This window comes from Variovorax jilinensis, from assembly GCF_030316885.1.
GTDB classification, from domain to species: Bacteria; Pseudomonadota; Gammaproteobacteria; order Burkholderiales; family Burkholderiaceae_C; genus Variovorax; species Variovorax jilinensis.
In genome coordinates this window covers 56,640-109,987 of the sequence record NZ_JASZYQ010000005.1, presented here as the reverse complement: position 1 = coordinate 109,987, position 53,348 = coordinate 56,640, and the positions used below count along the sequence as shown (strand labels likewise).

Genomic DNA, 53,348 nt, shown 5'->3' with positions numbered 1-53,348 from the left:
CCAACGATACAGCGTGTACGCCACCCATTGCGGCAGCACCAGCGGCAGGCTGCCGTAGCTGAAGGCCGCCACCGCACCGGCGCCGCTCTGGGCCAGTGCGCGTTCGGGTTCGCGCGGCGCGTTCTCGAGCGCCTCGGCGAACAGTCGCCCGAGCACGCCGGTGGTGTGCAGCGCCAGCGCCAGCGCGCCCGCGAAAGGCCCGATGCCGGCGGCCAGCACCATCAATGCGGCCCACACCAGCTCGGGCACGCTGCGCAGGAAATTCAGCACGAAGCGGCTGAGCCCGCGCGCCCAGCGGCCCGAGCGCCCCGAAGCCGGCAAGGCGAGCAGTGCCCCGCCGGCCGCCGCCAGCAGCGTGCCCAGGGCCGAGACGGCGAGCGTCTGCACGGCGCCCCAGCCGGTCTTCGCGAGGAAGGCCGGCGAGAGGTCGGGCGGAAAGAACTCGGCGATGAACCTGCCCATCAGGGACAGCGACTCGCCGCCGAGCAGCGCCCCGTAGTCGATCGCCAGGTAGACGAAGCTGGCGACCACGGCGGCGAGCACGCCCAGCACCACCGCCCAGCAGCGCAGGCAGCGCGGCGGTGCGGAAACCGCGGCCGGCATGCTCGCGCTCATGCGAGCAGCCTCCGCAGCGCATTGCTCAGCGCATCCGCGAGCAGCACCAGCAGAAGGAACACCAGAAGGATGCTGCTGGCTTCGCCGCCGTTGAGCATCTTCATCGACTGGTCCATCAGCTGGCCGAGCCCGCCGGCGCCCACGAAGCCCATCACGACCGAGGCGCGGACCGCGCACTCCCAGCGGTACACGGTGTAGGAAACGAGTTCCTGCGCGCAATTGGGCAGCAGCCCGTAGAACAGCGCCTGGAGGCGGCCAGCGCCGCCTTCGAGCAGCGCGCGCGCGGGTGCGGTGTCGGTCGACTCCAGCACCTCGGCGTAGACCTTGCCCAGCATGCCGCCGTAGGTGACCGCGAGCGCCAGCACGCCGGCCGCCGGTCCCAGGCCCAGCGCGCGCACGAAGATGAGCGCCCAGACGATCTCGGGAATGGCGCGCAGCACCATGAGCACCGAGCGCGCAAGCTGGCGCACGACGGCGCCGCGCCATCGGCCGCTGCCCGGCCCGATCCGCGAGACCGACAGCGCGCGGGTCGTCACGAAGGCCAGCGGCGCGGCGATCAGCAGCGCCAGCGCGGTGCCGGCGGTGGCCATCGCCAGCGTCTCGAGCGTTGCGCGCCAGAGCAGGGCCAGGAAGCCCGCCGAGGTGTCGGGCGGCAGGAAGCCTGCGAGGAAGCCGCCGATCACCTGCAGGCTGCCGGGGTTGAACAACGCGGCCGGTCGGAACTCCGACACCTGCAGCAGCGGCCAGGCGATGACGATGGCGGCCAGCAGGCCGACCAGGCGCCGGCGTGCGGCCGGATCGCGCAGCGAGGGCGAGGCGGCCGCGCTCATGGCGGAAACGCCGGCACCCCCGCGTCGCCGGCATACAGCGCGGCCAGCAGCGGCGCGTCGACCGCCGTCGCGGGCAGGTCGAACATCACGCGCCCATCGCGCATGCCGACGATGCGCGGGAACCAGCGCAGCGCCAGGTCGACCGCGTGCAGCGAAGCCACCAGCGTCGCGCCGGTCGAATCGCTCTGCGCGACCAGTTCCCGCAGGGTGGCGTCGGCCAGGGTCGGGTCGAGCGAGGACACCGGTTCGTCGGCCAGCAGCAGGTCGGGCCGCTGGTAGAGCACGCGCGCCACGCCCACGCGCTGCAGCTGGCCACCCGACAGCCGGTCGCAGCGATCAAACAAACGGTCCTCGAGCGACAGGCGCGCGAGCGCTGCATGCGCACCTTGCAGGTCGGCCGGACGCAGCAGCGATGCGAGCGAACGCAGCGTCGACCACTGGCCCAGGCGGCCCGCCAGCACCGCGGTGACGACCCGCAGGCGCGGCGCGATCGGCGGGCTCTGGTGCACGGTGCCGATGCGCGTGCGCAGGCGCCGCAATGCCGCCGCGCTCGATGACCAGGGTGATTCGCCGAGCAGCTGCAGCTCGCCCTCGCCGGGCCGCAGGGCGGCGCCGAGCACGCGCAGCAGCGTGGTCTTGCCGGCCCCCGAGGGCCCGATGACGGCGATGCGATGGCCTCTGCCCGCAGCCAGCGAAACGCCCTGCAGCGCACGGTGGCCGTTGGGGTGCACCAGGCCGACCGCGTCGAGCGAGAAGCTCACGCGTGCGGTCCGGCAGGCAGCGGCCGCGCGCTCACTTGACCAGGCCGGCCGAACGCGCGGCGGCCTCGATGCCGTCGTAGTTCGACGACTGCGTCGGGATGAACTTGCTGGCGCGCTGCAGGTCCATGATTTCCTTGTGCGCCGGATTGGCCGGATCGAGCTTCAGGAAGGCCTCGGTGAGCTTCTGCGTCACGGCCGGATCGAGGCCCGGGCGCACGGTCCAGTTGTAGTCGTAGTAGGTCGGCGTGGTCGCGAGCACGCGCACCTTGGCGGCATTGGGGTTCTTGGATTCGACCAGCTTTTCCCACACCGAGGCGTTGAGCACGCCGGCCTCGGCGCGGTTGGCGGCCACGAAGGCCACGGTGGCGTCGTGCGCGCCGGAGAAGGCCACGGTCTTGAAATCCTTCTCGGGATCGATGCCGGCCTGCAGCAGGAAGTAGCGCGGCATCAGGCTGCCCGAGGTGGACGAGGGCGCGCCGAAGGCGAAGGTCTTGCCCTTCAGGTCGGCCAGGGTCTTGGCGCTGCTGTCGACCGGCACGATGAACTTGCTGGTGAAGACCTTGTCCTCGGCCCGCTGCACGATCGGCACGGCGCCGCCATTGGTGCGCATGCGCGCCTGCACGAAGGTGAAGCCGCCGAGCCACGCGAGGTCGAGCTTGTTGGTGGCCAGGCCCTCGACCACGGCGGCGTAGTCGGTCACGGGCGTGAACTGCACCTCCATGCCGGTCTCCTTCTGCAGGTAGTCGCCGAGCGGCTTGAACTTGCGCTGGAGTTCGGTCGGCGCCTCGTCGGGAATGGCCGACACGCGCAGCACCTTGCCCTGGGCCATGGCGCCCACGGCAGAAACGGAAAGCGCCAGCACGAGTGCGAGGCGGGACAAGGTCTTCATCATGGCGAACTCCTGACGCGGTCTGGTAGGTGGGGAGCGGCGATTGTAGAAAGACGTGGGCCGCGCGGCCCGCTCCCTTTCATAATGGTTCACCCATCCCTGACACCCCATGACCGAAGCCCGCCTCCCCTCCCCTGTCAATCCGCTGGCGCCGCTGCGCCTCACGAGCTTCTCGCACGGCGGCGGCTGCGGCTGCAAGATCGCGCCCGGCGTGCTGTCGCAGATCCTCAGGAACAGCGCCGGCGGCCTGATCCCGCCCGAACTCATGGTCGGCATCGAGACCGCCGACGACGCCGCGGTCTACCGTCTCAACGACACGCAGGCCCTGATCGCCACCACCGACTTCTTCATGCCGATCGTGGACGACCCCTACGAGTTCGGCCGCATTGCCGCCACCAACGCGATCAGCGACGTCTACGCGATGGGCGGCAGGCCGATCATGGCGCTGGCGCTGGTCGCGATGCCGGTCGACAAGCTGCCGCTCGAGGCCATCGGCAGCATCGTGCGCGGCGGCCAGGACGTGTGCCGCGCGGCCGGCATCCCGATCGCGGGCGGCCACACCATCGATTCGGTCGAGCCGATCTACGGCCTGGTGGTGATGGGACTGGTCGACCCGTCACGGGTCAAGCGCAATGCCGCCGCTCGCGCGGGCGACGTGCTGGTGCTCGGCAAGCCGATCGGCGTCGGCGTGCTGTCGGCCGCGCTCAAGAAGGATCAGCTGCCGGACGCCGGCTACCGCCAGCTGATCGACTGCACGACGCGGCTCAACACGCCCGGCATCGCGCTCGCGGCCCTGGACGGCGTGCATGCGCTGACCGACGTCACTGGCTTCGGCCTGGCCGGCCACACGCTCGAGCTGGCGCGCGGCGCCGGCCTGGCGGCGCGCATCGAATGGTCGAAGGTGCCGCTGCTCGAAGGCGTGGCGGCGCTGGCGGCCGAGGGCTTCGTGACGGGCGCCTCGGGCCGCAACTGGGCCGGCTACGGCGCCGAGGTGGCACTGGCGCCGGGCCTTGCGCCCACCGCGCAGGCACTGCTGAGCGACCCGCAGACCTCGGGCGGCCTGCTCGTGAGCTGCGCACCCGAGGCGGTCGGGGCGGTGCTGAAGATCTTCAACGACGAAGGCTTTGCCGCGGCTGCCGTGATCGGCCGCATGGAAGCCGGTGAACCCGGATTGGGAGTCCAACCATGATTCGAACCCTGAGGGTCGCGATCGCGGCCGCCTGCGCCGGCCTGCTGACTGCCTGCGCGCCTTCCGCGTCCTTCGTGCCGACGGCCTGCAGCCAGTCGCCGGGCAGCCAGGCCTGCCAGATCGAGCGGATGATGAACGCCGGCATGTAGGCAGACGCCGGTACCACCTCAGCGCAGCGTGACGACGTCCTCGGCCTGCGCTTGCCGGGCGGTCGCCGCGCCTGCCCGGCGCGCATCGATCTGCTCGGCCAGGTAGTCGGCATCGCGGGCCACGCCCGAGAAGCGCCCGGAACCCCAGGTGTGCAGCCACGGAAGGCCGAGAAAGTACAGCCCCGGCACGCCGGTGACGCCGCGCAGGTGCACCGGCTCGCCCTTGCCGTTGAACACCGGCGCATCGACCCACGCAAAGTCCGGCAGGAAGCCGATGCACCACACCACGCTCGTGATGCCGGCCGCACGCAGGCTCAGCGTGGTGCGCTCGGCGTCCGGCTGCCACACCGGCGAGTAGCGCTCGGCGGGCGGCGCCTCGATGCCCTGGGCCTCGATGTAGTTGTCGATCGAGAGGTTGATGCGCTCGTAGACCGCGTCGGCATGGTCGAGATGTTCGCGCAGATCGGGCCGGAACTGCAGCAAGTCGCCATCGAGCCCGGTCAGCTGGCCGAACAGCTCCATGCCGTCGCGCGCGAAGGCCCGCAGGTCGATGTCGCGGCCCCCATCGCGGCCCGTGACGTAGTGGTTGGTGTTGTCGCGCACGCCCTCGCGCAGCGGATGCTGGGTGACGGGCATGTCGTAGTAGTTCATCTCGGCGAGCCAGTCGACCACGTCCTTGCCGCGGTAGAAGCGCGCGCAGCGCGGCGCATTGCCGGTGGCCAGATACACCCGGCGTCCTGCGAGGTGAAGGTCCTCGGCGATCTGCGCGCCCGACTGGCCGCAGCCGACCACCAGCACCGCGCCATCGGGCAGCTGCGCCGGGTTGCGGTACTGCGCCGAGTGGTACTGCACGATCGCGCTCGGCAGCCGCTCGGCCATGCGCGGCACCACGGGCTTGTGGTAGCCGCCCGAAGCCACCACCACCTGGTCGGCCGTGAAGCGACCGGCGCTGGTGTCGATCGCGTAACCCCGGGCTGCATCGCTTTCGTCGATGCGGGAGACCTTCCCGACGGTCACGCCCTCGAGCGCCGGCGCCTGAACCTGTTCGACGAAGCCGGCGAGCCAGGCATTGATCTGGTCCTTCACCATGAAGCCGTGCGGATCGTCGCCGAGGTAGGGCCAGCCGGGCAGCTGGCATTGCCAGTTGGGCGTGACGAGGCAGAAGGAATCCCAGCGCTGGCTGCGCCAGCTGTGCACCAGCGTTCGCTTCTCGATCACGAGGTGGTCGATGCCGCGCTGCTGGAGGCAATGGCTCAGCGACAGGCCGGCCTGGCCGCCGCCGACGATGACGACGCTGTAGTGGGTGGTCTTGGGCATGGTGTTCCTTGGGTTCATGGGGGCGTTCAATCGAAGGCGGTGACGGTGACCTCGGCGTCCGGCCGGTCCGCAAAGCGCTCGGCGATGCGCTCGATCTCGGCCAGCTGATCCAGCGCCTGCGAGCAGGCGAAGCCGAACTTGGCGCGCACGCGCTCCGATGCGATCTGCAGCGCCTCGCGCGTGCGTTGCATGAAGTCGTCGAGCGCATATCGCTGGCCCGGGACGAGGAAGTCCCGCACCACGAGCGAGGGCGAATAGCAGCGTGTCTCGCTGCGGTCGGGCCAGCGGACGTGAAAATGCATGACGGGCATGGCGCACTCTCTTTCAACAGGATTAGGAGCTGCGTCGCGTCGCGGTCGCCGAGAGCCCCTGGCGATACAGCTGCAGATGGCGACCGGCGCTCGCGGCCCAGCTGAACTGGCGACCCAGCCGCGCAGCCGAGCGCGCGATCGCGGCCGCGTCGCGCTGCGCGAGCGCGCGTTCCAGCGCGGCCGCGATCGACTGCGGCGCCTGGGGGTCGGCCCAGTGGCAATCCTCGTCGCGCAGGTATTCGGTAAAGGGCGCGATCCGCGACACCACCACCGGCACGCCGCTCGCGAGCGCTTCCAGCACCACCAGCCCGAAGCCTTCGTTCAGCGATGGCATCGCGACGACGTCGGCCCGGCGGTAGAGCCCCGGCATGTCGTCGTCGGCCAGCGGACCGGTCAGCACGATCGGTTGCCCGGGCCCGACGGCCAGCCCACTGGCCAATGCCCGCGCCTGGAATTCGCGCGCATAGTGCGCATGGTCGAGCAGGCTGGCGCCGCCCGCGATCGCCAGCTGGGCCAGCGGTCGCGACGCGCGCAGCGCCACGAATGCATCGAGCAGGCGCAGGGTGTTCTTGCGTTCCTCGATGCCACCGATCGCGAGCACCAGCGGCGCACCGGTGCGCAGGCCGAGCCGCGCGGCAAGCGCTTCATCGTGGGTGCCGGCTTGCGCAGTGAAGCGCGTGGTGTCCACGCCGTTGCCGACCTCGGTCGCCGCCACGCCGTGGTCGCGCGCGAGGTTCTCGCGCCACAGCCGGCTCACGCACAGCACCTGCGAGGCGCGCCGGAAGCCGCGCGCCTGCCAGAACATCAACTGCGGCGAATCGAAGACCTCGAGGTGGTGCACGGTCCGCACGAAACCATCGATGCGCCCCTCGTCCTGCAGGTTGGCCAGCGCATTGCCGCCGATCGGATCGTGCGTGTGCAGGACGTCGAAGCACGTCTCGTCGAGCAGCGCCGAAAGGTGGCGCGTGAAAGCCTCGATGCGGTCACCGACCATCTCCACCATGTCGTGCGGCGCGCCGCCGACCGGAATCAGCGCGGTGCCGCAGCGCACCGGCCGGAAGAAGCGCTGGCCGCGCGCAGCGGGCGCCATCACCGTGACCTGGTGACCGGCATCGTGCAACGCATGCGCGAGCTCCAGCGTATGGACCACGCCGCCGCGCGGGTTCACCGAGTGGGTGAGCAGGCCGATGCGCAAGAAGCGCTGCGCGGTGGCTTCAGACATGCTGCGCCTGCAGGCTGGCAGCCTGGATGAACGCATCGCGTCGCAGGTCCCACAGGGACTCCCGTTCTGGGCCGCGCCGCAGCACGAGGCGCTGCGAATCGTCGACCTCGCCGACCACGCTGCAGGCGATGCCGCGATCGGCGAAGCGCGCGCAGGCGGCGGCCACGGCGTCGGGCCGCAGGCTCATCACGAAGCCGAAGCTCGGGAAGGCGCCCAGCCAGCGCGGCAGCGCTTCGCCTTCGGGCCTGGGGATGGCGTCGACGTCGATCGTGGCACCGACACCCGAGCATTCGAGCAGCATCAGCGCGGTGCCGATCGCACCGGCCATGCTGATGTCCTTGGCAGCACTGCAGAGGCCGTCCTCGGCCAGCCGCGGCAGCAGTTCGAGGTCGCCGCGCAAGCGCTCGGCCGGCGCACCGGTGGATGCGTTCCAGTAGGGAAAGGGCTCCTCGTAGGCGCCGCGCAGATCGATCGCCATCACGAGCGCGTCGCCGGGCCGGGCGTCGAAGCTCGTGAGCAGGCGGCTGGCACGTCCGAGGATCGCGACCGCGAGCTGTGGCCGCTCACTGCGGTTGTTGCTGTGGCCGCCGACGATCGGCACACCGTACCTGGCCGAGGCCTCGGCCATGCCCTCGAGCATGCGGTCGGCCGGCTGCATGCCTGTGCTCCAGAGCGCGTTCACGACCGCGGTCGGCCGGCCGCCCATGGCGTAGATGTCGCTGACGTTGACCATCACGCCGCAATAGCCCGCGAACCACGGCATGCGCTCGATGAAATCCTCGACCAGGCCTTCGATTGCCAACAGCAGGTAGCCGCCGTGTCCGTCGGGAATCGCCGCGCAGTCATCGCCCACGGGCACGGCCTGCGCAAGGTCGCGTGCGCCGCCCGGCAGCGCGCGGCCGAGCGCGGCGACGACGTCGCTGATGTCGCGCTTGTGCGCGAAGCCGCGGCTCTGGCGCAGCAAGGCTGCGAGTTCGGCCAGATTCATGCCGTCCTCCTCGCACGCGAGACGAAGCCGCTCAGCGGATCGTGGCAGGGCGGGTAGAAGGCCAGGTCGGGCTGCATCTCGACGTGGGAGCGACCGTGAAGCGCGAGCCGGGCGCGCGTATGCCAGTGCAGCCTGTGGAAGAGCGGCTCGTTCTGCGCCTGCACATGCGCGAGGAAGGTATGGCAGCCCTGGGCATGGGCGCGGGTCACGGCGAGCCGGATCAGCGTCGCTCCCAGATGGCCCTGATTGCGAAAGCCTGCATGCACCGCGAGGCGCGATCCCCACCAGAGGCCCGGCTCGGCCTCATGGATGCGCACCGTGCCGACCACCTGGTCGGGCATGCCGCCGATGCACGACATCGCCACCAGCAACTGCGCGTGGTCGTCGATCGCATCGCGGTCGTCGCCCGCGAAGATGCCCTGCTCGATGCAGAACACCGCGCGCCGCAAGGCGCGAGCCTGGGTTCGTTCCCAGGGCTGCACGGCCTCGCGCACGAGGAACTCGACCGGCGCGTAGGCGGCCACCGGTTCGTCGAGGTCGTCGATGCAGCCCATGCTCAGCTTTCGTAGACCGACAGCGACGAGCAGGCGCCGCACTTGCCGCAGCCGGCCTTGATGTCGCTCGAGCGCAGGTTGGCGGCCGCCACGCGCCGGCCGAGCGGCTGCAGGATGGCCTTCATGAACTCCGGCGTCGGCGGCGCATGGTCCTCGAGCGGCGTGCCGCTGATCGGCACGAAGGGCACGACGAAGGGATAGACGCCGAGCGCCAGCAGCCGGTCGCAGGTCTCGAGGATGGCCTCGGGCGTGTCGCCGAGGCCAGCCAGCACGTAGGTGCTGACCTGGCCGCGCCCGAAGACGCCGACTGCGGCCTCGAAGGCGCTCATGTAGCGCGACACCGGGACGTTGGCCTTGCCCGGCATGATGCGCTCGCGCACCTCGGGCGTGACCACCTCCAGGTGCATCCCCAGCGTGTCGATGCCGGCCGCGTGCATGCGATGGAACCACTGGTCGTCATCGGGCGGTTCGCACTGGCCCTGGATCGGAATGTCGACCGCAGCCTTGATCGCGAACGCGCTCTCGCACAGGATGGCCGCGCCGCGATCGGTGGCGTTGGGTGTGCCGGTGGTCAGCACCATGTGCTTCACGCCGTCGAGCAGCACCGCGGCGCGCGCGACCTCGGCCAGCTGTTCGGGCGTCTTGCGCGCCACCGTGCGGCCGGCCGCAAGCGACTGGCCGATCGCGCAGAACTTGCAGGTCTTGCGCCGGCTCTCGTATCGGATGCAGGTCTGCAGCACCGTGGTCGCCAGCACGTCGCTGCCGTGCAGCGTGGCGATGTGCGAATAGGGAACGCCGTCGAAGGTCTGCAGCCTGTAGAAGCGCGGCTGCTTCGGAAAGCTCACGCTCGCGATCGGGATGGTGCCCCGCGTGATCGTGCTGCGGCCCTCGGCGTCGGGTGCGAGCGCCGTATACGGCGAGTTCCAGGCGCTCGAGGTGTGGACCGGCACCATGATCGTGTGGCCATCCACCGTGACCGCCTTGTGGTCCGAAGGCCCGGCGCCGCCGCGCCGGCTGGCGGCACCCGCCGTCGGGTCAACCAGCCGCAACCCGAAGGACTGCAGCTCGGTCATCAGCTCGCGGCTGGAAGGAAGAGTCGTCGTGGTCATGGGGGATGCTCCCGGTTGGAAGGAAGGTGGAGGCGGTGGAATCGGGCGCGGCGCCCGCGGGCATCGCGAAGGTGGTGGCCGCGGGCCGATCGTTGATCGCCAGGCTCAGCAGCTCGGGCCGCGCGTAGTGGCCGACCGAGTCCATCATTCGCTTGCGCTTGGTGATCAGCGCCATGTCGAGGTCGGCGATCACCATGCCCTCGCCCTCGGTCAGCGGTGGGGCCAGGTGCCGGCCCTCGGGCGAGACGATCGCCGTGTGGCAGCCGCCGCGCAGCGCCTTCTGCAGGCCGGCATCGGGCGTGATCGACGTGATCTGCGCATCGCTGAGCCAGCCCGTGGCGTTGATCACGAAGCAGCCCGATTCGAGCGCGTGGTGCCGGATCGCGACCTCCATCTGCTCGGCGAAGATCGGCCCCACGAGCGAACCCGGGAACTGCGCGCAGTGGATCTCCTCGTGCTGCGCCATGAGGCTGTAGCGCGCGAGCGGGTTGTAGTGCTCCCAGCAGGCCAGCGCGCCGACCCGGCCGACCTGCGTCTCGACCACCTTGAGGCCGGCCGCATCGCCCTGGCCCCACACCATGCGCTCGTGGTAGGTGGGCGTGATCTTGCGGCGCTTGAGCAGCAGCGTGCCATCGGCATCGAAGACGAGCTGCGCGTTGTAGAGGCTGCCGTGGTCGCGCTCGTTGACGCCGAGCACCACCACCACGCCGCGCGCCCGGGCCCGCTCGGCCACCGCGAGCGTCACCGGGCCGGGCACCGCCACCGCGCGCTCCATGAGCCGGATGTGGGCCGGCCCCTGCAGCACGGGCGGCTGCACGAACGAGAAGTAGGGGTAGTAGGGCACGAAGGTCTCGGGGAAGACCACGATCTGCGCGCCCCGGCCCGCGGCCTCGTCGATGGCCTCGCAGACCTTGTTCAAGGTGCCGTCGCGGCCCTCGAGGTCCGGCGCGATCTGGACCGCGGCCGCGCGCACGGTGCGTGATGGCGATGTCATGGCAGGGCGGACCTCAGAGCGTCCAGGTGTCGAGGATCACCGCGCCGGCTTTCTTGTGAAGCAGCACGATGTCGAGCACGTCGAGCGGATTGATCGGCGTGATGCCGGGGATCAGCGCACCCTCGCCATGGCCGTAGAGCGCCTGCAACGCGAAGCGGCAGGCGTAGACCTTGCCGCCTTCCTCCATGAACTTGACGATCTGCTTGTTGAAGTTCTGATGGCCCGGAAAGGCCTCGTCGCCGAGCGTGGGAAAGCCGCGCTGCACACCCAGCGTGACGCCGGGGCCGTAGAGCAGCACCGAGGTCTCGTAGCCCTTGCGCTTCAGGCGCGTGGCCTGCAGCAGGTTGACGAAGCCGATCGAGCCTTCGAAGGCGACCGTGTGGAAGGTGACGAGGGCCTTGTCGCCGGGTTCGGCCTTCACGTCTTCGAAGACTTTCTCCTCGTAGTCGACCAGGTGTTCGCCGGCGACGTTGGGGGCTTTGATGACTTTGGGCATGGGGACTACTCCGTGAGTTGAATGAATGAATGAATGGATGGGGAGGGATGGGTCTGCGCGCCCTTCTCTTTCGCATGCCGTGTGCCACGCCCGAAGGCCCGCGATGCGATCAAGCTGCAATCAGGCAGCGCCGGCGCGCCGCGCAGCGGTCGAAAATTTTTCGGAGGCGCCCTTCAAGGGCTGGCAGCGGTCGGTCGATGGCTCGAACCGCACCCGAATGAGGCAGCCGGCATGCAATCAATGCACCCGATCAACGGTGCCGGCCGCACCGCTTGCATGCACGACGGCATCGAGTCACGGGCACGCTTCGTGCGTCGTACGGGCTGGAGGCACATGCGATCAATGCATGCGATCAATTCGATGATCCACTCGCTCACTCACCATTGGCACAAGCGACTCGACGGCAGTGACAAGCCCGCCTACCTGCTGCTGGCCGACCTGATCGCCGACGACATCCGCACGGGACGGCTTGTCGCGCGCGACAAGCTGCCCACGTTGCGCGACCTGGCGGTCGAGCTGCAGCTCAACTACACGACCGTGGCACGCGGCTACGCGGAGGCGCGCAAGCGGGGCCTGATCGATTCGCGCGCCGGCAGCGGCACCTTCATCCGGGGCAGCAGCCCGAGCCTGCCGCTGCGTGGCGGCGGCGGCGCGGAGATGACGATGAACCTGCCCCCCGAGCCGCAGGACAGCGCACTGCTCGAACGCATGCAGCACAGCGCCGGCCGCGTGCTGGCCGAGTCCGATCCCTGGAACCTGCTGCGCTACCAGGATTTCGGCGGCACCGGCCGCGACAAGGAAGCCGGCATGCAGTGGCTGCGGCGCCGCGTGCCCGATTGCCGGCTCGACCAGATCCTCGTGTGCCCGGGCATCCACAGCGTACTGACCGCGCTGTTCTCGCAACTGGCGCGGCCCGGCGAGCTGATCTGCGTCGAGGCGCTCACCTACCCCGGCGTGAAGGCCATCGCGACGCAGCTGGGCATCCAGCTGCACGCGCTGCCGCTGGACGAGGAGGGGCCGATGGGCGAATCCTTCGAGCACGCCTGCCGAACGCTCAAGCCGAAGGCGCTGTACTGCAACCCTACGCTCAACAACCCGACCACCGCCACGATCTCGCGCGCGCGCCGCGAGGCGCTGGCCGACATCGCGCTGCGCTACGCCATCCCGATCATCGAGGACGATGCCTATGCGATGCTGCCGCGGCAGGTGCCGCCCGCGCTCGCCACGCTGGCGCCCGAGCTCACGACCTACATCACGGGCTTCTCCAAGACCCTCGGTGCAGGCCTGCGCAATGCCTACGTCTGCTCGCCGAGCGCGCGCCAGTCGCAGCGGCTTGCCGGTGCGTTGCGCGCCACCACCGTGATGGCATCTCCGATCACCAACGCGCTCGCCACGCTGTGGGTCGAGGACGGCACGGCCGAGGCCATGCTGCAGGCCGTGCGCAACGAATCGAACGCGCGCCAGGCCTTGGCGGCGCGCCACCTCGGCGAGCACGGCGTGCCCGCGGTGGCGGACTGCTTCCACCTGTGGTTGCCGCTGTCCTCGGCCTGGAGCACGGTGGAGTTCGCTTCCTACCTGCGCACCCAGAACGTCGGCGTGGTCGCAAGCGCCGCGTTCTCCACCGACGGCCTGCCGCCCGACGCGGTGCGCGTCTGCCTGGGAGGCCCGATGACGCGCGAGGACTGCGATCAGGCGCTGCGTCTCATCGCCGACACGCTGGCGCATCCGCGGCATCCGCATGCGACGGTGATGTAGGCGGAACCGCATTGCGGACACTAAGCGAGGCAGAATCGCGCCTTCTTCCTCAGGAGCTCGGATGGCCCATCGGACCTGGTTTCCCGTATTGATCGCACTGACCGGCTCATGCGTCGCCGCAGCGCCCGTCAATCCGAATGTCGGTACCCTGCGCAGCATCGAGGTCGGCGCCAGCTGCGAAGCGGCCATGCCCGCCATCCAGGCATTGATCAGGCAGTCCGACAAGGCGACGAGCGTGTTCGATTGCGCGTCGATCGGCGGCCGATATGCCGTCCAGTCGCTCGACCTGCCCTCCACGGGCAGCTTCGAGACGATATCGATCCACTTCCGCCCGGACAAGCGCGTCTGGAGGGTGAACTCGTTCACGCGTTTCAGCCAGACCGTCCGGCCGCCGCACACGGCCGTCATGAGCACCCTCCACGCTCGATTCGGCGGCGCGCCCGCACTCATCCGGGTGAAGTCGATGAACCCGGGCCCCATGATCTGGGGCGAGAGTGCGGCATGGAGCAGCAACCGGAATCCCGCTCAGCCCTCCAGGGAGTTTCGCTCGAGCATCTCGCCGTGCCGCGGAGCGCAGGACAGCGCGGAGCACTACGCCTGCATGCAGCCGCAGATCCAGGCCGCGGCGAAGTCGTGGGACAAGGCCGTGAGCGCCCTTGGCGGCGTGGTTGCGGTGGTGAATGTCGACTCTCTCGCGGACGGTGACGAGCCCGCGGTCTCGGTCGGCGTCAGCGTGTTCGACAGCGAGGTCGACCCGACAGCACCCGTTCAGGATGAGCGCGAGCAGCTCCTGCGCGACATCAGGGCGCTCCTGCCGCGGTACTGAAGAAGCGCCTGCGGCGGGATGCCGCAGGCGTGCGCGACATCAGGGCACGCGGCCGATCTGCCGCTGCGGCGCTTGCCCTCACGGTTTGGCGGCCGCCGGCAGCAGGCCGCCGGCATCCGCCGGATAGCCGGCCGCGGCGTATTGCCGCGCCTTGGCATCGAAGTAGTCCCGCACCCAGCCGAAGCGCTCGCCGTCCCTGGGCAGGCCGACAGTGTCGGCGATGCTTGCGAGGCTGATGGTCTGTCCTCGGGCGCCCCAGTTGCCTTCGGGCACCTCGTCGAGGATCACGAGGATGCTGGCGCCCTGGCGCTCCGACTGCGGCCCGCCCATGGTCTGGACGATCGCGTCGTTGACGCCCTGGTGAACCTCGCTCTTGTGCGCCTGGTTCATGTAGCCCTCGGGGATGCTGACCCGGGCCAGGAACTGGCCGGGTGCCGCGACGAAGGTGGCGTCGGACTTGCCGCCGATCCACCAGTCGCCGGCCGGCACCTCGGTGAAGATGACGGAGGCGAAGGCCAGGCCGCCATGAGTCCTGGCGCCGCCCTCCATGGTCAGCAGGACATCCGTGAGGCGCTGGGCCAGGGCAACCTTGCGGGTGTGGTCGAGCGCGCCCGCGGGGTGATGAAGATGAATGATGGGCATGCGTGTGCTCCTGGTGCGTGAGGTCTGTGTTCAACGGACGGATTCGACGATCAGGAGGTCCGCGTCCTGTTCGCCGGTGGCGATCGTGATGCGGCCCTGCCCCCAGATGCCGGTGCTGTCGCGCCGGCCCAGCCGGGTGCCGTTGCAGTCGACCTCGCCTTCCAGCACGAAGACATACACGCCGTGTTCGGGCGACTCGGGCAGGTAGTCGATGGTCTGCGCCTGGTTGCTCGACAGTCGCGACACCTTCAGGTCCTGCGAGATCCGCAGCGCCCCATCGGCCCTGCCCACCAGCGTGACGAGCTCGTTGCGCTGGGTGGCGGCGTTGAAATGGTGACGCGAGTACGAAGGCGGCAGCAGCAACTGGTCCGGCATGATCCAGAGGTAGATCACGTTCACGTCCTCGTTCTCGAGGTTGATCTCGCAATGCTTGCCGCCCGAGCCGGCGGAGAAGGCGTAGTAGTCGCCTTGCCTGAGCTGATCGATCTTGCCGACCGTGTTGATGTGCGTGAGCGTGCCTTCCAGCACGAAGGCGCAGATGATGAAGTTGTGGTGAGGATGGATGTTGTAGCCACACCCGGCGCCGCTGAAGATCTCCTCGCCGAAGACGCGCACGCGGCCGAATCCCGCGCGGCCCGATTGGTACGGCCCGAAGTTGAAGCTCGAGTGGCGCGTCAGCGTCGCCTCGGGATGGCCGCCGATATAGGACGAGGCCTCTCCGGTGGACAGGAAGTGGTTGTAGCCGCGCTCGCTGTTGCGAAGGACGAAGGTGTCGTTCATGGTGGTTTTCTCCTGTTGCGCTCAGAGCGCAGCGTGCGCGACCGGCTGGCCGGAGGCGCCGCCCGCGTAGGGCAACTCGACCATCTCGAAGTGATGCTTGGGCGTGCCGCAGTCGGGGCAGACCCAGTCGTCGGGGATGTCGGCCCAGCGGGTGCCGGGCGCGATGCCGTGCTCCGGCAAGCCCAGCGCCTCGTCGTAGAGGAAGCCGCAGCCCAGGCACATGAGGCGCTTCAGCGCGTCGTTCATCGTGTTCTCCAAAAAAAGTGGCCGAACCACCCGGCCTGGTCCGCACCCCAGTAGCGCGTCACACATTTACGTAGTGCGTGACGTAGTATAGTAGCGCGTCACGCATCAACGCAATCGTTTTGGTAGAATTTTTTGCGACGGGCGCATCCGCGCCGATCGAACCCATGAAAGCGCCGATGGCTGCCCTCGACCCTTCTCTGAATTTGCGCGAGCAAGTGCTCGCTCAGCTGCGATCTGAAATCGTCTCGGGACGCGCTGCGCCCGGCACGGTCTACACGGTGCCCACGCTGTCCACCGAGATGGGGGTCTCGACCACGCCGGTGCGCGAGGCCTTGCTGGAACTGAGCCGCAACGGCCTGGTTTCACCGTTGCGCAACCGCGGCTTCCGGGTGGAAGCCACCTCGCTGAGCGACCTGGAAAACCTCTTCGACCTGCGTGTTCTTCTCGAAAGCAGCGCCCTCGTGGCCGTCGCCAGGAGCCGCCTCACCGACACCGCCCCGCTGATCGCGCTCGCCGACGAGGTCCGCGATGCGGTCAGTCGCGACGACGTGCGCGGCTACATCGATGCCGACCGGCGTTTCCATGCCGCGCTCGTCGCACGCGCCAACAACCCCCTGTTGACCAAGCTGGTCATGAGCCTGCGCGACGACATGCGCCTTTACGGCATCGATTCCGACGAGGGCAAGAAGAGGCAGCAGGCCTCGGTCGGCGAGCACTACCAGATGATCGAGCTGGCGGTGGCTGGCGAATGCGACGCGATCTCCGCCCTCATCACCCGGCATATCCAGGAGTGGAAGCCGCTGTTCACCGCGGCGCTCCAAAAGACGGCCTGATCCCCGGCCGGTCGTCGCGTGGGGTGGTTGGCGTAGTCGTGGTGGTGCCGGCGGCGCGCCGGACAACCCTCGCTCGCACGATATTGTCCATTTTTGCCATAATGGCCACTCCACTCACGGAGTCCGCCATGATCACCGCCTTGCCCGCCCTGCATGACCTGCCGCGCCAGAACGCCTCGCAGGTCAAGAACAAGTGGGGCGACGTCGTGCGCCAGGTGCGCCAGAGCGGCAGCGTGGCCATCACGCACCATGCCGCAGTCGAGATGGTGCTGCTCGATGCGGCCACCTACCAGCGTCTCACCGAGGACCTGCAGGCCCTCGGCGCGCGCGAGCAGTCGGTGCTCGACGAATTGGCCGGCCGCTTCGACAGCCGCCTCGCCGTGCTGCAGAAGCCCGATGCCGCACGCCAGGTCGGCGCCCTGTTCGAGGCCCGCGGCAAGCTCGCCAAGCGGCCCAAGGCCGGCGCTTCGTTCTGATCGCGGTGGCCCGCGACAGCGCCGCGCGTCCCTTTCTCTTCGTGCTGGCCGGCGTCAACGGCGCGGGCAAGAGCTCGGTCGGAGGCGCCTTGCTGGCTGAGTACGGGCTCACTTGGTTCAACCCCGACAGCTACGCGCGCGAACTGGTGCAGCAGCTAGGAATGGCGCCGGAAGACGCCAACGGGCGCGCCTGGGAATACGGTCGGGCACAGCTCGCGGCGGCCATCGCCAATCGCAGCAACCATGCCTTCGAGACCACGCTGGGCGCCAGCACCATCCCGGAAATGCTGGCCCGCGCCAGCACCAGTCATGACGTCGTGATGATCTATTGCGGGCTCGCGACCGCCCGTCTGCATCTGCGGCGCGTGCGCGCGCGGGTCGCGAGCGGCGGCCACGACATCCCCGAAGCCAAGATCCGCGAGCGCTGGACGAGCTCCCGCCTCAACCTGATCCGGCTGCTGCCGCTGCTGGCCCGGCTGCAGGTGTTCGACAACAGCGCCGAGGCCGACCCCGGCGAGGACATTCCCGACCCGGTGCTGGTCCTCGAGATGGCAGGCGGCAAGCTGATGTTCCCCGCCGCCGACGATGCGGCCGCGCTCGACGCCACGCCCGACTGGGCGAAGCCGGTGGTGCAGGCGGCGATCGAATTGCGGGCCGACCGCCGCTAGCCCGCCACGCCGAACCAGTTGCCGTGGAAGCCGTCCGGCACGCGATGCGGCAGCGAGGCGACGCACAACGGCCCGGCCGCCACGTTGCGGGCATCGAAGACGACCAGGTCGCTGGTGTCGGTGGCGGCCCGCCATGCAACCGCGAGGATCCAGCCGTCGCCCTCGGCGGAATCGGGCGAACGCGCCACGAACACCGGCTCCGAGATCCGGTCCCGGCCCTCGAAGGTGTAGACGTCGGCCCGAGGCGCCGCGTGGTCGACATGAACCAGCCGCGACTGCATGCGCAGTTCGCCGTCATCACCCGGTGCGTGGCCCGCGAACCAGCCATGGCGGTAGGGAAGACCGGCACGGCGCTCGTCGATGCGAGGGAACTCGCCCGGGATCTCCTCGAGCACGGTCTGCGTGAACCGGCGTCCCGGGTCGGCCAGGTCGAACTGCCAGCGCACCAGCTGCGCCGGTTCACGCCCGTCGCTCGCGGGCGAACCGTCGGGCAGCGGGAACAGCGGCGGCCGGGCGAACTGCATCACGTCGACGCAGACCCGGCCGGGCTCGTCCCAGGCATTCATGACGTGGAAGACATAGGCCGCGGGCCCGCTCCACCAGACGATGTCGGCCGTGCTGCCGGCGCGCGGCATCAGGCCGACGCGGGTGCCGAAGCCGGGCTCCCAGGCGAAAGGCGGGCGGCCCGACTCGGCGCGCTCGCGGCTCGCCGTGAGCGGCATCACGGGGAAAAGCACGTGGTTCGCCGTGACGGCGAAATCGTGGACCATGCTGGCGTACGGCGCCTCGAAAAACTCCTGGCGCAGCACCTCGCCTGCAGGCGAGACGACGCCGAAGCTCATGCCGCTCGACAGCGATTCGGGCGTGCCGTAGCCGAAGAACAGCAGCTCCCCGGTACTCGGGTCGGTCTTCGGGTGCGCGGTGACGCGCCCCTGCACGCCGCCGCGGAAATCGTCGACGCCCAGCGTCTCGAGCGTGGCCAGGTCGACCGCGATGGGCAGGTGCGCCTCCTCGAGCGCGAGCATGCGACCGGCATGACGGATCACGTTGGTGTTGGCCGCGCCATCGTCGACCGGGAACGGCTCGCCGCCGGGCTGCGGGGCGCCCGGCGTCGTGACCGGGTTGTGGCCGGTGCGGCGCGCGTAGGCCAGCCGGCTGGTGAGCACCCAGCGGTTGCGGTAGCGCACCTGGCCGTCCTCGATGCGGAACGCATGCAGCATGCCGTCGCCCACGAACCAGTGCGCCTTCGGATCCGGCACCGCGGGATTGGGGCCGTTGCGGACCAGCGTGCCGGCAAGGCCCTCGGGCAGACGACCCTGCAGCGGCAACGGACCGACGTCGGTCTCGAAGTCGATCGGCGACATGCTCGGCGGCGGCGCACTGCGGCGCGGGGTGGCTTCGTTCATGGCGGGGCTCTCCTGCGAAGGAACACGGAATATTTTTCCAGTGGAAATATGCGTTCGCGGATCTGCGCTGTCAAGCTATTTTTCCAGTGTTAAGATTTCGGCTTGCCTTCTTCGTCGCCTGCTCGAGTCCGAACCCGAACCCCATGGCCACTGCCCGCTCCCCTGCCGACACCAGGCCCTACCACCATGGCGGCCTGCCGCTGGCGCTGCTCGCGGCGGCCGAGTCGGTGCTGGTGCGCGACGGCATCGCCGGCCTTGGCCTGCGCGCGATCGCGCGCGAGGCCGGCGTCTCGCACACCGCGCCCAAGCACCACTTCGGCGACACCACGGGGCTGCTCAGCGACCTCGCGGCGGTCGGCTTCCAGCGCCTGCACGACGCGATGCTGGCGGCGATGGTCGGCATCGCCGACACCCAGGAGCGCCGCCTCGCGATCGCCCGCGCCTACGTGCACTTCGCGCATGCCAACCCGGCGCTGTTCGGCCTCATGTTCCGCAACGAGATCATCGACATGCAACGCCCCTCGCTGGCCGCGGCCGCCACGGCGACGCTGCAGGTGATGGCCCCGACCATCGGCGGCCAGCAGCCGGCCGAGGGCACCGAGGCGCTTGCGCTGTCGGGCACCGAGGCAGTGCGCGTCACCGCCGCCTGGGCCTATGTGCATGGCCTCTCGACGCTGCTGATCGACCACCGGCTGCAGGGCATCCTGAAGTCGACGACCGCCTTCGCCAGCCCCGTCGACCTGGTCGACGCAGTGCTGCGCCAGGTCCGGCTCGGGCTCGACGTGCTGCCCGACCCCGCGGCGCCGCTTCCGAACGGCGGTTGATTCGGCGGCGGCGCGGATCGAGAATCCGCGCCTGTGAAACGACGACGCCTGGTGCAGATCGCCGCGGCCCCGGTGCTGCACGCACCGCTCATGGGATGGTTGACGCCCGCATCGGCGGCGGCGGCGCCCCTTCGTGCGCGCGTGCGGCCCGGCGACGCGGACTGGCCCGCCGAGGCACTCTGGCAGCAGCTCGGCGCACAGGTGGGCGACGCGCTGATCACGCCCCGGCCGCCGTTCGCAGGCTGCCAGGCCGCGCCCGCGAGCACCGACTGCGCGCAGTTCTTCAAGTCGCTCAAGAACCCCTACGTGCTCGGCGACGACCCCGCGCTCACGCAGACCCTGGGCTGGGTCGATGCCTGGACCTCCGCCACCAGCGCGCGCGCGGTGGCCGCGCGGCGCACGGCAGACGTGGTGGCCGCGGTCGATTTCGCGCGCAACCACCGGTTGCGGCTGGTCGTGAAGGGCGGCGGCCACAGCTACCAGGGCACATCGAATGCGTCCGATTCGCTGCTGGTCTGGACCCGCGCGATGAACCAGGTCGTGTTGCACGACGCCTTCGTCGCGCAGGGCTGCGCAGGCCGCGCCGCGCCGGTGCGCGCGGTTTCGGTCGGCGCCGGGGCGCTCTGGTCGCAGGTCTACGACGCGGTCACCACGCGCGGCGGCGGCTATGTGCAGGGCGGCGGCTGCATGACGGTGGGCGTCGCGGGCCTGGTGCAGAGCGGCGGCTTCGGCAGCTTCTCGAAGGCCTACGGGCTGGCTTCCGGCAGCCTGCTGGAAGCCGAGGTCGTGACCGCCGACGGCGCCGTGCGCATCGCCAACGCCTGCAGCGAGCCCGAGCTGTTCTGGGGCCTCAAGGGCGGCGGCGGCAGCAGCCTCGGCGTGGTCACGCGCCTCACGCTGCGCGTGCACGAACTGCCCGAGCGCTTCGGCGCGGTCAACATCGTCATCAAGGCCGCCTCGGCGGGCGCCTACCGCCGGCTGATCGCGCGCATGGTCGACTTCTATGCCAGCGCGCTGCACAACCCGAACTGGGGCGAGCAGATCCGCTTTCGCCCCGACGATTCGCTGCGCATCTCGATGGTGTTCCAGGGCCTGGACCGCAGCCAGGCCGTGGACACATGGCAGCCCTTCATCGACGCGGTGGAAGCGGCGCGGAGCGACTACACCATCGAGTTCTCGCCGCTGCGGATCGTCTCGACCTCGGCGCGCGAGTTCTGGGCGCCGACACTGGTCAAGCGCACCTTCGGCTTCATCAGCAGCGACGACCGGCCCGGCGCGCCGCCCGGCAACGTCTTCTGGCCCGGCGACCAGGGCCAGGCCGGCCAGGTGCTGCACGGCTACCAGTCGGCCTGGCTGCCGGCCGCACTGCTCGAGGCGCAGCGCCGGCCCGCGCTCTGCGATGCGCTGTTCGCCGCCAGCCGCCACTGGGGCGTCTCGCTGCACGTCAACAAGGGCCTCGCAGGTGCCCCGGCCGAGGCCATCACCGCCGCCCGCGACACCGCGATGAACCCTGCCGTGCTCGACGCCTTCGCGCTCGCGATCAGCGGCGCCGAAGGGCCGCCGGCCTTTCCGGGCGTGGCCGGCCGCGAACCCGATGTCGAGCGCGCGCGGCGCCAGGCCACCGCGATCGCCCGTGCCTTCGACGAGCTGCGCCGTCTGGTGCCGCAGCCGGGCTCCTACCTGTCCGAGAGCAACTACTTCGAGCCCGACTGGCAGCGCGCCTTCTGGGGCAGCAACTACCCGCGCCTGCGAGCCGCGAAGGACCGCTACGACCCCGAGGGCCTGTTCTTCGTCCACCATGGCGTGGGCAGCGAACGCTGGAGCGCCGACGGCTTCACGCCGCTTGCCTCATGATGCGCGCATGCCCGGCACCACCGTTCTTCGCCGCATCGACCAGCTGCCCGGCCCGCGCGGCTCGCCGCTGATCGGCAACCTGCTCCAGATCGACGGCCCTCGCTTCCACCTGCAGCTCGAGCAGTGGGCACGCGAGCACGGCGACTACTACCAGCTTCGGACCGGCCGGCGCCGCCTGCTGGTGGTCGGCGACCACGCGGGCGTCGCCGCGACGCTGCGCGATCGGCCCGACGGCTTCAAGCGCACCACGCGCATGGAACAGGTGGCCACCGAGATGGGCCTGAAGCCCGGCCTGTTCGGCGCCAACGGCGACGACTGGCGGCGCCAGCGCCGCATGGTGATGGCAGGCTTCGATCCCGCGCACGTGCGGCACTACTTCCCTTCGCTGCAGAAGGTCGGCCAGCGCCTCGCGGGACGCTGGGCGGCGGCGGCGCGCGAAGGCCGCGCGATCGACCTGCAGGCCGACCTGATGCGCTACACGGTCGACACCATCGCGGGCCTGGCCTTCGGCGCCGAGGTCAACACGCTCGAGTCCGACGGCGACGTGATCCAGCAGCATCTCGACAAGATCTTCCCGGCGCTCGTGAAGCGCATGCTCGCGCCGCTGCCGACCTGGCGCCTGCTGCCGAGCCGCGCCGACCGCGCGCTGAAGCAGGGCGTCGAGGCGGTCAACCTGGCGGTGGACGGCTTCATCGCCGACGCGCGCGCCCGCATGGCGGCCGACCCTTCGCTGCGCGCCGCGCCGCGCAATCTGCTCGAGGCCATGATCGCGGCCGCCGACGAGCCCGGCAGCGGCATCGACGACGCCCAGGTCTCGGGCAACGTGATGACCATGCTGCTGGCCGGCGAGGACACCACGGCCAACACCATCGCCTGGATGATCGACCTGCTGTGGCGCCATCCGGCCGCGCTGCGGCGCGCCGTCGACGAGGTGCGGCGCGTGCTCGGCGATGCCTCTCAGCCCGGCTTCGAGCAGCTCGCGCAGCTCGACTACATCGAGGCCTGCGCCCACGAGACGATGCGGCTGAAGCCCGTGGCGCCCATCCTCGCGCTGCAGGCCGAACGCGACACCACCATCGGCGACGTCGCGGTGCCGGCCGGCACCGTGGTCATCGACCTGATGCGCCGTGACAGCGTGAGCGACAGCCACCTGCCGAATGCCGCCGCCTTCGATCCCGATCGCTGGCTCGCCGACGGCCCGGCGAGCGCCATCGCGGGCAGCGCGAAGCGCACCTCGATGCCCTTCGGCGCCGGCCCGCGCATCTGCCCCGGGCGCTACCTTGCGCTGCTCGAGATGAAGATGGCGATGGCGCAGCTGCTCGGCCGCTTCGACATCGAGGGGGTCGACACGCCCGACGGCCTGCCGGCACGCGAGCACCTGTCGTTCAAGATGACGCCCGTGGGCCTGCGGCTGAGGTTGCGCCTGCGTTCCTGAGCGCGGCGATGCTGCTACGGCGCCTCGCGGCTGCCGGTCAGCGTGCGCTCGCCGTCGGCTCGATGCATGTCGAGCAGCGCGCCGCTGAAGCCCCAGGTGGTGGTCGACTTCAGGGCCGCGATGAATTCCCGCTCCTGCGCCATCACGCCTTCCTGCGGGCAGACCCGCCGCGTGCTCGAGACCGGGCCGATGCGGATGCGGTTGCCGTCGACGCTGTAGTTCGCGCGCAGCGTGTTGCAGCCGCCGAAGCCCTTGAGCACGCCATCGCCGAAGCCCAGTTGCAGGGTGGTGCCGGCGATCGGACTCACGACCGCCTGGCGGCCGTTGTTGAAGCCCGTGATGTTCGAGCGGAGCCCCGCGAGCGCGGGCGGCGGCTCGGCCTGGAAGCCCAGCACGCGTTCGCCGGCATCGGAGTCGAGCGCCAGCCGGTCGCCCGACACCTGGGCGCGGAAGGTGCCGGCCAGCGCGCGATGCACAGCGGTCTCGAGCGCCATCGCACCGGGCTCGCAGGCCATCATGGTGCCGCCGATCGCACCGATCACGAGCCGGCCGTCGCGCGCGCTGTAGGTGCCGAAATACCGGTTGCAGCCGGAGAAGCCGCTCACGCGTCCGCCCTCGAAGCGTGCCGTCACCGCGCGCGGCCCGGTGGGCAGGCGGGCGGCATCGAAGCCGCGCAGCTGCGTGAGGCGCCAGGTCGGCCCCTCGATGGCCGCCAGCGGGCCCGGCAGCGTGGGCGCGACGGCCGGCGCGGGTCGCTGGGGCTGGGCACCGGCCGCGGCGGCAGACAGGGCCACGAGCAAAGTCAGCGCGAGTCGTCGGGGGATGGTGGTCTTCATGGGCGTCTTTCCGCGGATGTCGCCAAGCCTTGCGGAAGCAAGATGGCAAGCTGCGATCTTAGTCAGCCCGTCGCGACACGGGCGCTGCCGACACAGAGCGCGGCCCTTCAGCGCCCGGCCGGCGGCTTGAGGACGGTGAAGTCGAGGAAGGCGGTGCGCTCGAAGGCCTCGTCGGCCTCCTTGTCGACCTTCGCGGGCGCGGGAAAGTCCATGAAGTCGGTCGGCGCGAAGCCGGTGTCACGGCGCGGCGGCAGCGGCACGCGTGCATGGCGCTGCTTGGCGCTTTCGCGCAGGCGCGCCAGGTCGGCGCGCACTTCCTCGAGCGAACGCATGGTCCTGGCGGGCGCCACGGGCTCGGCGGCGGGCTGCGGCGGCGGAACCGAAGCCACGGCGACAGGCTGCGGCTGGACCGGAAGCTGGACCGGAGCGGCAGGAACCGCAGGCACCGTTTGGACCTCGACCGTCGGCTGCGGCTGCGGGGGCGTCGCGCGTGCCGCCTCGGGTCTCGGCGGCGCCGGCCGCGACGTCGGCGGGCTCATCGTGCCGGGCATCGAATGCCGTGGCGGCAGCGACGAGGCCACCACGCGCGGCGCCGAGCGGGTCCGCCGCGCCTTCCTTCCGAACAGGAGCCGGAGACGACTGCGGAGCCGGTGCCAGGTGCCGAGAAGAGGTGTTGCGTTCATGCGGACGGGATGTTGGCGCGATTGTGTATGCGAAGGGATGTATGCGAATGGGCTACATCGCGCTGTATACCGCGATTTGGGCAGAAATGCACGGAAGCGTTCACTGCAGCATGCCCCACGCGTCCAATTCAAGAGACGACGCAGCGGCGAGCAGCGTGGTGGCGATGGGACCAAGGTCCAATATCGCTGCCGGCGCGCAAGGCGCAACGTCGAGCCCTCACCGAGGATCTTCAACACATGGCGAACGCCGCAGCGACCCTGGTCATCCACGTGGTCGACGACGACATGTCCGTTCGAACGGGTCTGGCGCGCCTGATGCGGTCGGCCGGCCATCCCGTGCAGGTCTTCGAGGGCGTGGAACAGTTCCTGGAGCGCAGCGGTCCGGCCATGCACAACGGCTGCGTGGTGCTCGACATCTCGATGCCGGAACTGTCAGCCCCGCCGATGCAGCATCGGCTGACACAGGCGGCCGCAGGCATTCCGGTGATCGCGCTGTCGACGCGCGACGACGACGAGACGCGTCGCCTCGCGCGTGTCTTCGGCGCCCGCTTCTTCCTGCGCAAGCCCGTGGATGACCAGGCACTGCTGGATGCGATCGAGTGGGTCGCCGGCGGCGCCCGCCCGCCCGAGTGAATGCCGCCAGCCGCCTCAGGGCCGAGTTCAGCCCGCGGCGGCCACCGACTCGCTGCGTTCGAACGCACCGGCGCCGCACAGGCGCACCAGTTCTGCCACCGAGCGCACCCCCATCTTCTCCATGACGCGGGCGCGGTGCACCTTGACGGTCTTCTCGGAGATGTCCATGTCGGCCGCGATCTGCTTGTTGAGTCGCCCGGCCAGCACACCGGCCAGGACCTCGCTCTCGCGCGGCGACAGGCGATCGAGGTGGTCCTGCAGGCTGCTGCGCAGCTGCTCGCGGGAGCGCTCCGCCTGGTGGCGCGCCAACCCGCGGCGCAGCGCATCGAGCAGCACTTCGTCGTCGACGGGTTTCTGCAGGAAGTCCACCGCACCGTTCTTCATCGACTGCGCACAGGTCGGCACGTCACCCTGGCCGGTGAGGAAGATCACGGGCAGGCTCCAGCCGCCATCCAGCATCAGTGCCTGCAGCTCAGGGCCGCTGGTGCCGGGCATCTGCACGTCCAGCAGCAGGCAGGCGATGCCCGAGATCGGCAGCCGCTCGAGGAAGGCATCGGCCGAGGGGAAGGACTCGGCCTGCCAGCCGACCGAGCGCGCCAGGCGTTCGAGGCCCGTGCGAACGGACGCGTCGTCGTCGACGACGAACACCGTGTGCTCGAAAGTGTTCGAGGCCCTGCTGCCTCCAGACGACTCGCTCATTGAGTAGTTTTCTATTAAGTCCCGCGCGACGCGCATTATTTGCCGGCCGCTCGCAGCGTGCAACCGCAAGGATCGGCGGCCGGCTAAGCTCGGCGCCCCAATGAGTGAAATCCTCGTGCTTACCCTGTGCGGCCTGTCCGGCGTCGTCGGCTATGCAGCGCTGCACAACGCCATCATCGGCCTGCAACGGCCGATCCACCGCATGCACCTGCTGTTCGCTTGCATGTGTGCGACCATCCTGGTCTACGTCGTGGCCAAGACCTGCGCCTACCGGGCCGAGACCGGAGCCGCGCTGGTCGCGATGCGACGCCTGGAGCTCCAGGCCGCCATCGTCTTCACGGCCCTGCTGCCCTGGTTCTACGGCGCCTACCTGCGCCTGCGGCCGCGGCGCGCGCAGTGGGGCGTGACCCTCGTCTGCGCCGCGCTGTTCGCGCTGAACGCCTGGCTGCCCTGGGGCCTGGCCTTCACCTCCCTGCCGGGCGCCGATCCGGTCCTGCTGCCATGGGGCGAGCGCGTGACGGACCTGCGGGTGTTCCATCCGACGCCGTGGTTCGTCGCCGGAGCCACCTTCATGGGCCTGGTCTTCCTCTGGGGCGCCAAGCTGGGGCTGCGGCAGTACCGTGCCGGCCACAACCGGCGCGGCAGCCTCACGTTGGCCGGCTGCATGCTCATGGTGGTGCTGGGCCTGGTCTACAACCACCTCGTGAACCTGCAATGGGCGCCCGGCGTGCACGTGGCCGAGTTCAGCTTCATCGGGCTGGTCGTGATGCTCGACGTGGAGCTCTCGCGCGAGCGCCGCCAGTCGCGCGAGCGCGTGCGCGGCATCCTCGACAACATGCCGGCCGCGGTCTACGTGAAGCTGCACGACGGCCGCTACCTGATGGCCAACCGGGCCTACGAGGAGCTGTTCGACCTGCCGGGCGGCTCCCCGATCGGCCGGACCGATGCCGAGCTGTTTCCGGGCACCGCGCGCGCCGAAGCCGAGCGCGCGAGCGACCTGCAGCTGCTGCGCGGCCGCGAGCCGAAACGCGGCGAGGAGCAGATCGGCAGCACCCCGGAGGGCGAGCCGCGCGTCTTCGCCTCGCTCAAGTTCCCGCTGCTCGACCGCGACGGCTCGCCCGACGCGCTGTGCGGCGTGCTGACCGACGTCACCGCCCTGCGGCGCAACGAGCGCGAGATGTATCTGCTGCGGCTCCAGGTCTGGCATGCGGACCGCGTCGCGCGCACGGCCGTGCTCGCGGCTTCGCTCGCGCACGAGCTGTCGCAGCCGCTGACCGCGATCCTCAGCAACGCGCAGGCCGGCCTGCGCTTCCTGGCCAGGGACGAGCCCGACCTCGACGACCTGCGCGAGATCCTGCAGGACGTGGTGCGCGACAACAAGCGGGCCACGGGCGTCATCAATGGCCTGCGCACCATGTTGCGGCGACAGGAGACCCAGCGCGAGCGGGTCGACATCGGCGCCTGCGTGCAGGAGGTGATCGACCTGATGCACAGCGACTTCGTCGAGCGCGGCATCCAGGTGAGCCAATCCGTCGCCGCGGACTGCTACGCGCTTGCCGACCGGGCACAGATCCAGCAGGTGGTGCTCAACCTCGCGATGAATGCCAACGAGGCGATGACCGAGCAGCCGCGCGATGGCCGCGCGCTGCACGTCACGGTGACGCGGGCCGGCGAGCGGAAACTGCAGGTCTCGGTCCGGGACTCCGGGCCCGGTATCGCCGAGGAAGACCTCGGCCGCGTGTTCGACCACTTCTACACGACGAAGGCCAGCGGACTGGGCATGGGGCTTGCAATGTGTCGATCGATCCTCGAGGCGCACGGCGGCGGCCTCGTGGTCGAGCGCAACGCGCATCGCGGCGTGACCTTCTCCTTCCTGCTGCCTGCCGAACCGACTGCCGACTCCTGATCCATGACTGCCTCCCGCAAGCGAAACGCCAACGACACCCCGCTGCTGCGGGTCTCCACCAGCGGCATTCACGGCCTCGGCGCCTTCGCCACGCGCGACCTGCCCGCCGGCGTGCTGCTGGGCCTCTACGAGGGCCGGCGCTACACCGCCGACCAGGTCGCGGCGCGGACCTGGGACAACCAGCTCACCTACCTGTTCATGCTCTCCAACGGCGAGACCATCGACGGCGGCAAGGGCGGCAATGCGACGCGGCACCTCAACCATTCGTGCGATCCGAACTGCGAGGCGGTGGAGGAATACGACGATGCCGGGCGGCTCGACCTGCGTTTCCAGACCCTCGTGCCGGTGGCCGCAGGGGAGGAGCTCTTCATCGACTACGGCCTCACGGCCGACGACGGCTCGCCGGCTTCCGACTATCCGTGCCGATGCGGTGCGGCCACCTGCCGCGGCACCATGCTCGACACCGAGCCGCGCGAGGAAGCGCAGCCTGGCCTGGTCGCGCGCTGAGCGATTGGCCGGGTCGAAGCTCCCCGCGTCAGCGCGCCGGCAATTCGATGATCTGCGCGAGCGACAAGCCCTCGGGCCGCTCGTAGCTCGCTACCACGACCGCCTGTCGCGCGGCCCGGGCCTTCGCCTCGAGCGCACGCCAGAGGCAGCGGATCGAGCCGGTATCGAGTGCCGCGGTCGGCTCGTCGAGCAGCAGCAGCGGCCGGGACGAAGCCAGCGCCGCCGCCAGCCAGACCTTGCGCTTCGATCCGGTCGACAGCATGAACATCGACTTGCCCAGGTGCGGGGCGAGCGAGAAGCCCTCGACCAGCGCCTGCCAGGCCGATTCGTCGAAGCCCTCGTCGCCGGCCTTGAGCGCCGCGGTGCAGTCGGCCACCGCCAGCGCATCGAATTCGTCGGTCGACGGGTCGACATGGAAGACGCGGCGCCGATAGGCCGCGGCGTCGGCGGCGAGCGCCACGGCGCCCACCAGCAGTTCCCCGTGCTGCGGCGCGGCGCCGCCGGCGAGCAGCCGCAGCAGGGTCGACTTGCCGCTGCCGGTGTCGCCGTGCAGCAGCGTGAGCCCGGGGCCGATCGCCGCGTTCCAGCCCGCGAACAGCGGCGGCTCGCCCGGATAGGCGAATTGCAGCGCTTTCACCTGCAGCAGTGGCGCCGCGTCGACCTCGTCCTGCGCGGCGCCGGTCATGCCTTCACGCTGCGGCGACGTACGTGCACCGCACGCGCCAGTTGCTCGAGCACCGGCACCGTCTGCGCAAAGCCGATGCAGGCGTCGGTGATGGAGACGCCGTGGCGCAGCGGCACGCCAGGCTTCAGGTCCTGCCGGCCTTCCTCGAGATGGCTTTCGATCATGAGGCCGGTGATGCGCGCATCGCCGGCCGCGATCTGCTGTGCGACCTCGCCCGCGACCACGATCTGGCGCTGGTGCTGCTTGCTGCTGTTGCCGTGCGAGACATCGATCATCACCTGCTCGCGCAGCCCGTTTCCTCGCAGCGTCTCGCAGCTGGCGTCGATGTCGGCGGCCGCATAGTTGGGCGCCTTGCCGCCGCGCAGGATCACGTGGCAGTCGTCGTTGCCGCGGGTCTCGAAGATCGCCGCCATGCCCATCTTCGTCATGCCCATGAAGGCATGCGGCGCGCGTGCCGCGAGGATGGCGTCGGCCGCCACCTTGAGGCTGCCGTCGGTGCCGTTCTTGAAGCCGACCGGGCAGCTCAGGCCCGAGGCCAGCTGCCGATGGCTCTGGCTCTCGGTGGTGCGGGCGCCGATCGCGCCCCAGGCGATCAGGTCGGCGATGAACTGCGGGCTCAGCAGATCGAGGAACTCGGTGCCGGTGGGCAGGCCCAGCGTGGTCAGTTCGAGCAGCAGCCGGCGCGCCCGCTCGAGGCCCTCGTTGATCGCGAAGCTGCCGTCCAGGTGCGGATCGTTGATGTAGCCCTTCCAGCCCACCGTGGTGCGCGGCTTCTCGAAGTAGGCGCGCATCACGATCAGCAGGTCGTCCTGCAGCGAATCGGCCACCGGCTTGAGACGCCGGGCGTACTCGATCGCCTGGTCATGGTCGTGGATCGAGCAGGGGCCGACCACCACCACGAGGCGGTCGTCGCGGCCGTGCAGCACGTCGGCGATCGCTGCACGGCTGCTCTCGACCAGCGCCAGCGTGTTGTCGCGCACCGGCACGCGCTCCTGCAGCAGGGCCGGGGTCATGAGCGGGCGCACTGCGCCGATGCGCACGTCGTCGATGCGCGTGGTGTCGAGGGTGCTGTCGCGAGAGCCGACTTCGGCGTCGTGGAAGGGGTCGTCGATGGAAGGCATGGCAATGAGTATCCGAAGCTGAAACTGGAAATCCGGCCCCGATTGTCCTCTGCGGCGGCGCGGCCTCAGGCTGCAGCGCGCAGCGGCAGCACCAAGCGCGCTGACAGCAGGCCCAGCAAGCCGCCCAGCATCGTCTCCCAGGCACGCGAGGCGAGCAGCGCCACCGAGTGCTCGCCGCTGGCCGCGAGCGTGAGCACCAGCACGAAGGCGAAGGCACCGCAGGCGATGTCGTAGCGCTCGACCAGCGTGACGGCGTAGAGCACCATCGCGCAGGCCGCGAGCGCCCAGGCCAGCGGCGCCACGTGCTCCGCGAGCGGCAGGCAGGCCAGCCCCAGCAGCACCCCGACCCAGGTGCCCGCGATGCGCTGGCGCACACGTGCGGCCGTGCCGCTGGCCGTGCCCGCGATCACGTAGACGCAGGCGGTGATGGCCCAGGCCGGCTGCTCGAGACCGAACAAGGCGTCGAGCGCGATCACCGCGAGCGCGCCCGTGGCGGCCTGCAGCCCCATCGCAAGCTCGCCGGGCAGGCCGCCGAGCGAGCACCGCGCAGCCGGCACCACGACCGGCACCGGGGGCGGCCGCGCCGGCGCGACCAGGCTGCGCGCCAGCACCGCGGCCGCCGCGGCAGCGAGGCCCGCGAGCGCCATCGCCGGCAGGTCGGCCATCGACTGGCCGGTACTGAAGGCCAGCAGCTGACCGATGTAGACCTGCGAGCCGACACCGCCGCCGAGCATGCCGAAGCGCTTGAGGCAACCGGCGCCGAAGGCACCGGTGACCAGCACCAGTTCGGGTCCCCAGCGACCGAGCGTCGCGAGCAGCGGCGCCGCCACGATGAAGCTCGCGCCGCCGATCGCCGCCGCCGCGCACAGCACCACCAGGTCGCGGGCAGCGCGCGGCCGGCTCTCGCGCCCTTCCGAGACGCTGGCCCAGAGGGCGAAATTGCCGGCCAGGAAGGCCAGCATGGCGCTGCTGTCGGGCATCGACGCGCCCCCGAGCAGCCAGCCCAGCAGCGCCGCCAGCCCGTAGGCCGTGACCAGCCGCAGCCCCTTGTAGCGGCGCGACAGGTCGGCGTCGAAACGGGCGAGCCAGTGCAGGTCCATGTCGCCATTCTCGACGCGCACCAGCCCGCGCTCGCAGCCGCCTGCGCCGAAGCACGCCGCGCTCCTACAGCCCGCGCGCGGCGGCCGCGCCATGCTGGCCGCCATGGCACCGCGTCGCCGCCATCCTGTCCTTCGCAGGCGCCGCATGCCCACCACCCAGAGGCCCCATGCCGATGTCGCCGCAGCACCTTTTCGCCCTATGCCGCAAGGCGGTGATGGCGTGGATCGACGACTTCGCGCCCAGCATGGGCGCGGCGATCTCGTACTACACCATCTTCTCGCTGGCGCCCTTGCTGGTGATCGTCATCGCCATCGCGGGGGCGCTGTTCGGACGCGACGAGGCGCAGCAGCAGATCGTCGCCCAGATCGCCGGCCTGGTCGGAGCGGAAGGCGCCAGCGCAGTCGAAGCGTTGCTGAAGAGCGCGAGCGAGCCCGAGCGCGGCCTGATCGCCGGCGCCATCAGCCTCGGCGTTCTCCTGATCGGCGCGACCACGGTCTTCGCGGAACTGCAGAGCGCTCTCGACCGCATCTGGCACGTGCCGGAGAAGCAGAAGCCGCAGGGCGTCTGGGCCGTGCTGCGCGCCCGGGTGCTGTCCTTCGGGCTGATCCTGGGCCTGGCCTTCCTGCTGATCGTGTCGCTGCTGGTGAGCGCCGGGCTGGCCGCCTTCGACACCTGGTATGGCGGCCTGCTCCCGGGCTGGGAGCTGCTCTTGCAGATTCTGAACGTGGTCGTCTCGCTGGCCATCCTCACGCTGCTCTTCGCGATGATCTACAAGCTCATGCCGACCGCGCGCATCGCCTGGCGCGACGTCTGGATCGGCGCCCTGGTGACGGCCGTGCTGTTCGAGCTCGGCAAGCTGCTGATCGGGCTCTACCTCGGCAAGAGCGGCGTGACCGAATCCTTCGCCGCAGCCGGCTCACTGGTTCTGCTGGTGGCGTGGGTCTATTACGCGGCGCAGATCTTCCTGCTCGGCGCCGAGTTCACCAAGGTCTATGCCGACGAGCACGGTTCGCTCGCGGGCGTGAAGGCCCAGCAGGCGACCGAACAGGCAGCGAAGCTCGCCGAGGCCGGCACGGCCGCCGTGGGCAAGCCGCTGGTCGCAGCGGCCGGCAAGGCCGAACTCGCGCGCACCGCCGCCACCCAGGCCGAGATCGACCGTCGCCTCGGCCGCGCCACCAGCCTGCTCGCCCGCCAGGTCATCACCCTCGGCGCCGTGGCGCTTGCCAACGAGCTCGCCCTGCGCTGGCGCAAGCGTCAGCGCCGAGCCACGCGCGCCCAGGCACGAGGCAAATAGCGCGACGCGCCGTGATCTTTTTCCTTGGCCGGTTCCGGCGCGTTCGGTCCAATGGGAACCAGCACAAGAAGATCGAACCGCTGTCCATGAAGCCTGACCTGAGCCTCGTCATCGAAGAACCCATCGCCGGCCACTTTTACTGGCTGATCGTCCGTCCCGGCGGATGGCTGCGGCTGGGGCCCTGCCAGGTGATCGAGTCGGCTCAAGGACCGTTGCCCTCCTACAAGGCAGCGCAGGAAGCCGGCCAGCAGGTGCTCGCCAATCTTCAGCCCGCGCGCGAGCGCGCCGCGCCCAGCGGCTTCGGCGGCGCCTGGGACGTGCGCACGGTCCCCGGCGCGCTCTGAGCCACCCTCCCGTCCTTCACGTCCTTCACGCGAACACGTCCGACACGTAGCGGCCGTGCGCATGTTCCATGCGATCCGCCCAGGCCTGGGCGGCGGCATCGTCGTCGCCGGTCGCCTGCTGGTAGATGTGGATGAAGGTCTCGCGCACCGCAGGCGCCATATGCCTGCCATCGCCGCACACGTAGAACTGCGCGCCCTCGCGGAACAGCACTCCGATATCGGCCCGGTCCTGCCAGACGCGGTGCTGCACGAACACCACCTCGCCCTCGGGCCGTGACGAGAAGGCCGGACGCAGTTCGACCACGCCCTCGGCCTGCCAGGCCGACAGCTGCTCGCGGTAGAGGTAGTCGACCGCGGGGTCGTCGATGCCGAAGAACAGCAGCGCGCGGCCGACCTCGCGCCCGGCCGCCTTCTGGCAGGCCCGTTCCTGCAGGAAGCCGCGGAACGGCGCCAGCCCGGTGCCCGCACAGACCATCACGATCGGCGTCTTCGGGTCGGCCGGCGGCCGGAAGCCCGCCTGCGACGGGCGCACCGCCACCGACAGCCGGTCGCCGGCGCCAAGCCGCGCCAGGTAGCTCGAGGCGACGCCCTCGAAACGGCCCTGTCCCGACAGCGCGGGCGCATCGACCACCGCGAAGGTCAGGCTGGCCTGGTCCTCGTCGGCCAGCGGCGAGGACGAGATCGAATACTGGCGCGCGCGCAGGGTCGGCAGCATGGCGAGGAACTGCGCCAGGCCGAGGGCGCAGGACGGCGTGCGCTCCAGCAGGTCGAGCACGCTGATGCGAAGCTCCAGGACCTCGGCCGCGTAGGCCTCTTCGCCAGCGAGGCGCTCGAGCGCCCGGCGCTCGGGCGGGCACGGCGTCGCAGCCGCGAGCTGGCCGACCTGGGCGCGCGTGGCGGGCTGGGCCAGCTCGACATAGCCGGCCAGCACCTCGGCCGCGGCGATCGGGTAGTCGCCCGGCAGTGCCGAAGTGCTGCCGCCCTGCTTGCGGATGACGATCTGGGCATCGCGAGCGAGGCCGAAGCGCGTCAGAGCGCGCGCCACGCTGGCCTGCGGATTGCGCGGCAGCACCGCGAGATAGTCGCCGCTCCGGTAGCGCATGCCGGCCGGCAGCGCGAGCTGCAGGTGACGCTTGGATCGCGCCCCCGGCGCGCCCATGTCCACCAGCTCGCGGTTCTCGACCACCGTGGCGGCCTCGAGTTCACCCAGCGCCAGTGCACGCTCTCGCGCCGACTGCAGCACCTCGACATCGAGGCTGGGCGGCGTGGCGCGGTCGACCACCGCACGCCCGAGCGCGGCGCCGAGGTCGTCCCAGAGGCCGTGCTGCCATTCGTCGAAGGCGCCGAAGAAGTCGCCGCCGGCATCGGTCTCGCCGCGCGGCCGCAGCCGCGTGGCGCCGGCCGCAGCCATCGCGGCGTCCACGCGCTTGGGCACGGCCTGGTAGGTACGCGCCCATTGGCGGTTGCCGCAGCCCATGACCGCGAAGCGCACGCCCTCGAGCGTGCCGGCCGGGCACTGCTCGATCCACGAAAGGAACTTCTTCGCATTGTCGGGCGCCTGCCCTTCGTAGGAGGCGGTGACCACGACCGCCGGCGTGCCAGCCGCCAGCGCGCCTGCGTGGTCGTCGAGCGCGGCCACCGTGGCGGCATAGCCCTGGCGCGGCGCATCGGCCGCGATGCGCCGCGCGAACATCTCGCACGAGCCGGTGTTGCTGCCGTAGAGCACCAGCAGCGACGGCGCATCGGCCGGCAGCGCGACCTCGCCGGCCGCCTCCTTGACCAGCCGCTGCGGCACGCCGGGGATCGCACTGCGCAATGCGAAGCCGCCGGTGCCGCGGGCACGCGCGCGGATCTTCAGGCCGTGCGGCTTGAGGGTCAGGGTCTCGGCGATCTCGAGCTGGTAGGAAGGATCGTCGAGCACGATGTCGAAGCGCTGCAGCATCATCGCGATCACGAGCTGCGCCTCCTGCATCGCGAAAGGCCGCCCGATGCAGGCCCGCGCGCCGTTGCCGAAGGGCTTCCAGGCATTGGGCGGCAGCTTCTCGGCCGTGTCGGGCTCGAAGCGTTCGGGACGGAAGTCCTCGGCGTCGTCGCCCCACACGGCCGGGTCGCGGTGCAGCGTCGGCTGCAGCACCAGCAAAGTGTCCTTCGGGGTGAGCGGATAGCGGCCCGCGAGCAGCGTGTCGGCGATCGGCTTGACGCCGAAGATCGGCGCGGTCGGCCACAGGCGCAGCGACTCCATGAGGATCTGCTCGATGTAGCGCAGGCGGGCCAGGTGCTCGACACGCGGCATCTCGTCGCCGAGCACCTCGTCGACCACCGCGCGCGCCTTGAGCATGGCCTCGGGATTCTTGAGCAGCAGGTAGCAGGCGAAGGACAGCAGCCCGCTGGTGGTCTCGTGGCCCGCGATCAGGAAGGTGACCATCTGGAAGCGGATGTTCTCGTCCGACAGCTTCTCGCCCGTGACCGGGTCGACGCCGTTGAGCATCACGTTGAGCAGGTCTTCCTTGGCCGCACCCTGCGGGTCGCTGCGGCGCTCCGCGATCAGCTGTTCGGCCACGCGCGCGAGCAACTCCTGGTCGGCCTCGTAGCGGCGCCGCGTGCCGACCATCAGGTTCGACACCATCGCGGGCCGCCGGCCGCGCTGGCCGGCCTCGTCGAGCGCATCGACCATCGCGGCGACGAAGGGATGCATCTCGTTCTGATAGAAGCTGTTGAAGCGGTAGTCGAAGGCGCACAGCGCGATCGTGTCGAGCGTGAGCCGCGTCATGTTGTCCGCCACGTCGATCACCGCCGAGCCGCCGAAGCGCTCCCACTTCACGAACATCTGGTGCGCGATGTCGACCATGCGATCGAACATCGAGCGCACGCCGAGCGGGCCGAAGGCCGGCATCAGCAGCCGGTGCGCCTTGGCCCAGTTGGGCTCGCTGTTGTAGGCCGTGAAGAGGCCGTCGCCTGCGAAGGCCCGGATCTGCTGCAGCGGCCCGTGCACGCGTTTGTTGAACCGGCTCTCGTCGCACAGCTCGTCGACGAGTTCCTGCGAGCTGACCACGTAGGCATCGCGCCCCAGCAGCGTGAGCTTGAAGATCGGCCCGTACACGCCGGCCAGCCGCATCATGCTCTGGATCGGGGCCTTCGAATCGAGCTCGCCGAGGTTGCCGAGCAGGGGCTTGAGCGGCGGTTGCGGAACCTGGGACGTGGCGGGGGCGGTGGTCTTCATGGTCTCCTCGTGGGCCGCGCGATTATCCGGAAACGGCCCGCGCGCCATGGAAGCGCCCCCGCGCGGCGCGCGTGATCGCGACCACGCACGGGTGCGTGATGCGGCGTTCGACCGAGATCGCGAAGAACTCCTCGATCAGCTCGGCGGCGCGGCCGATGACCTCGACGCCGTACTGGGCGCAGGTCTCGTCCTCGAGCACCGTGGGCGTCATGAAGACGCCGCGGCCTTCGCCGCCGAAGGCCTTGAGCAGGGCGGCGTCGTCGAATTCGCCGATGGCCCGCGGCCGCAGCCGGTGCTCGGCCAGCCAGAGGTCGAGCCGCTGCCGCGCGGCCGAACTGGCGCCCTGGATCAGCATCGGGGCGCGGTCCAGGCACTGCGGGAAATCGCCCTTCAGGCTGCTTCTCAGCGCCGGCGTGGCGAAGAAGCTCATCGCGGTGGTGCCCAGCGTGTGGTTGAAGGCCTTGACGCCCATCTGCCTGCCCATCGCCTCGTCGGCGATCACGAGATCGATTCGCTGCACCGAGAGCTGGCCCAGCAGGTCGCGGAAGTTGCCCTCGTGGCAGATCAGGCGCACCGGCTCGTCGATCGCGAGGGCGGGCTCGATCAGCCGGTAGGCGATCGACTTCGGCACCGCGTCCGCGATCCCGACCCGGAAGTCGAGGGCGCGCGCGCCCTCGCCCCGGCTGCCGAGCGCGGCCTCCAGTTCGGAGCCGAGCGCGAAGATCTGGTCGGCGTACGTGAGCGCCGTGCGGCCCTCCGGCGTGAGTTCGAGTCCGCGGCCGCGCTTCTGGAACAGCGCGCAGCCCAGGTTTTCCTCGAGCAGCTTGATCTGGCCCGAAAGCGTCTGCGGCGTGATGTGCAGCTGCTCGCTGGCCCGCACGATGCCGCCGGCCTTGGCCGCGGCCCAGAAGTAATGCAGGTGCTTGAAGTTCATGCGGACGCCATCCTACGGAAAACGCGAAATGATGATGTCGAAAATTCGACTTTTCTCGAAGGCTATCGCCACCTACAGTAGCTTCCACGCGCGCGTTTCGTGCGCTTTTCCAAGAAGGATTCCTCATGAACGACAACACCCAGGTCCTGGGCTCCCCGTACGCCGGCTCGCCGGTCGCCGCGCAGCGCAACCAGGTGCTGCGCAATACCTACTGGCTGCTCGCCCTGTCGATGGTGCCGACCGTGCTCGGCGCCTGGATCGGCATGGCCAGCGGCATCGCCACCCTGCTTTCCCCGGGCATTTCGATGGTGGTCTTCCTGGCCGGCGCCTTCGGCTTCATGTTCGCGATCGAGAAGACCAAGAACTCGGCCGCCGGCGTGCCGGTGCTGCTGGGCTTCACCTTCTTCATGGGCCTGATGCTGTCACGCATGCTCGGCGTGGTGCTGGGCATGCAGAACGGCGCCAGCCTCGTGATGACTGCCTTCGCAGGCACCGGCGCCGTGTTCCTCGGCATGGCCAGCCTGTCGTCGGTGATCAAGCGCGACCTCTCGGCCATGGGCAAGTGGCTCTTCATCGGCGCCATCCTGCTGCTGGTGGCCGGCATCGCCAACTTCTTCATCCAGTCCAGCGCGCTGACGATCACGCTCGCGGTGCTCGCGATCGGCATCTTCTCGGCCTTCATCCTGCACGACCTCAAGCGCGTGAAGGACGGCCACGAGACCAACTACATCACGGCCACGCTCGGCGTCTACCTGAGCCTGTACAACGTGTTCCAGTCGCTGCTGCTGCTGCTCGGCATCGGCGGTGGCCGCGAGGAATGAGCGCCATGGATGCAACGGAATCGCGCGCCGTCGTCACGCTGAGCCTGATGGCAGCGTTCGTCGACGGCGACAAGCACGAACGCGAACGCGAGGAGATCCGCCGCATCGCCGAGGGCTTCTCCGAAGCCTCCGGCCTGCACCTGCCGACGCTCTACCAGGACGTGCTCATGAAGCGCGCCTCGATGGGCGAGGTCGCGGCGCAGCTGCAGAGCCGCGACACGAGGCAGCTGGCCTACGAAATGGCCGTCTGCGTATGCGATGCCGACGGCGCGCAGTCCCAGTTGGAGCGCGGCTTCCTGACCGAGCTGCGCGATGCGCTCGGGCTGGATGCCGCAGCGGCCGAGCGCTTCAGCGAACAGGCGCAGGCGATGGCTTCGGCACCGCTCGCCGCGGGCGCTGCGGCGGGCCCGGCGGCAGCCGGCGGCACGACCCTGCCTGCCACGACGGCCGCGACGACGGCCACGACGGCGACGGCGACGGCGACGGCAGCGGCAGCCACAGCCGGCGCCGCAGCCGCCACGCCCGACACGGCCGAGCTCGACCAGGCCATCCTCAACGCCTCGATCCTCAACGGCGCGCTCGAGCTGCTGCCCGAGACGCTGTCGACCATGGCGATCATTCCGCTGCAGATGAAGCTGGTCTATCGCATCGGGAAGTCCTATGGCTTCGAGCTCGACAGCGGCCACGTCAAGGATTTCATCGCCACCGTGGGCGTCGGCCTGACCTCGCAATACCTCGAGCAGGCGGGCCGCAAGCTGCTGGGCGGGCTGCTCGGCAAGGTCGGCGGCGGGCTGCTGGGCGGGCTGGGCAAGCAGGCCGTCAGCTCCGGCATGAGCTTCGCGACCACCTACGCGCTCGGCCACGTCGCCAAGCGCTACTACGCGGGCGGACGCCAGCTCACGACGCAGATGCTCAAGGACGCCTACGCCGGCGTCGTGCGGGAAGGCCAGGGGCTGCAGACGCGCTACCTGCCCGCGATGCAGGAAAAGGCCCGCACGCTCGACGTGGGGCAGGTGATGTCGATGGTGCGCGGGCGCTGAGCGCGCGCCGCCCAAGTCGGCGCTGTCAGCCCTGTACAGGGCTGCCCTTGGCGCCCCAGAACTTCCACCAGGGCCGGGCCGGCGCCGGCGCCTCGGGCGGCAGCTGCTGCAGCTGGCTGGTGCGCAGGCGACGCCGGCATTCGACTTCGAGCGCATGGGCGACCCCGAAGGCTTCCCGGTCGCCGCGCCCGGCCTGCGCGCGCCAGCTCACGGCCAGGCGCACGAGCTCGTCGTCGTCGATGTGGGCGAGCTGTTCGGGGGTCGGGACGCTGGAATTCATGTCAGGTGATTATGGGGAAGTTCCAAAGCGCCCCGGGACGCGCCTGTCGGTTCGATGCAACGCCGAAATCTTTTTGCGCCGGCTGCATCCGAACGGCGCCCTGGCGGGTAGTACCTGCAGCAGCAAGCCGCTGCCAGTGTCCCAACCCTCCAAGGAGCCTTCCATGCATCGATCCATTCCACGCCGTGGCGTCACCCTCGCCTCTCTGCTCGCAGCGACCGCCCTGCTTTCCGCCTGCGGCTCGACGCCGATGACCGGTGGCGGTATGCCCTTCTCGCAGGCTGCACTGCCGCCGCCGGTCCAGGTGCCGGCCGGCCACAGGGTGGCCATGGAAACCGTCGGCGTCGGCGAGATCACCTACGAATGCCGCGACAAGGCCAGCATGTCGGGCGAGGTCGAATGGGTGTTCGTCGGCCCCAAGGCGGTGCTCAACGACCGCAGCGGCAAGGCGGTCGGCAAGTACTACGGCCCGCCCGCGACCTGGGAAGCCAACGACGGCTCCAAGCTCACGGCGACGCAGGTGGCGGTCGCGCCTTCCAGCCCGACCAGCCTGCCCTACCAGCTCGTCAAGGCCAACCCGGCGATGGGCAGCGGCGCGATGAACGGCGTCACGTACATCCAGCGCGTGGCGCTGCGCGGCGGCGTCGCGCCCACCAGCGCCTGCACACCGGCGACCAAGGGCCGGCAGGAGACCGTGCGCTACCAGGCCGACTACATCTTCTGGAAAGCGGCCTGACGGTTTCGGGGGGCGAGGCGCGGTGGACTACCATTCCCGCTCCACCGCCCGCCCCCGAGCCCCTTCTTGCCCGACTCCGACGAGCCTTTCGACCATGAAGCCGCGCTGCGCGCCTGCGCACGCGGCGAGCGCGAGGCGTTGGCGAGCATCTATCGGCACGAGAGCCGCTACCTGCTCGGCGTCGCGTTGCGCATCGTGCGCCAGCGCCAGTCGGCCGAGGACGTGCTGCACGACGCCTTCGTGAGCATCTGGCAGCGGGCGCGTTCCTTCGACGCCACGCGCGGCGCGGCACGGGGCTGGATCTACAGCGTGGTGCGCCATGCGGCGCTCAACTGGGTGCGCGACCATGCGCGCGAGCTATCGGTCGACGAGGAGTCCCATGCGGCGCTGGAAGACGACCTGGCCCTGGCCCGTCATGCGGCCACGATCGAGCCGGTGCAGCTGCAGGCCGACATGGGCCGGCTCGACCGCTGCCTCGACCAGCTCGAGGCCGAGCGGCGCGAATGCATCGTGCTCGCCTACCTGGACGGCTGCTCGCATGCCGAGATCGCGGCCCGCATGCGCAAGCCCCTGGGCACCGTCAAGTCGTGGATCCAGCGCAGCATGCGCTCGTTGCGCGAATGCATGACATGAACGCGCCTACCCCACCCATGGACGACGACGACCTCCAGGCGCTGGCGGGCGAGTACGTGCTGGGCACGCTCCCGTCCGCGTCGCGGCGCGAGGTCGAGGCGCGCATGACGAGCGAGCCGGCGCTGCGCGCCGCGGTGCAGGCCTGGGAAGAGCGCCTGCATCCGCTGGTGGCGCTTGCCGAGCCCGTGGAGCCCTCGGCCGGGCTCTGGGAGCGCATCGATGCGAGCCTGGCACCACGCACCGCAGCCGCTGTAGCGCCGTCAGCCGTTTCGGGCGCGACCCGGCCTGGCTGGTGGCACAGCCTGGCGCTCTGGCGCGGGCTGGCAGGCGCCGGGTTCGCGGCGGCCGCGCTGCTCGCGGCGGTGCTGGTCACGCGCCTGCCCGATGCGGCGGGGCCGACCTTCATGGTGGTGCTGGTGGCGCCGCAGGACAAGGCTCCCGGCTGGGTGATCCAGACCGGCGGCGCGCGCGAGCTGAGCCTGATCCCGCTCGGCCGCATCACGGTGCCAGCCGACAAGGCGCTGCAGTTCTGGACCAAGGCCGATGGCTGGCAGGGACCGCGTTCGCTGGGGCTGGTCACGCCCGGACAGACGCTGCGCGTGCCGCTCGACCGGTTGCCGCCGCTCGAGGCGAACCAGCTGTTCGAACTCACGCTCGAGCCCGCGGCGGGCTCCCCGATCGACCGGCCGACCGGTCCGATCCAGTACATCGGGCGCGCGGTGCCGGTGCTCTAGGAGCCGCCGCCGTTTCCTCCGGGAGCGCGCTCAGACGTAGCGCGGAATGGGACCGACCTGCGGCGTGGTGTCGTCGCCGAGGTCCAGCATGACCTTGTCGACGTAGCACCAGCCCCAGCCCTCGGGCGGGTCGTAGCCTTCGATGACCGGGTGCGAGGTGGCATGGAAATGCGCGGTCGCGTGGCGGTGGGGCGAATCGTCGCAGCAGCCCACGTGGCCGCAGGTCCGGCACAGCCGGAGGTGCACCCAGCGGCTGCCGGTCTTGAGGCACTCCTCGCAGCCCTTGGCGCTGGGCACTACGGCGCGGATGGATCCGGTGTGGGTGCATTGCTTGGTCATCGGCGTAGAGTCTAGGCCACCCTCTCGTCCACGGGAACCCGCATGACGCAAGCACGACCCGACTCCGCGGCCCTCGCGCCGAGCGCGATCCTGCAGCAGGCGCTCGCCTGGCAGCCACAGGATGCCCGCACCGCGGTTGCCCTGGCCACGGTGGTGAGCGTCTGGCCGATGGCGCCGATGCGGGCGGGCAGCCAGATGGCGGTGCACGCGGACGGCCGGCGCTGCGGCACGCTCTTCGATGCGTCGATCGATGCCCGCATCGCGCAGGCGGCGCTGGCCGCGATGGCGCGTGGCGAGGCCGACACCCTGCAGATCGCGATCGACGACGACACCGCATCGGCCGCCGGGCTCGCCTGCGGCGGTGCGATGGTGCTGCGACTCGAAGGCATCGCGCCGCCCGCTGCAGGAAGCGCCGACACCCTGCGCGAGGCGCTCGCCGCCATCGAGGACCGCCGCAGCGTGGTGCTGTGCACCCGGCTTGCGGACGGGCAGCGCGTGCTGCTCCCGGCCGGGAGCACCTCCGTCGCGCATGCCTGGGCCGCCGAGGCGCGCCGCCGGGCCCGCGCCGACGACACGGGCATCGCGACCGTGGCGGACGAGGAAGTCCTGTTCCAGGTCTTCAACGCACCCTTGAGGCTGTTCGTGGTGGGCGCCGTGCGGCTCGCGCAGGCGCTGCTGGATGCAGCGCGGCTGCCCGGCTTCGCCGTGACTGTCATCGATCCGCGCAGCGAGCGCATGCAGGCCATGAGCCTGCCCGATGCGACGCCGGTCGTCGATGACCCCGCGCGGGCGTTGCGCGCTGCCCGGCTCGACGAGCGCAGCGCGGTCGTGTGTCTTTCGCATGCGGCCGAGATCGACGATCCCGCGCTGATCGAGGCGCTCGGCAGCGGCGCCTTCTACATCGGCGCGCTCGGCAGCAGGCGGACCCACGCGGCGCGTCTCTCGCGGCTGGCCGAACGGGGCCTTCCGGCGGAGCGCACGGCGCGCATCCACGGCCCTGCCGGCCTGCACATCGGAGCGCTCGGGCCGGCCGAGATCGCGGCCTCGATCGTCGCGGAGATGATCGGGGCGCTGCGCCAGGGGGAGGCGCCAGCGACATCGGAAGCAACGGCGACGGCAACCGCACCGATCACCGATGCCAACCCCACGGTCGACGAGATGGAGGCGCGCGTGGCGCGCTTCCGTTCGCTGCGCCCCACCGACGACTACGTCGATGCCGGCATTCCGGGCTGCGAGCGCACCACCTACCGCGTGCTGGGCACGCCGCCGGCGGCGCCGCTCGCGGCCGAAGGCTTTCACCTCAACATCGTGTACTGCGAGCCCGGTCGCTCGGCGCCGCTGCACAACCACCTGACGCAGGAAGTCTTCGTGGCGCTGTCGGGCCAGTGGGAAGTCTTCTGGGGCCCGGCCGGCGAGCGAAGCGTGCGGCTCGAGGCCTGGGACACGATCGCGATCCCGGCCGGCGTCTTGCGCGGCTTCCGCAACGTGGGCACGCAGGCGGCGCACCTGATGGGAATGGCCAGCGGGCAGCATCCGGGCAACATCAACTGGCCGCAGCAGGTGCGTGCGGCCGCGGCACTGGCCGGCGTGAAACTGCCTTAGCGACCGGCCTGCTCGTTGCGGAACGCCGCCTCGCCGACGTCCGACACCTCGACCCATCTCCTGTCGGGCGTCGCTTCCGCCCCGTAGTTGTCGTGCCAGTTCCACCACTTGTAGGTCGGTGTCTGCGGGTAGCCCTCGGGCGAGTCTTCCCAGACCTCCTGCCGGCCCAGCGGCGTGATGTCGAGGTAGTTCCAGGTGTTGCCCATCTGTTCGTCGCCCCGGTTGTCGAGAAAGTAGGTGCGGAAGACTCGATCGGCGTCATCGCGATAGAAGACGTTCGTGCCATGCCACTCGTGCACGCCGAAATCGGCATCGAAGCCGTCGACCAGCGTGAACCACGGAATGTCCCAGCCCATGCGCGCCTGGAGCCGCGCGATGTCGGCCTGCGGCGCGCGCGAGACGAACACGAGCGTGGTGTCGCGCGCGTTGAGATGCGCGACATGCGCGACCTGGTCGGCCACCATCGAGCAGCCGCGGCAGGCGTGCTCGGGCCAGCCGAACACACCCGGCTCGAAGAAGGCGCGGTAGACGATCAACTGATGCCGGCCTTCGAAGAGATCGAGCAGGCTGGCCCTCCCGGCCGGCCCGTCGAAGGCGTAGCGCTTCTCGACCGCCATCCAGGGCATGCGCCGTCGCTCGGCGGCCAGTGCGTCGCGGGCGCGGGTCTGGGCCTTCTCCTTCACAAGCAACTGCTCGCGCGCGGCCTGCCAAGCCTGCGCCGACACGATCGGCGGGGTTCGCATGGCAGCGCCAGCGCCCTTGTCCGTGCCATCCGCGTTCGATGTGCTCGATGTGCTCATGGTGTCATCTCCTGGGCTGGTGGCCGGCAACCAACGGCTGGCCGTGGAAGCCAGTCTGGCACCGACGGACGCCCGCCGGGAGTAACAAAGGTGGCGGCATTTGCCGGCCACCCGGCGAGATTCGCGGAGCCTGCCCCTAGTTGACCTTCGTCATCTTGAACGGCCGCGTCATGAAGGTGCCTTCGAGCGTGTTGGCATCGGTGGGCTTGAGGCGCATCGTGTTGTCCTGGCATCCCGCCAGCGCGGTGGAACGCGCCACCTTGAAGACCAGTTCCTCTGCCGTGGCGCGCTGCACCTCGATCGGATAGGCGCGGCCCGCACAAGGGTCGTTGCGCTGGGCCACGTTCAGGTCCCAGGTGCCGGCGCTGCCCGCCACGGTGACCGTGCCGTCCCGATCGGTGCCGCGTTCGGTCTTGAAGGCGACCTGCCACTTGCCGTCCCAGGGATTGGCCGTCTGCGCGTGGGCCGACAGAGGCACGCAAAGGCAAAGGGCCAGGTACGCAGCAGCTTTCATGGGGCCTCCCGAAGGTGATCCCCGATTCTGGAAAGCGCACCGGGACGCCGCAATAGGCCGTTCGACCGAGCAGGGCACGCGTTGCCAAGCCGGCGGCGAAGGCTGACACTGAACATCCACGACAGCGAGGCGCTCCCATGGCAATTCCCCACGCGTCCCCCGGCCACGCTTTCGACGTGCGCCCCCTGGGACATCGGCTGGCCGACGGCAAGACCTCGGCGCTGTTCAAGTCGGTCGACCTCGAGGTCATGCGACTTGTCTTGCAGGCGGGGAAGTCGATGCCTCCGCACAAGGTGGCCGGCGAGCTCACCATCCAGTGCCTCGAAGGCAGCCTGGAGCTGGTTCTCGATGAAGGCCCGGTGCGGCTGGGGGCGGGCGAACTGCTGTTCCTCACCGCGAACGCCATGCACGGCGTCAAGGCCGTGACCAACGCCAGCGCGCTGATCACCCTGGTCCTCAAGCCCTAGGGCCCGCGGCACCAAGGGGGGTCCCGATCGGCACGGTCACCCGACAGGGAAGCCAAGGAGCAGAGGCATGACACCCGACGTGACTGCCTTCTGGGACGCATTCCTCAGGGAGGTCGGCGACGACCGCTCGGACCGGTTCTTCGAAGCCTTCCACTTCGATGACAACCCGGCCGACGCCGATGCGCTGGCGGCGCTGGTGCTGGCCGGCACCAAGCGCGCCACCGCAAGCCTCGTCTGGTCCTTCGAAGCGCGCGGCGTCGCGGCGCCCGCGCCCGGCGCCCTGAGCATCGTGACCTGGTGGGACGGCCGGCCCGCCTGCGTGATCGAGACGCTGGCGATCGAGGTGCTCGCCTTCGAGCAGGTCGGCGCGGAATTCGCGGCCGCCGAGGGCGAAGGCGATGGTTCGCTCGCGTACTGGCGTCGCGTCCACCAGAACTACTTCGGCCGCGAGTGCGCGCGCCTGGGCCGGCAGGCCACCCCGCGCATGCCGGTGCTCTGCGAGCGCTTCCGCGTGGTCTACCGCGCCGCCGCCTGAGCGGCCATCGACGCCTCGACCCGCCGGCGGATCGCCTCGCCCATGCCCGGCGTCTCAGGGTCCCAGCTGTGGCGCGGTCCGACCAGCATGCCGCCATCGACCAGCAGGTGGGTGCCCGTGACGAAGGCCGCGTCGTCGCTGGCCAGGTAGCTCACGGCGCCCGCGATGTCCTCGGCCGTGCCGGCGCGCGCCACCGGCTGGGCCTTGGCGGCCATGGCAGCGACCATTTCGTCGACGCTGGCCTTCAGCGCCTGCGGAACGTCGAACGAGGCCGAGAAGATGCCGGTCCGGATGAGGCCCGGGCAGACCGCGTTGACCCGGATCCTGTGTCGCGCGAGGTCGGCGGCGGCCGTCTTCGACAACTGCAGCACGCCGGCCTTGGCCACCGAATAGGCGGTCGGCGCCATGCCGGTGGACAGTGCCGCCACGCTCGCGGTGTTGACGATGGCGCCGCCGCCACGCGCGATCATGTGCGGCACCGCATGGCGGATGCCCATGGCGACCGAGCGCAACAGCAGGTTCATCGTGCGGTCCCAGGCCTCGGCATCGATCTCGTCGATGCGCGCCCGAGCACCACCGGCGCCGGCATTGTTGAAGAGCACGTCGATGCCGCCCGAGCGCTCGGCCGCGAAGTCCATCAGCGCGCGGATCTGGTCGACCTCGCAGACGTCGGTGCGCTGGAAGACGATGCGTCCGCCCGACTGCGCCGCCAGCGCCTCGCCGCCCACGGCATCGATGTCGGCAGCGACCACCTGCGCGCCCTCGGCCGCGAATCGCAAGGCGCTCGCCCGGCCGATGCCCGAGGCTGCGCCCGTCACGACCACCGTCTTGCCTTCGAATCTCATGCTGTCTCCTTCTCCTGCCTGGTTGGCTTCTGCGGCCAGGGATGATGCGCGCGCCGCGCGGCGCTGGCAAACCCGCGCAAACCCCGCCCGGCACGGCCACCTGGCATCAAAATCGCTTGCCCTCCCGAAAGACAACAGCAAAGGTGGCAGGCATGGCGAAGATCCCTCCGGGCGTCGGCCCGCGTTTCCCGCAGGTGGTCATGCTGGTGGGCGCCACCGGCGACCTGGCGCGGCGCAAGCTGCTGCCGGGGCTGTTCCACCTCTGCAGCGCGGGCTTCATCCCGGGTTGCCGGATCATCGGGGTCTCGCTCGACGAACTCGATGCCGAGGGCTTCCGCGCCGCGGCCCGCAGCGCGCTCGACGAGTTCGGCAGCCGCAAGGTGCGGCCGGCCGACTGGGATGCGTTTGCCGCCATGCTCGACTACGTGCCGCTGTCGGGCGGCGCGCAGGCGCTCAAGGACGCGGTCGAGCGTGCCGAAGCTTCCCTGGGTGCGGTCGAGTGCCGGCGCCTGCACTACCTCAGCGTGCCGCCGAGCGCGGCCCTGTCTGTGGTGCGCATGCTGGGTGCGGCCGACCTGGTCGAGCGCTCGCACATCGTGATGGAGAAGCCCTTCGGCACCGACCTCGCGAGCGCGGTGTTCCTCAACAGCCAGTTGCACGAGGTGTTCCGGGAAGAGCAGATCTTTCGCATCGACCACTTCCTCGGCAAGGAGCCGGCGCAGAACATCCTCGCGTTCCGCTTCGCCAACGGCCTGTTCGAGCCGATCTGGAACCGCAATTTCATCGACCACGTGCAGATCGACGTGCCCGAGACGCTGGGTCTCGGAAAGCGCGCGAGCTTCTACGAGCAGACCGGCGCGTACCGCGACATGGTGGTGACGCATCTGTTCCAGATCCTGGGCTTCATGGCGATGGAGCCGCCAACCGCGCTCGAGCCCGCACCGATCGGCGAGGAGAAGAACAAGGTCTTCCGCAGCATGCTGCCGATCGTGCCGGCCGACGTGGTCCGCGGCCAGTACAGCGGCTACCGGCAGGAGGAAGGGGTCGATCCGGACTCCGACACCGAGACCTTCGTCGCGCTGAAGTGCCACATCGACAACTGGCGCTGGGCCGGCGTGCCCTTCTTCCTGCGCACCGGCAAGCGGCTGGCCGAAGGCCAGCGCATCATCTCGATCGCCTTCCGGGAGCCGCCGAAGAGCATGTTCCCGCCGGGGTCCGGCGTCGGCGCGCAGGGGCCGGACCACCTGACCTTCGACCTTGCCGATGCGTCGAAGATGTCGCTGTCGTTCTACGGCAAGCGACCCGGCCCGGGCATGCGGCTGGACAAGCTGAGCCTCCAGTTCGCGATGCGCGACACCGGCATGGTGGGCGAGGTACTGGAAGCCTACGAGCGCCTCATCCTCGACGCGATGCGCGGTGACCGCACGCTCTTCACCACCGCCGAGGGCATCGAGCGGCTGTGGCAGGTGTCGACCCCGCTGCTCGAGGCGCCGCCACCGGTGCGGCTCTACGCGCCGGGCTCATGGGGACCGAAACCGATCCACCAGCTGATCGCGCCGCATGCCTGGCGATTGCCGTTCGAGCGCGCCTGGCGCGATCCGAACGCCGCAGGCAGCTGATCGTCTACTCCGGGACGATGGACGGCCGGCCGGAACTCACGGGCGGCAGGACCGCTGGAACCACGGGCGTCGGCACCGTTCGCCCTTTCCTGATCCAGAGGTAGAGCCCGCTGCCCAGCACGATGATGGTCGCGATGTCCAGCAGGGCCCAGAGGATCTGCATCGGCATGCCGCCGTAGTCGCCGAAGTGCAGCGGCTGCGACAGCAGCAACCCGGTGAGATACCACGGCAGGGCAGGTGCCGCGGTCAGCTCGTTGGTCTTGGCGTCGACCAGCACCGGTTGCAGCAGCCGCGAGGTCAATGGCTCGTTGCCGCGCAGGAAGACCGCGTTGTGATGCGGACTCGAGAAGGCCGTGCCCGGGAACGCGATGAACGACGGCTTCATGTGCGGCGCGTGCGCCAGGGCCACGTCAAGCGACTTCTGCACCGAGCCTCGCTCTGCGGCCGGCACCACCGGCTGGCCCTTGTAGGGCGCCATCAACACGGTCAGCTTGTCGTACTGCCAGTACTTGATCAGCAGATCGGCCCAGGTGTTGATCATGCCGGTGGCGCCGACCGTGAAGAGCCAGACCAGGGTCACGATGCCGAGCAGGTTGTGCAGGTCCAGCCACTTGACGCGCGGCCGGCGTTCGCGCCGCACGGTGCCGAACTCGAGCTTGCGCATGAAAGGCGCGTAGAGCACCACCCCCGAGACGATCGCGATCAGCAGCAAGAGGCCCATGAAGCCCAGGAACAGCTTGCCCGGCAGGCCCGCGAACAGGTCGACGTGCAGCTTGAACATCACGTACATGAAGCCCTCGTCGAACCTGGGCTGGCCGAGCACTTCGGCGGTCCGGGCATCGACGACCACCGACTTGAAGTCATCGGTGGGATCTGGCGTGGGCGTCAGCGTCACGAACCACATGGCGTCGTCGTCCTCGGCCTGGGAGACGAACTGCACGACCCGGTCGGGGTGCTTGGCGCGCGCCACCTCCAGCACGCGGTCCAGACTGGCGCGCGGCGTGTCGGCAGGCATCTTGGGCGCTTCGACCTCCGTGCCGAGCAGATGGCCGATCTCGTGATGAAAGATCAGCGGCAGGCCCGTGATGCACAGCAGCAGCATGAAGACCGTGCTGATCAGACTGGTCCATTTGTGCACCCAGGCCCAGGCCTGGATTCCACGACTCGTCACTTTGCGCCCCTCCGGCCTGAAAGATCGATCGCGCCTTGCGGTTGTTGCCACCGTGCAACAACCCAGCGCCATCAAATTACATATTGCGTATCATTCGCATTCTCATAAAGTTCTACTTTCCGGTCAATGCATGCCGTGGCAAGCCGGAAGGACGGAGCAACCCATACAGGAAAAGAAATGAACAAGAGGGTACTTAACAAGCCGTTCGGCCATCCGGAAGCACCGGGGCGCCTCCGCACGCTGACGCTGTGCATTGCCATCGCGATGCCGGCCCTGGCCCATGCACAGGCGCAGTCCGCCGGCACGCTGCCGGAGGTGAGGGTCACCGGCTCGACCGAGACCACCGAGGGCACCGGCTCCTACACCACCAACGGCCCGTCGAACACCGCCACGCCGCTGGGCCTGACGCTGCGCGAAACGCCCCAGTCCGTGACCGTGATCACGCAGCAGCGCATCGAGGACCAGAACCTCACGAACATCACCGAGGTGCTGAACAACACCACGGGCGTCTCGGTCAACCAGTACGAGACCAGCCGGGCGCAGTTCGTGTCGCGCGGCTTCGACATCAACACGATCATGATCGACGGCGTGCCGACCACCTGGCAGCAGCCGTGGAGCTCGGGCGAGATCTTCACCAGCACCGCCATGTACGACCGCATCGAAGTGGTGCGCGGCGCAACCGGCCTGACGACCGGCGCGGGCGATCCGTCGGCCGCCGTGAACCTGGTGCGCAAGCGCGCCAGCAGCAACGTGTTCACGGGCAGCGTCGAGCTGGAAGGCGGCAGCTGGAGCACCGGCCGAGCCATGATCGACCTGTCGACGCCGGTGAACGAGGCAAAGACCTTCCGCGCCCGCATCGTCGGCGAATACTCGGACGGCGACAGCTACATCCGCGGCCTGAGCAAGTCCAACGGCACGCTGTTCGCCACCTTCGAGGCCGACCTCACGCCCAACACGCTGCTGACCGCGGGCGCCGGCCGCCAACAGGTCGACTCCAAGGGCCCGATGTGGGGCGGCCTGCCGGTCTGGTATGCCGAGGGCTTCCGCACCAACTGGGACCGGTCCACCTCCACGGCCGCCGACTGGACCCGCTGGGACACCACCTACGACCAGTACTTCGCGTCGATCTCGCACCGCCTCGCCAACAACTGGAAGATCGGGGCCGCCTACAACTATGGCGAGCGCAAGGCCGATTCCCACCTGCTGTACCTCTCGGGCGCACCCACCTTCCTGACCGGCGAGGGCATGGGCGCCTTCGCCGCCTCGTACAAGGTAAAGACCACGCAGGACGACTTCGCGCTGACGGCCGCCGGCCCGATCGAGCTGGGCGGACGCACGCACGAACTGGCCTTCGGCTACAACAGCCAGACGCAGAAGTTCAACGCCGACAGCCGCGCGGCGCTGCCTTTCGCCGTCGGCATGGTGCCCAACTTCAACCTCTGGAACGGCGTCTACCCCGAGCCGATCTGGGGTCCGCTCACGCCGTACGGCAACAGCGAGACCAAGCAGGACGCGATCTACGGCGCCGCGCGCTTCAACATCACCGATCCGTTCAAGGTGATCATCGGCGCGCGCGTGACCGACTTCCGCCGCAGCGGCGAGGAGATGTACAGCAGCCCCGTCGACCAGAAGTACAACAGCGAAGTCACGCCGTACGTGGGCCTGCTGTACGACCTGACCAAGCAGCTGACCTGGTACGGCAGCTACACCGACATCTTCCAGCCGCAGATCCAGCAGGACATCAATCGCAACTACATCGATCCGATCAAGGGCGAGAGCCTCGAGACCGGTATCAAGGGGGCGTTCCTCGAGAACCAGCTCAACGCCTCGGCCGCGATCTTCCAGATCAAGCAGAAGAACCTGGCGGTCGCCACGACCCAGACCATCCCGGGCCTGGGCGGCCTGCCGCAGACCGTCTACCGGGCCTCGGACGGCGCCACCAGCGAAGGCTTCGAGCTGGAAGCGAACGGCGAGATCTCGCGCGGATGGAACATCAGCGCCGGCTACACCCAGTACCGCCTGAAGGACGCCGACGGCCGCGACGTCAACACCATCTATCCGCGCAAGCTGCTGAAGATCTTCACGACCTACCGCCTCGATGGCGCGCTCAGCGGCCTGACGATCGGCGGCGGCGTGAACTGGCAAGGCAGCACCTACACGGACGCGCTCAATCCGCTGGGCCTGGTCCAGCGCATCGACCAGGGTTCGTTCGCGCTGGTGTCGCTGATGGCGCGCTACGACTTCAACCCGCGCCTGTCGCTGCAGCTCAACGTCAACAACGTCACGGACGAGAAGTACTACGGCATGTTCGACGCCTACAGCCAGATCACGTACCTGGCGCCACGCAACGCGACGCTGACGATGCGCTACCGCTTCTGAGCGTGTCGATGGCTGGGCCGGCCGCTCGTGGCCGGGCGCCCCGTCATCGACGCAGCGCGTCGCGCACGCGCCTGAACCAATGCCGCAGGCGTGCTGCGGGACCGCCGGCTCGGCGGCCCGTCTGCAAGGCATCGACATCGTGATAGCCGCTGTAGAGCGCTTCAGTCTCCCGCCGAAGGCGACGAGCCTTGTCGACGATATCTTCTGGTGAGTTCAACGAGGTCCCGATCTCTGCTTCGAAGCCATTGATACGGGACTTGCCGCCGGCTGGATTCATGTCTTTTGACATGTCCCCGTGCGGCGGCGCCGAGCCTTGTCGTCCGGCCCTACTTGCGAACCTTGGCGATCTCCGCCATCAGTTCCTTGACGGTGGCCTCGCCGACCGTCGCCGAGTACTTGTCGATCACGGGCTTGACCTTCTCGCGCAGCTTGGCCATCTCCGCCGGCGGCAGTTCGGTCACGGTCATGCCGGCCTTCTTGAGCGATTCGAGCGCGCTGTCGGCAGCGCCGCGCGACACCTCGCGCTGGAAGACGGTGGCCTCGGCAGCGGCGTCGCCGACGATCTTCTTCTCGTCCGCGCTCATGCCGTCCCAGGTCTTCTTGCTGATGATCAGCGCCTGCGGGTTGTAGATGTGGCGGGTCTGCGTGAGGTACTTCTGCACCTCGGCGAACTTGGACGACAGGATCACGGTGTTCGGGTTCTCCTGGCCGTCGACCGCCTTCTGGTCGAGCGCTGAATAGAGCTCGGGGAAGGGCAGCGGCGTCGCGTTGGCGCCCAGCGTGTTGAAGAGGTCGATGTAGATCGGCGACTGGATCACGCGGATCTTGAGGCCCGCGATGTCGTCGGCCTTGGCGATCGGCCGCTTGCTGTTGGTGACATTGCGAAAGCCCAGGTCCCAGTAGCCCAGGCCGTGCAGGCCCTTCTCCTCGAGCTTGGCGAAGAGGTTCTTGCCGAAGGGGCCGTCGGTCACGGCATCGGCCTCCTTGCCGTTGTTGAACAGGAAGGGGAAGTCGTAGGCCGCGAACTCCTTCACCTGGGCCGTGAGGATGCCGGCGTTGAGCACCGTGATCTCGACCGTGCCGCCCTGCAGCGCCGAGACGGTCTGCAGGTCGCCGCCGAGCGCGCCGCCCGGGAACAGCTTGACCGTGATCTTGTTGCCCGATTTGGCGGCCACGAGCTCGGCGAACTTCTGCGCGCCCTGCGCCTGCGGATGGCCGGTCTGGTTCTGGAAGGCGAACTTGAGCGTGCGCTCCTTGACCTGCGCGCCGGCCGCGACCATGGCCAGCGTGGCAACGGCCGCGACGAGGGTCTGGCGGAAGAAATGCTTCATGGAATGTCTCCTTGATCTCGTTGAAATGCAAAAGGCCGGGTTGCCCCGGCCTGTGGTCGCCTCGTCAGCCGGAGAAGAACTTCGCCGGCCAGATGACCAGCCACGGGAACAGGACCATGACGAACATGATCGCGAACTCCGCAATCATGAAGGGGACCACACCCTTGGTGACATCGTCCATCGAGATTTTCCCGACACCCGCCACCACGTTGAGCACCGTCCCCACCGGCGGCGTCACCAGGCCGATCGAGTTGTTGATGATGAACATCACGCCGAAGTACACCGGGTCGATCCCCGCCGCATTCACGATCGGCATCAGCACCGGCGTCAGGATCAGGATCGTGGGCGTCATGTCCATCGCGGTGCCGAC

58 protein-coding genes (2 of these 58 cut by a window edge) are annotated in these 53,348 nt (G+C 69.8%); 25 read left to right on the top strand and 33 right to left on the bottom strand.

The window, feature by feature from the left end:
- The 4 genes in view from phnE to QTH87_RS18770 are tightly spaced (at most 31 nt apart) and all read right to left on the bottom strand, a layout consistent with a single transcriptional unit that may run on beyond the window.
- A protein-coding gene (gene phnE / locus QTH87_RS18785) for a phosphonate ABC transporter, permease protein PhnE (RefSeq protein WP_286611412.1) crosses the window boundary here: on the bottom strand, nt 1-615 show its 5' portion. The gene continues 195 nt to the left of window position 1, outside the view; only the first 615 of its 810 coding nucleotides appear in the window; its start codon is at nt 613-615; its stop codon lies beyond the left edge, outside the window.
- Nucleotides 612-1,445, bottom strand: a complete 834-nt coding sequence (locus QTH87_RS18780) for a PhnE/PtxC family ABC transporter permease (protein WP_286611410.1) — start codon at nt 1,443-1,445, stop codon at nt 612-614. The genes phnE and QTH87_RS18780 overlap by 4 nt, the downstream gene beginning before the upstream one ends.
- A complete protein-coding gene (locus tag QTH87_RS18775) occupies nt 1,442-2,206 on the bottom strand; it encodes a phosphonate ABC transporter ATP-binding protein (protein ID WP_286611407.1) in 765 nt (254 codons plus the stop codon). The genes QTH87_RS18780 and QTH87_RS18775 overlap by 4 nt, the downstream gene beginning before the upstream one ends.
- A gap of 31 nt (nt 2,207-2,237) precedes the next feature.
- Nucleotides 2,238-3,095: a putative selenate ABC transporter substrate-binding protein gene (locus QTH87_RS18770; RefSeq protein WP_444812819.1), complete on the bottom strand. Its 858-nt coding sequence runs from the start codon at nt 3,093-3,095 to the stop codon at nt 2,238-2,240.
- A gap of 109 nt (nt 3,096-3,204) precedes the next feature.
- Between QTH87_RS18770 and selD the strand changes: the two genes are divergently transcribed.
- A complete protein-coding gene (gene selD, locus QTH87_RS18765) occupies nt 3,205-4,284 on the top strand; it encodes a selenide, water dikinase SelD (protein WP_286611403.1) in 1,080 nt (359 codons plus the stop codon).
- Nucleotides 4,281-4,433, top strand: coding sequence for a hypothetical protein (locus tag QTH87_RS18760; RefSeq protein WP_286611400.1), 153 nt, complete (start codon nt 4,281-4,283; stop codon nt 4,431-4,433). Before selD ends, QTH87_RS18760 begins: the two co-directional genes overlap by 4 nt.
- Before the next feature lie 18 nt (nt 4,434-4,451).
- On the opposite strand, the gene QTH87_RS18755 is transcribed toward QTH87_RS18760, so the two are convergent.
- Genes QTH87_RS18755 through QTH87_RS18720 form a run of 8 tightly spaced genes read right to left on the bottom strand, consistent with a single transcriptional unit; the run spans nt 4,452 to nt 11,424 of the window.
- Nucleotides 4,452-5,750: an MSMEG_0569 family flavin-dependent oxidoreductase gene (locus tag QTH87_RS18755; RefSeq protein ID WP_286611397.1), complete on the bottom strand. Its 1,299-nt coding sequence runs from the start codon at nt 5,748-5,750 to the stop codon at nt 4,452-4,454.
- A gap of 26 nt (nt 5,751-5,776) precedes the next feature.
- Nucleotides 5,777-6,061 carry an MSMEG_0570 family nitrogen starvation response protein gene (locus QTH87_RS18750; protein WP_286611395.1) on the bottom strand — a complete coding sequence of 95 codons (285 nt, stop codon included), beginning with the start codon at nt 6,059-6,061 and terminating at the stop codon, nt 5,777-5,779.
- 22 nt (nt 6,062-6,083) lie between these two features.
- Nucleotides 6,084-7,283, bottom strand: coding sequence for an MSMEG_0565 family glycosyltransferase (locus QTH87_RS18745; protein ID WP_286611394.1), 1,200 nt, complete (start codon nt 7,281-7,283; stop codon nt 6,084-6,086).
- Complete coding sequence (locus tag QTH87_RS18740) at nt 7,276-8,271, bottom strand: sll0787 family AIR synthase-like protein (RefSeq protein ID WP_286611393.1); 996 nt, start codon at nt 8,269-8,271, stop codon at nt 7,276-7,278. The genes QTH87_RS18745 and QTH87_RS18740 overlap by 8 nt, the downstream gene beginning before the upstream one ends.
- On the bottom strand, nt 8,268-8,825 hold the full coding sequence (locus QTH87_RS18735) for an MSMEG_0567/Sll0786 family nitrogen starvation N-acetyltransferase (protein WP_286611392.1): 558 nt from the start codon (nt 8,823-8,825) through the stop codon (nt 8,268-8,270). Before QTH87_RS18735 ends, QTH87_RS18740 begins: the two co-directional genes overlap by 4 nt.
- Nucleotides 8,826-8,827: 2 nt before the next feature.
- Nucleotides 8,828-9,898: an MSMEG_0568 family radical SAM protein gene (locus QTH87_RS18730; RefSeq protein ID WP_286611834.1), complete on the bottom strand. Its 1,071-nt coding sequence runs from the start codon at nt 9,896-9,898 to the stop codon at nt 8,828-8,830.
- The gene (locus QTH87_RS18725) at nt 9,861-10,928 is read right to left on the bottom strand and encodes a Nit6803 family nitrilase (protein WP_286611390.1); all 1,068 of its coding nucleotides are present in this window, start codon (nt 10,926-10,928) and stop codon (nt 9,861-9,863) included. The genes QTH87_RS18730 and QTH87_RS18725 overlap by 38 nt, the downstream gene beginning before the upstream one ends.
- 13 nt (nt 10,929-10,941) lie before the next feature.
- Entirely contained in the window at nt 10,942-11,424 is a 483-nt protein-coding gene (locus QTH87_RS18720; protein ID WP_286611388.1) for an MSMEG_0572/Sll0783 family nitrogen starvation response protein, read from the bottom strand.
- Between the two features lie 360 nt (nt 11,425-11,784).
- Between QTH87_RS18720 and QTH87_RS18715 the strand changes: the two genes are divergently transcribed.
- Both QTH87_RS18715 and QTH87_RS18710 read left to right on the top strand, forming a co-directional pair.
- On the top strand, nt 11,785-13,179 hold the full coding sequence (locus QTH87_RS18715; RefSeq protein WP_444812818.1) for an aminotransferase-like domain-containing protein: 1,395 nt from the start codon (nt 11,785-11,787) through the stop codon (nt 13,177-13,179).
- Between the two features lie 61 nt (nt 13,180-13,240).
- On the top strand, nt 13,241-14,005 hold the full coding sequence (locus tag QTH87_RS18710; RefSeq protein ID WP_286611386.1) for a hypothetical protein: 765 nt from the start codon (nt 13,241-13,243) through the stop codon (nt 14,003-14,005).
- Between the two features lie 78 nt (nt 14,006-14,083).
- On the opposite strand, the gene QTH87_RS18705 is transcribed toward QTH87_RS18710, so the two are convergent.
- From QTH87_RS18705 to QTH87_RS18695, 3 genes are read right to left on the bottom strand one after another with little or no spacing between them, the layout of a single operon-like run.
- Nucleotides 14,084-14,647, bottom strand: a complete 564-nt coding sequence (locus tag QTH87_RS18705) for a tautomerase family protein (RefSeq protein ID WP_286611384.1) — start codon at nt 14,645-14,647, stop codon at nt 14,084-14,086.
- A 30-nt stretch (nt 14,648-14,677) separates the two neighbouring features.
- Nucleotides 14,678-15,427 carry a pirin family protein gene (locus QTH87_RS18700; RefSeq protein WP_286611382.1) on the bottom strand — a complete coding sequence of 250 codons (750 nt, stop codon included), beginning with the start codon at nt 15,425-15,427 and terminating at the stop codon, nt 14,678-14,680.
- A 21-nt stretch (nt 15,428-15,448) separates the two neighbouring features.
- Nucleotides 15,449-15,649 carry a rubredoxin gene (locus QTH87_RS18695; RefSeq protein ID WP_286611830.1) on the bottom strand — a complete coding sequence of 67 codons (201 nt, stop codon included), beginning with the start codon at nt 15,647-15,649 and terminating at the stop codon, nt 15,449-15,451.
- A 188-nt stretch (nt 15,650-15,837) separates the two neighbouring features.
- Here QTH87_RS18695 and QTH87_RS18690 point away from each other — a divergent pair, with 188 nt between their 5' ends.
- The 3 genes from QTH87_RS18690 to QTH87_RS18680 all read left to right on the top strand — a co-directional run bounded on the left by QTH87_RS18690 (nt 15,838) and on the right by QTH87_RS18680 (nt 17,650).
- A complete protein-coding gene (locus tag QTH87_RS18690) occupies nt 15,838-16,506 on the top strand; it encodes a GntR family transcriptional regulator (protein ID WP_286611380.1) in 669 nt (222 codons plus the stop codon).
- A 128-nt stretch (nt 16,507-16,634) separates the two neighbouring features.
- Nucleotides 16,635-16,982, top strand: a complete 348-nt coding sequence (locus QTH87_RS18685; protein WP_286611378.1) for a type II toxin-antitoxin system prevent-host-death family antitoxin — start codon at nt 16,635-16,637, stop codon at nt 16,980-16,982.
- A gap of 5 nt (nt 16,983-16,987) precedes the next feature.
- A complete protein-coding gene (locus QTH87_RS18680; protein ID WP_286611376.1) occupies nt 16,988-17,650 on the top strand; it encodes an ATPase in 663 nt (220 codons plus the stop codon).
- Here QTH87_RS18680 and QTH87_RS18675 read toward each other — a convergent pair.
- Nucleotides 17,647-19,056, bottom strand: a complete 1,410-nt coding sequence (locus QTH87_RS18675) for a carotenoid oxygenase family protein (RefSeq protein WP_286611375.1) — start codon at nt 19,054-19,056, stop codon at nt 17,647-17,649. The genes QTH87_RS18680 and QTH87_RS18675 overlap by 4 nt on opposite strands.
- A 143-nt stretch (nt 19,057-19,199) precedes the next feature.
- Here QTH87_RS18675 and QTH87_RS18670 point away from each other — a divergent pair, with 143 nt between their 5' ends.
- From QTH87_RS18670 to QTH87_RS18660, 3 genes are read left to right on the top strand one after another with little or no spacing between them, the layout of a single operon-like run.
- The gene (locus QTH87_RS18670; RefSeq protein ID WP_286611373.1) at nt 19,200-19,880 is read left to right on the top strand and encodes a TetR/AcrR family transcriptional regulator; all 681 of its coding nucleotides are present in this window, start codon (nt 19,200-19,202) and stop codon (nt 19,878-19,880) included.
- 33 nt (nt 19,881-19,913) lie between these two features.
- Nucleotides 19,914-21,734 (top strand): FAD-binding oxidoreductase, encoded by a 1,821-nt coding sequence (locus QTH87_RS18665; protein WP_286611371.1) that lies wholly within the window; start codon nt 19,914-19,916, stop codon nt 21,732-21,734.
- Between the two features lie 7 nt (nt 21,735-21,741).
- Nucleotides 21,742-23,169, top strand: a complete 1,428-nt coding sequence (locus QTH87_RS18660; protein ID WP_286611369.1) for a cytochrome P450 — start codon at nt 21,742-21,744, stop codon at nt 23,167-23,169.
- Nucleotides 23,170-23,183: 14 nt separating this feature from the next.
- Here the strand turns inward: QTH87_RS18660 and QTH87_RS18655 are convergent, their stop codons facing one another.
- The gene (locus QTH87_RS18655) at nt 23,184-24,005 is read right to left on the bottom strand and encodes an META domain-containing protein (protein WP_286611367.1); all 822 of its coding nucleotides are present in this window, start codon (nt 24,003-24,005) and stop codon (nt 23,184-23,186) included.
- 107 nt (nt 24,006-24,112) lie between these two features.
- The gene (locus QTH87_RS18650) at nt 24,113-24,394 is read right to left on the bottom strand and encodes a hypothetical protein (protein WP_286611366.1); all 282 of its coding nucleotides are present in this window, start codon (nt 24,392-24,394) and stop codon (nt 24,113-24,115) included.
- 531 nt (nt 24,395-24,925) lie between these two features.
- Between QTH87_RS18650 and QTH87_RS18645 the strand changes: the two genes are divergently transcribed.
- Nucleotides 24,926-25,321, top strand: a complete 396-nt coding sequence (locus tag QTH87_RS18645; RefSeq protein WP_286611365.1) for a response regulator transcription factor — start codon at nt 24,926-24,928, stop codon at nt 25,319-25,321.
- 27 nt (nt 25,322-25,348) lie between these two features.
- On the opposite strand, the gene QTH87_RS18640 is transcribed toward QTH87_RS18645, so the two are convergent.
- The gene (locus tag QTH87_RS18640) at nt 25,349-26,020 is read right to left on the bottom strand and encodes a response regulator transcription factor (protein WP_286611363.1); all 672 of its coding nucleotides are present in this window, start codon (nt 26,018-26,020) and stop codon (nt 25,349-25,351) included.
- Nucleotides 26,021-26,120: 100 nt separating this feature from the next.
- On the opposite strand from QTH87_RS18640, the gene QTH87_RS18635 reads away from it, so the two are divergent.
- Nucleotides 26,121-27,926: a two-component system sensor histidine kinase NtrB gene (locus QTH87_RS18635; protein ID WP_286611360.1), complete on the top strand. Its 1,806-nt coding sequence runs from the start codon at nt 26,121-26,123 to the stop codon at nt 27,924-27,926.
- Nucleotides 27,927-27,929: 3 nt separating this feature from the next.
- The gene (locus QTH87_RS18630; RefSeq protein ID WP_286611358.1) at nt 27,930-28,433 is read left to right on the top strand and encodes an SET domain-containing protein; all 504 of its coding nucleotides are present in this window, start codon (nt 27,930-27,932) and stop codon (nt 28,431-28,433) included.
- Between the two features lie 28 nt (nt 28,434-28,461).
- Here QTH87_RS18630 and QTH87_RS18625 read toward each other — a convergent pair whose 3' ends face one another.
- The 3 genes from QTH87_RS18625 to QTH87_RS18615 all read right to left on the bottom strand — a co-directional run bounded on the left by QTH87_RS18625 (nt 28,462) and on the right by QTH87_RS18615 (nt 31,444).
- Nucleotides 28,462-29,118, bottom strand: coding sequence for an ABC transporter ATP-binding protein (locus QTH87_RS18625; RefSeq protein ID WP_286611356.1), 657 nt, complete (start codon nt 29,116-29,118; stop codon nt 28,462-28,464).
- Nucleotides 29,115-30,239, bottom strand: coding sequence for a 3-deoxy-7-phosphoheptulonate synthase (locus tag QTH87_RS18620; RefSeq protein ID WP_286611354.1), 1,125 nt, complete (start codon nt 30,237-30,239; stop codon nt 29,115-29,117). The genes QTH87_RS18625 and QTH87_RS18620 overlap by 4 nt, the downstream gene beginning before the upstream one ends.
- A gap of 65 nt (nt 30,240-30,304) precedes the next feature.
- The gene (locus tag QTH87_RS18615; protein WP_286611353.1) at nt 30,305-31,444 is read right to left on the bottom strand and encodes an FUSC family protein; all 1,140 of its coding nucleotides are present in this window, start codon (nt 31,442-31,444) and stop codon (nt 30,305-30,307) included.
- Between the two features lie 62 nt (nt 31,445-31,506).
- On the opposite strand from QTH87_RS18615, the gene QTH87_RS18610 reads away from it, so the two are divergent.
- Nucleotides 31,507-32,634 carry a YihY/virulence factor BrkB family protein gene (locus QTH87_RS18610; RefSeq protein WP_286611351.1) on the top strand — a complete coding sequence of 376 codons (1,128 nt, stop codon included), beginning with the start codon at nt 31,507-31,509 and terminating at the stop codon, nt 32,632-32,634.
- Between the two features lie 86 nt (nt 32,635-32,720).
- Complete coding sequence (locus QTH87_RS18605) at nt 32,721-32,978, top strand: hypothetical protein (protein WP_286611348.1); 258 nt, start codon at nt 32,721-32,723, stop codon at nt 32,976-32,978.
- A 25-nt stretch (nt 32,979-33,003) separates the two neighbouring features.
- On the opposite strand, the gene QTH87_RS18600 is transcribed toward QTH87_RS18605, so the two are convergent.
- A complete protein-coding gene (locus QTH87_RS18600) occupies nt 33,004-36,198 on the bottom strand; it encodes a bifunctional cytochrome P450/NADPH--P450 reductase (protein WP_286611346.1) in 3,195 nt (1,064 codons plus the stop codon).
- A gap of 22 nt (nt 36,199-36,220) precedes the next feature.
- A complete protein-coding gene (nhaR, locus tag QTH87_RS18595; RefSeq protein ID WP_286611344.1) occupies nt 36,221-37,132 on the bottom strand; it encodes a transcriptional activator NhaR in 912 nt (303 codons plus the stop codon).
- A gap of 125 nt (nt 37,133-37,257) precedes the next feature.
- Here nhaR and QTH87_RS18590 point away from each other — a divergent pair, with 125 nt between their 5' ends.
- Both QTH87_RS18590 and QTH87_RS18585 read left to right on the top strand, forming a co-directional pair.
- Nucleotides 37,258-37,953 (top strand): Bax inhibitor-1 family protein, encoded by a 696-nt coding sequence (locus QTH87_RS18590; protein WP_286611342.1) that lies wholly within the window; start codon nt 37,258-37,260, stop codon nt 37,951-37,953.
- A gap of 5 nt (nt 37,954-37,958) precedes the next feature.
- A complete protein-coding gene (locus tag QTH87_RS18585; RefSeq protein WP_286611341.1) occupies nt 37,959-38,993 on the top strand; it encodes a DUF533 domain-containing protein in 1,035 nt (344 codons plus the stop codon).
- A gap of 25 nt (nt 38,994-39,018) precedes the next feature.
- On the opposite strand, the gene QTH87_RS18580 is transcribed toward QTH87_RS18585, so the two are convergent.
- Nucleotides 39,019-39,273 (bottom strand): hypothetical protein, encoded by a 255-nt coding sequence (locus tag QTH87_RS18580; protein WP_286611338.1) that lies wholly within the window; start codon nt 39,271-39,273, stop codon nt 39,019-39,021.
- Nucleotides 39,274-39,436: 163 nt separating this feature from the next.
- Between QTH87_RS18580 and QTH87_RS18575 the strand changes: the two genes are divergently transcribed.
- The 3 genes from QTH87_RS18575 (at nt 39,437) to QTH87_RS18565 (ending at nt 41,376) form a co-directional block, all read left to right on the top strand.
- Entirely contained in the window at nt 39,437-40,009 is a 573-nt protein-coding gene (locus QTH87_RS18575; RefSeq protein ID WP_286611336.1) for a DUF3455 domain-containing protein, read from the top strand.
- 66 nt (nt 40,010-40,075) lie between these two features.
- Nucleotides 40,076-40,642, top strand: a complete 567-nt coding sequence (locus QTH87_RS18570; RefSeq protein ID WP_286611334.1) for a sigma-70 family RNA polymerase sigma factor — start codon at nt 40,076-40,078, stop codon at nt 40,640-40,642.
- Nucleotides 40,639-41,376 (top strand): anti-sigma factor, encoded by a 738-nt coding sequence (locus QTH87_RS18565; protein ID WP_286611332.1) that lies wholly within the window; start codon nt 40,639-40,641, stop codon nt 41,374-41,376. The genes QTH87_RS18570 and QTH87_RS18565 overlap by 4 nt, the downstream gene beginning before the upstream one ends.
- Nucleotides 41,377-41,406: 30 nt before the next feature.
- On the opposite strand, the gene QTH87_RS18560 is transcribed toward QTH87_RS18565, so the two are convergent.
- Nucleotides 41,407-41,715 (bottom strand): UBP-type zinc finger domain-containing protein, encoded by a 309-nt coding sequence (locus tag QTH87_RS18560; RefSeq protein WP_286611330.1) that lies wholly within the window; start codon nt 41,713-41,715, stop codon nt 41,407-41,409.
- A 42-nt stretch (nt 41,716-41,757) separates the two neighbouring features.
- Here QTH87_RS18560 and QTH87_RS18555 point away from each other — a divergent pair, with 42 nt between their 5' ends.
- On the top strand, nt 41,758-43,317 hold the full coding sequence (locus tag QTH87_RS18555; RefSeq protein ID WP_286611329.1) for an XdhC family protein: 1,560 nt from the start codon (nt 41,758-41,760) through the stop codon (nt 43,315-43,317).
- Here the strand turns inward: QTH87_RS18555 and QTH87_RS18550 are convergent.
- Both QTH87_RS18550 and QTH87_RS18545 read right to left on the bottom strand, forming a co-directional pair.
- Nucleotides 43,314-44,117: a DUF899 domain-containing protein gene (locus tag QTH87_RS18550; protein WP_444812812.1), complete on the bottom strand. Its 804-nt coding sequence runs from the start codon at nt 44,115-44,117 to the stop codon at nt 43,314-43,316. The genes QTH87_RS18555 and QTH87_RS18550 overlap by 4 nt on opposite strands.
- A 136-nt stretch (nt 44,118-44,253) precedes the next feature.
- The gene (locus QTH87_RS18545; protein ID WP_286611328.1) at nt 44,254-44,631 is read right to left on the bottom strand and encodes a hypothetical protein; all 378 of its coding nucleotides are present in this window, start codon (nt 44,629-44,631) and stop codon (nt 44,254-44,256) included.
- A 137-nt stretch (nt 44,632-44,768) separates the two neighbouring features.
- Between QTH87_RS18545 and QTH87_RS18540 the strand changes: the two genes are divergently transcribed.
- On the top strand, nt 44,769-45,098 hold the full coding sequence (locus tag QTH87_RS18540) for a cupin domain-containing protein (RefSeq protein ID WP_286611326.1): 330 nt from the start codon (nt 44,769-44,771) through the stop codon (nt 45,096-45,098).
- A gap of 67 nt (nt 45,099-45,165) precedes the next feature.
- A complete protein-coding gene (locus tag QTH87_RS18535; RefSeq protein WP_286611324.1) occupies nt 45,166-45,633 on the top strand; it encodes an ASCH domain-containing protein in 468 nt (155 codons plus the stop codon).
- On the opposite strand, the gene QTH87_RS18530 is transcribed toward QTH87_RS18535, so the two are convergent.
- Entirely contained in the window at nt 45,615-46,478 is an 864-nt protein-coding gene (locus QTH87_RS18530) for an SDR family NAD(P)-dependent oxidoreductase (RefSeq protein WP_286611322.1), read from the bottom strand. The genes QTH87_RS18535 and QTH87_RS18530 overlap by 19 nt on opposite strands.
- A 152-nt stretch (nt 46,479-46,630) precedes the next feature.
- Here QTH87_RS18530 and zwf point away from each other — a divergent pair, with 152 nt between their 5' ends.
- Nucleotides 46,631-48,097, top strand: coding sequence for a glucose-6-phosphate dehydrogenase (zwf, locus tag QTH87_RS18525; RefSeq protein WP_286611321.1), 1,467 nt, complete (start codon nt 46,631-46,633; stop codon nt 48,095-48,097).
- A gap of 4 nt (nt 48,098-48,101) precedes the next feature.
- Here zwf and QTH87_RS18520 read toward each other — a convergent pair whose 3' ends face one another.
- Complete coding sequence (locus QTH87_RS18520; protein ID WP_286611319.1) at nt 48,102-49,268, bottom strand: PepSY-associated TM helix domain-containing protein; 1,167 nt, start codon at nt 49,266-49,268, stop codon at nt 48,102-48,104.
- A 177-nt stretch (nt 49,269-49,445) separates the two neighbouring features.
- Between QTH87_RS18520 and QTH87_RS18515 the strand changes: the two genes are divergently transcribed.
- Entirely contained in the window at nt 49,446-51,647 is a 2,202-nt protein-coding gene (locus tag QTH87_RS18515) for a TonB-dependent siderophore receptor (RefSeq protein WP_286611317.1), read from the top strand.
- 43 nt (nt 51,648-51,690) lie between these two features.
- Here QTH87_RS18515 and QTH87_RS18510 read toward each other — a convergent pair whose 3' ends face one another.
- The 3 genes from QTH87_RS18510 to QTH87_RS18500 form a co-directional block, all read right to left on the bottom strand.
- Nucleotides 51,691-51,936, bottom strand: coding sequence for a hypothetical protein (locus QTH87_RS18510; protein WP_286611316.1), 246 nt, complete (start codon nt 51,934-51,936; stop codon nt 51,691-51,693).
- A 37-nt stretch (nt 51,937-51,973) separates the two neighbouring features.
- The gene (locus QTH87_RS18505; RefSeq protein WP_286611314.1) at nt 51,974-52,978 is read right to left on the bottom strand and encodes a TRAP transporter substrate-binding protein; all 1,005 of its coding nucleotides are present in this window, start codon (nt 52,976-52,978) and stop codon (nt 51,974-51,976) included.
- 64 nt (nt 52,979-53,042) lie between these two features.
- Nucleotides 53,043-53,348, bottom strand: the end of a protein-coding gene (locus QTH87_RS18500; RefSeq protein WP_286611313.1) for a TRAP transporter large permease. Its footprint extends 975 nt past the window's final position; only the last 306 of its 1,281 coding nucleotides appear in the window; its start codon lies off the right edge, out of view; its stop codon occupies nt 53,043-53,045.

Coding starts and splice junctions, on each gene's coding strand:
- QTH87_RS18555 (WP_286611329.1), top strand. CDS start 41,758: ATGACGCAAGCACGACCCGACTCCGCGGCCCTCGCGCCGAGCGCGATC.
- QTH87_RS18530 (WP_286611322.1), bottom strand. CDS start 46,478: ATGAGATTCGAAGGCAAGACGGTGGTCGTGACGGGCGCAGCCTCGGGC.
- QTH87_RS18515 (WP_286611317.1), top strand. CDS start 49,446: ATGAACAAGAGGGTACTTAACAAGCCGTTCGGCCATCCGGAAGCACCG.
- QTH87_RS18535 (WP_286611324.1), top strand. CDS start 45,166: ATGACACCCGACGTGACTGCCTTCTGGGACGCATTCCTCAGGGAGGTC.
- QTH87_RS18600 (WP_286611346.1), bottom strand. CDS start 36,198: ATGAAGACCACCGCCCCCGCCACGTCCCAGGTTCCGCAACCGCCGCTC.
- QTH87_RS18690 (WP_286611380.1), top strand. CDS start 15,838: ATGAAAGCGCCGATGGCTGCCCTCGACCCTTCTCTGAATTTGCGCGAG.
- zwf (WP_286611321.1), top strand. CDS start 46,631: ATGGCGAAGATCCCTCCGGGCGTCGGCCCGCGTTTCCCGCAGGTGGTC.
- QTH87_RS18740 (WP_286611393.1), bottom strand. CDS start 8,271: ATGAATCTGGCCGAACTCGCAGCCTTGCTGCGCCAGAGCCGCGGCTTC.
- QTH87_RS18755 (WP_286611397.1), bottom strand. CDS start 5,750: ATGCCCAAGACCACCCACTACAGCGTCGTCATCGTCGGCGGCGGCCAG.
- QTH87_RS18710 (WP_286611386.1), top strand. CDS start 13,241: ATGGCCCATCGGACCTGGTTTCCCGTATTGATCGCACTGACCGGCTCA.
- QTH87_RS18655 (WP_286611367.1), bottom strand. CDS start 24,005: ATGAAGACCACCATCCCCCGACGACTCGCGCTGACTTTGCTCGTGGCC.
- QTH87_RS18720 (WP_286611388.1), bottom strand. CDS start 11,424: ATGCCCAAAGTCATCAAAGCCCCCAACGTCGCCGGCGAACACCTGGTC.
- QTH87_RS18580 (WP_286611338.1), bottom strand. CDS start 39,273: ATGAATTCCAGCGTCCCGACCCCCGAACAGCTCGCCCACATCGACGAC.
- QTH87_RS18635 (WP_286611360.1), top strand. CDS start 26,121: ATGAGTGAAATCCTCGTGCTTACCCTGTGCGGCCTGTCCGGCGTCGTC.
- selD (WP_286611403.1), top strand. CDS start 3,205: ATGACCGAAGCCCGCCTCCCCTCCCCTGTCAATCCGCTGGCGCCGCTG.
- QTH87_RS18660 (WP_286611369.1), top strand. CDS start 21,742: ATGCCCGGCACCACCGTTCTTCGCCGCATCGACCAGCTGCCCGGCCCG.
- QTH87_RS18730 (WP_286611834.1), bottom strand. CDS start 9,898: ATGACCGAGCTGCAGTCCTTCGGGTTGCGGCTGGTTGACCCGACGGCG.
- QTH87_RS18630 (WP_286611358.1), top strand. CDS start 27,930: ATGACTGCCTCCCGCAAGCGAAACGCCAACGACACCCCGCTGCTGCGG.
- QTH87_RS18565 (WP_286611332.1), top strand. CDS start 40,639: ATGAACGCGCCTACCCCACCCATGGACGACGACGACCTCCAGGCGCTG.
- QTH87_RS18640 (WP_286611363.1), bottom strand. CDS start 26,020: ATGAGCGAGTCGTCTGGAGGCAGCAGGGCCTCGAACACTTTCGAGCAC.
- QTH87_RS18745 (WP_286611394.1), bottom strand. CDS start 7,283: ATGTCTGAAGCCACCGCGCAGCGCTTCTTGCGCATCGGCCTGCTCACC.
- QTH87_RS18540 (WP_286611326.1), top strand. CDS start 44,769: ATGGCAATTCCCCACGCGTCCCCCGGCCACGCTTTCGACGTGCGCCCC.
- QTH87_RS18545 (WP_286611328.1), bottom strand. CDS start 44,631: ATGAAAGCTGCTGCGTACCTGGCCCTTTGCCTTTGCGTGCCTCTGTCG.
- QTH87_RS18625 (WP_286611356.1), bottom strand. CDS start 29,118: ATGACCGGCGCCGCGCAGGACGAGGTCGACGCGGCGCCACTGCTGCAG.
- QTH87_RS18620 (WP_286611354.1), bottom strand. CDS start 30,239: ATGCCTTCCATCGACGACCCCTTCCACGACGCCGAAGTCGGCTCTCGC.
- QTH87_RS18705 (WP_286611384.1), bottom strand. CDS start 14,647: ATGCCCATCATTCATCTTCATCACCCCGCGGGCGCGCTCGACCACACC.
- QTH87_RS18715 (WP_444812818.1), top strand. CDS start 11,785: ATGATCCACTCGCTCACTCACCATTGGCACAAGCGACTCGACGGCAGT.
- QTH87_RS18615 (WP_286611353.1), bottom strand. CDS start 31,444: ATGGCGGCCAGCATGGCGCGGCCGCCGCGCGCGGGCTGTAGGAGCGCG.
- QTH87_RS18685 (WP_286611378.1), top strand. CDS start 16,635: ATGATCACCGCCTTGCCCGCCCTGCATGACCTGCCGCGCCAGAACGCC.
- QTH87_RS18645 (WP_286611365.1), top strand. CDS start 24,926: ATGGCGAACGCCGCAGCGACCCTGGTCATCCACGTGGTCGACGACGAC.
- QTH87_RS18700 (WP_286611382.1), bottom strand. CDS start 15,427: ATGAACGACACCTTCGTCCTTCGCAACAGCGAGCGCGGCTACAACCAC.
- QTH87_RS18675 (WP_286611375.1), bottom strand. CDS start 19,056: ATGAACGAAGCCACCCCGCGCCGCAGTGCGCCGCCGCCGAGCATGTCG.
- QTH87_RS18725 (WP_286611390.1), bottom strand. CDS start 10,928: ATGACATCGCCATCACGCACCGTGCGCGCGGCCGCGGTCCAGATCGCG.
- QTH87_RS18735 (WP_286611392.1), bottom strand. CDS start 8,825: ATGGGCTGCATCGACGACCTCGACGAACCGGTGGCCGCCTACGCGCCG.
- QTH87_RS18670 (WP_286611373.1), top strand. CDS start 19,200: ATGGCCACTGCCCGCTCCCCTGCCGACACCAGGCCCTACCACCATGGC.
- QTH87_RS18510 (WP_286611316.1), bottom strand. CDS start 51,936: ATGTCAAAAGACATGAATCCAGCCGGCGGCAAGTCCCGTATCAATGGC.
- QTH87_RS18780 (WP_286611410.1), bottom strand. CDS start 1,445: ATGAGCGCGGCCGCCTCGCCCTCGCTGCGCGATCCGGCCGCACGCCGG.
- QTH87_RS18605 (WP_286611348.1), top strand. CDS start 32,721: ATGAAGCCTGACCTGAGCCTCGTCATCGAAGAACCCATCGCCGGCCAC.
- QTH87_RS18560 (WP_286611330.1), bottom strand. CDS start 41,715: ATGACCAAGCAATGCACCCACACCGGATCCATCCGCGCCGTAGTGCCC.
- QTH87_RS18610 (WP_286611351.1), top strand. CDS start 31,507: ATGCCGATGTCGCCGCAGCACCTTTTCGCCCTATGCCGCAAGGCGGTG.
- nhaR (WP_286611344.1), bottom strand. CDS start 37,132: ATGAACTTCAAGCACCTGCATTACTTCTGGGCCGCGGCCAAGGCCGGC.
- QTH87_RS18505 (WP_286611314.1), bottom strand. CDS start 52,978: ATGAAGCATTTCTTCCGCCAGACCCTCGTCGCGGCCGTTGCCACGCTG.
- QTH87_RS18695 (WP_286611830.1), bottom strand. CDS start 15,649: ATGTGCCTGGGCTGCGGCTTCCTCTACGACGAGGCGCTGGGCTTGCCG.
- QTH87_RS18760 (WP_286611400.1), top strand. CDS start 4,281: ATGATTCGAACCCTGAGGGTCGCGATCGCGGCCGCCTGCGCCGGCCTG.
- QTH87_RS18585 (WP_286611341.1), top strand. CDS start 37,959: ATGGATGCAACGGAATCGCGCGCCGTCGTCACGCTGAGCCTGATGGCA.
- QTH87_RS18550 (WP_444812812.1), bottom strand. CDS start 44,117: ATGAGCACATCGAGCACATCGAACGCGGATGGCACGGACAAGGGCGCT.
- QTH87_RS18575 (WP_286611336.1), top strand. CDS start 39,437: ATGCATCGATCCATTCCACGCCGTGGCGTCACCCTCGCCTCTCTGCTC.
- QTH87_RS18590 (WP_286611342.1), top strand. CDS start 37,258: ATGAACGACAACACCCAGGTCCTGGGCTCCCCGTACGCCGGCTCGCCG.
- QTH87_RS18750 (WP_286611395.1), bottom strand. CDS start 6,061: ATGCCCGTCATGCATTTTCACGTCCGCTGGCCCGACCGCAGCGAGACA.
- QTH87_RS18770 (WP_444812819.1), bottom strand. CDS start 3,095: ATGAAGACCTTGTCCCGCCTCGCACTCGTGCTGGCGCTTTCCGTTTCT.